Source organism: Sphingobium sp. RS1, assembly GCF_056156825.1.
Window position 1 is genome coordinate 659,002 of sequence record NZ_JBLZXE010000003.1, and the last position, 57,124, is coordinate 716,125.

A 57,124-nucleotide genomic window follows, 5' to 3' on the forward strand; every position below is an offset into this window, starting at 1 on the left:
ACGCGAACCAGCTGGCCGAAGCGGTCGAAAGCGCGCAGCGCGCCTACAAGACCAGTGGCTGGGCGCAAAGCGACCCGCGCGCCCGGATGAAGGTGATGCGCCGCTGGGCCGACCTGATCGAGGCGGACGCCGCGACCCTTGCCCCGCTGGAGGCGCTGGGCTCGACCCGTATGCTCAAGGAAATCAACGCCTGGGATTTGAGCTATACCGCCGAGACGATCCGTTTTTTCGCCGAATGGGCGGACAAGGTCGGCGGCGAAGTGGCCGCCACCACGCCGGACAAGCTGGGCCTCACCATCACCGAACCCTATGGCGTGGTCGCGGCGGTCGCGCCGTGGAACCTGCCGCTGGTGATGGCCGGGTGGAAGATCGCACCGGCGATCGCGGCGGGCAACAGCATCGTCCTCAAGCCGTCGGAAATGACACCCTTCAGCATCGTGCGCCTGGCCGAACTGGCGATCGAGGCGGGTCTGCCGGCAGGTATCTTCAACATCGTGCAGGGCGACGGGCGCAGCGTCGGCGATCCGCTGGTGCGCCGTCCCGAAGTAGCGAAGGTCACCTTCACCGGCTCGACCCGCACCGGCGCCGCGATCATGGCCGCCTGCGCGGAAACCGGCCCCAAGCCGGTGACGCTGGAACTGGGCGGCAAGAGCCCGCAGATCATCTTCGCCGACGCTGGCCTGGACAAGGCATCGGCCATTGTCGCGCGCGCCATCACCCTGAACGCCGGTCAGGTCTGCGTCGCCGGATCACGCCTGCTGGTGCAGGACAAGGTGGCGGATCAGGTGATCGACCGCATCACCGCCGCCTTCGCCGCGCACAGGGCCGGCCCGACCTGGTCGGATGACACGACGCTGGGACCGATCATCTCGGATGGCCAGCTTGACCGCATGGGCGGTATCGTCGCGCGCGCCATTGCCGATGGCGCGGAAGTGCTGGCCGGCGGCGGCCGTGCCACCGCCCCGCAGGAGGGCAGCTATTTCGCGCCCACCCTGCTCGCCAATGTCGATCAGAAGAGCGAGGTCGTGCAGGGCGAAATCTTCGGCCCGGTCCTCACCGTTCAGACCTTTTCCGATGAAGAGGAGGCTTATGCGCTCGCCAATGACAGCGACTATGGTCTGGCCGCCGGCGTCCACACCGGCGATGTTGCGCTCGCCCTGCGCGCTACCCGCGCCTTGGAAGCGGGCACCGTCTGGGTCAACCGCTACGGCCGCAGCAACGACTTCATCCTACCCACCGGGGGGTACAAACAGTCAGGCATCGGCAAGGATCTGGGCCGCGAAGCCTATATGGCGAACCTCAAGACCAAGGTCGCTTTGATCGAATTCTGATCGGAAAAGGGCGGCTCGAAAGAGCCGCCCTTTCCATGTCAGTCCTGCTTTGCAAATCGTCCGATTTTATATGGTTCCATCGGAATGTCAGTCGCGCCCTTGGCGATGATCTCTGCCATCGTCTCGCCCACGCCCGGTCCGATCTGAAAACCGGAGCCGGAAAATCCAAAGGCATAATAAAGCCCGCTGGTCGTCGCGCTCGGCCCCATCACCGGCTGGCTGTCGGGCATATAGCCCTCGATGCCGGACCAGACACGGATGATGTTGAGCTTGCCCAGTTGCGGCGCGAGCCGGCGAATCTGCTTCAACTGGCTCAGCGTATTCTGCGGCTCGACATAGGCACGATACTGGTCGGGGAAGGACGGGCCACGCGTGCTGCCGCCCAGCACGATATTGCCGCGCGCCACCTGTCGGAAATAGACCGTCTCCTCCTCCAGCGGCGTCATCACGCCGACGGCAGGGGGAATCGCATAGGGCACTGGTTCGGTCACGCTCATGTTGGGGCCGCGCGGCACGATCGGCACCGGCTCGCCAAACTGGCTGGACAGGGCATTGCCCCAGGCGCCGGCCGTGACCAGCAGGATCGGCGCGCGGAAGGTCCGCCCGTCGGCCGCCGTGACGATGAAATCCTCGCCCAACTTCTGCGCGTCGATAATCTTGGTATTTTCATGCACGACCGCGCCCAGCTTCTGCGCCGCGCGGGCGAAGGCGGGGGCGGCGAGGCGCGGATTGGCATGGCCGTCGGTCGGCGAATAGGAACCGGCCAGCACATCGGGACCGAAGAAGGGGAATTTGTCGCGCAGCGCATTGCCGCTCAGCAATTCGAGGTCCAGCCCCTCCAGCCGTGCCTTGTCCGCATAATCCTCCATCGCGCCGACCAGTTCGGGCCGCTCGCGATAGCAGACGCGGATATGGCCGGACTGGAGATATTCCACGTCCGCGCCCAGCAATTCGCGCGACTTGCGCCAGATGGCGATGGCGCGATTGGCCAGCGGCAGTTGATGGAAGCCGCGCCCCTGCCGCCGGACATTGCCGAAATTGGTGCCACTCGCCTGCCGCCCGATCAGGTCGGTTTCCAGCAGCGTGACGGACAACCCATGCCCGCGCAGGAACAGCGCGGCCGACGACCCCATCAGCCCGCCACCCACGATGATGACGTCGCTTGCGCCGCTCATTGCTCTTCTCCGATCGCGATGGTCAGCGGCTTGACCGGCGCCTGCCCGCGCAGGCGGCCGACCTGTTCGACCGGCACGCCGGCTTCGGCGGCGATCAGTTCGGCGGCGGCCAGCCCGCAATAGCGGCCCTGACACCGGCCCATGCCGACGCGGCTGAATGCCTTGGCCCGGTTCGCCTCCTTCGCGCCCGTTTCGCGCATGACAGCGCGCAGGTCGCCCGCGGTTACGCCTTCGCAGCGGCACAGGATTGCGTCGTCGGGCAGCTTTTCCGCCTGTTCCGATGGCCATGGGAAGGCCTTGCTCAAACCGCGCGCGAATTTGGCGTAGTTGGCGACATCGCCGCGCAGGCTGGTCATCTCGCCTTTGTCGACCGGCAGGCCGAGATCGGCCAGCGCCGCCAGCGCGGCCAGTCGCCCGCTTGCTTCGGCCGATCGCGCGCCCAAAATCTTTGCGCCATCGCCGGCCAGATAGACGCCTGCCACGCTCGCCCGACCGTCGCCGTCGCGCTCCGGCAGCCATTGCCGGGTGAGGGGATCGAAGGCGAAGGCGCAGCGCGCCAGATCGGCCAGTTGCGTCTCGGGACGCAGATGATAGCCCATCGCCACGGCGTCGCAGGCGATCGTCTCTTCCACGCCAGAGGCGGTGCGGAACCGCACCCCACTAACGCCGCTTTCCACGTCGCCGATGATCTCCACCGGGGTCACGCCATGCTGCACGGTGACGCCCGCGCGCTTGAGCGTCCGGGTCAGCGCCACGCCGTTCCACAGCACCGACGGCATCGCCAGCAGGTCCGGCAGAGCTTTCAGCCGTGCGGAGAAGGGCGACGTGTCCAGCACCGCCGCGACATCCGCGCCGGCCTCGACATATTGGCTGGCGACCAGATAGAGCAACGGCCCCGATCCCATGAACACGACCCTGTGCCCGATCGACACGGCTTGGCTCTTCAACGCTACCTGCGATCCGCCGAGACTATAGGCGCCGGCATAGTTCCAGCCCTTGACCGGCATTAGCCGATCGGTTGCCCCGGTGCAAAGCAGCAGCGCGTCGAACGGGAGTGCCTCCTGCACAGTGCCGTTCGCTGTCCACACCTGCCCGGCGGCGATATTCCACACCAGAGTTTCGGGCCGATAGTCGATCGCGCTCTTCAGCCCGTCGAATGTTTCGTGCAGCGCCTGCGCGCGCCCGGCTTCGGTGCCATAGAGCTTTGCATAGGAGCGGGTGAAATTGTCGGGCTGGCGGCGATAAATCTGCCCGCCGTCGCGCCGCCCTTCGTCGATGACGATCGGGCGGATGCCGGCCGCGACGCAGGCTTCCGCCGCGCGCGTGCCAGAAGGCCCGGCGCCGACGATCACGACCCTTGGGATTACGCGTGGTTCGGCCATGATGCCTCCGGCTGGCTGGTCAGGATGCGCTGGCCCGATGCCGCCAATGTGGAACAGGCGCGCAGCCGATCGCCGCTCTCCGTCCACACCCAGCAATCCTGGCACGCACCCATCAGGCAGAATCCGGCGCGCTTTTCCGGCCCGAACTCACTCTGGCGCAGGCGATCGCCCGCGCTCAGCAGCGCGACCATCAGCGTGTCGCCCTCCAGTGCCTCTATGGGCGCGCCATCGACATGCAGGGCAACGGGCGGGCGATCGGTTTCGCCCAGACGGACGAACCGGCTCATGATGCGATCAAGCTTTCATCTCCACGATGGCACAATATGCGGCTACCTTTGTCCAGCGGATGCCGGGGCGGCGGGGTGATGTTGCACAGGCCGTCCACCCGCGCGGCGCAGCGTGGCAGGAACCGGCACAGGTCGACATGCTCGCCCATCGCGCCGATCGGCGGGGGCGCCATGCCGGCATGGCTTTCCTCCAGCCAGCCGGCGCGCATTTCCGGCACCGATCCGATCAGCAGGTCGGTATAGGGATGGAAGGGCGCGGTCTGGAACGCCGCGCGCGGCCCGGTTTCGACCATGGTGCCTGCATAGAGCACCAATATATCGTCGCAAATGGCGCGCACGGTGGAAATATCATGGCTGATGAACATGGTCGCGATGCCCAGTTCCCGGCGCAGTTCCGCCATCAGGTCCAGGATCGCCGCACCCACCACCGTATCCAGCGCCGACGTCACCTCGTCGCACAATATCAACTGCGGGTCGGCGGCCAGCGCGCGGGCCAGGTTGATGCGCTGTTTCTGCCCGCCCGAAAGCCCACCGATCGGCCGGTCGATCAGGGCGACTGGCAAGCGGATGAGATCCAGCAGTTCCGCTACGCGCATCCGCGCAGCATTGCCCTTCAACCCATGGTAGAAGGCGAGCGGACGCTGCAATATCTGCCCTACGCTATGCGCGGGATTGAGCGCCGTGTCGGCATTCTGGAACACCAGCTGGATACGGCGGAACTGTTCGCGGCTGCGCCCCTGCAATCCCGGCGGCAGCGGTTCGCCGTCCAGCAACACCTGTCCGCTTGCCGGGGGCAGCAGACCGGCGATGACGCGGGCGATGGTGGACTTGCCCGAACCGCTTTCCCCGATCACACCCAGCGTCGCGCCGCGCTCGATCGTCAGGCTGATGTCGCGCAGGACCGGTATGCGCGGCCGGCCATCCTTGCCGATCTTGCCATAGCCCGCCGTCATGCCACGAATTTCCAGCAACGGCGCGGCGGGAATGTCGGCCTTGGCCGGCGTCGGGCGGATCGCGGGTCGGGCGGCGGCCATCAGCGTCTTCGTATAGTCGTCCGCCGGGCGATGCAGGATTTGCGCCGCCGCGCCGGCCTCCTTGACGCGTCCTTGATTGAGGACGACGATCTGGTCCGCCATCTGCGCCACCACGGCCAAGTCGTGCGACACATAAATGGCGGTCGCGCCGCGCTCCAGCACCACCGCCTTGAACGCGCGCAGCACTTCGATCTGGGTGGTGACGTCCAGCGCGGTCGTCGGCTCGTCCAATATGACCAGTTCCGGATCGGTGATGAGCGCCATCGCCGCCATCAGCCGTTGCAACTGTCCGCCAGACAGTTGATGCGGGTATCGCGACCCGATCGTGTCGGGGAAGGGCAGGGCGAGTGCACGGAACAGATCGACCGCCTTGGCCTCCGCCGTGGCGCGGGGCATCAGGCCATGGATCATCGCCGGCTCGATCACCTGATCCATGATCGTGCGCGACGGGTTGAAGGCGGACGCTGCGCTCTGCGCGATATAAGCAATGCGGTTGCCGCGCAGTTGCGCCAGCGCAGGCCGATCCAGCGTCGTGATCTCTGCATTGCCGACGCGAATGGAGCCGCCCGCGATCGTCGCGCCGGGCCGGGCATGGCCCAGCAGCGTCAGCGCGATCGTCGTCTTGCCCGATCCGCTCTCGCCGATCAGCGCCAGCACCTCGCCACGCTTCAGCGCAAAGTCGATGCCGCTGACGATCGGAAATGTCTCGCCCTTCGCATTGCGGGCGGTGACCAGCAGATCCTTCACCTCGACATGGATGGGGTCGGTCATGCGCGTTTCCCCCGGCCCGGCAATCCGTCGATCAACAGGTTTACGCCCACGGTCAGTGTGGCGATGGCGACGGCGGGCGCGATGATGGCCAATGCGCCTTCGCCCAGACCCGAAATATTCTCGCGCACCAGCGATCCCAGATCGGCGTCGGGCGGCTGCACGCCAAGGCCCAGGAAGGACAGGCCCGACAGCAGCAGCACGATGAACACGAAGCGCAGGCCGAAATCGGCGAGCAGCGGGTGGATCATGTTGGGCAGGACTTCGGCGATGGCGATATGGAAACGGCCTTCGCCGCGCGCGCGGGCGACCTGCACATAATCCATCTGGGCCAGATTCACGGCCAGAGCGCGGGCGATACGATAATTGCCGGGTACATAGGTGATTGCCGCGATCAGCAGCAACAGCGGCAGCGAGGAGCCGAAGGCGGCGACCAGCACCAGCGAGAAAATCTTGGACGGGATGGAAATCAGCATGTCCATGAAGCGCGAGAGCGGCTCGTCCACCTTCGGGCCGCCAACAGCTGCGGTCAGCGCCAGTGCCGTGCCGGTTGCGCTCGCCAGCATCGCGGCGGCGGCGGCCAGCCCCACCGTATAGCGTGCGCCCGACAACAATCGGCTCAGCACATCGCGGCCCAGATAGTCGCTGCCCAGCCAGTGCGCGGCAGACTGGCCGTCGAACACGTCATAGGCGACGAAAGCGCCGACCGGATAGGGCGCCAGCATCGGCCCGAAGAGGGCGACGGCCAGCCAGAAGAGCACCAGCGTCAGCCCGACCTTGCCGGACAAAGGAAGCGTCTTGGCTTGCGAAAGAACATTAGCGATCATTGTGCGCGCAGCCTGGGGTTGGCGAGGATCGCGGTGACGTCCGCAATCAGCATCAGGAGGAGGTAGGCCGCGCAGAAGATCATGGCGCAGGCCTGAAGCAGCGGCATGTCGCGGCTGGTGACGGCATTGACCATCAGGCTGGCGAGTCCGGGATAGTTGAAGATCGTCTCCACGATCACCGCGCCGCCCAGCAGGTAGGAGAGGCTGAGCGCCATGGCATTGACGATCGGCGCGATCGCATTGGGCATGATGTGCTTCAGCACGACCTGCACCGGCGCGACGCCTTTCAGCACGGCCATTTCGACATAGGGGCGGTCCATCTGGTCGATCACGGCCGCGCGGGTCATGCGCGCCATTTGCGCGATCACGATGACGCTCAGCGTGAGGATCGGCATGGCGACCCCGCGCAGATAATCACTCCAGCCCATCTCGTCCGACACCAATGCGATGGAGGGCAACCACCGCAGCTTCACGGAGAAGATCAGCACTGCGATGGTCGCGACCAGAAATTCCGGCACCGCGACCATGGAGAGGGTCGCAACATTGAGCGCCCGGTCCAGCCGCCCGCCCCGGTTCATCGCGGACCCGATGCCGATCGCCAGCGCCACCGGCACCGCGACCAGGGCAGTGAGGGCGGCCAGCAGCAGGCTGTTGGGCAGGCGGTCGGAAATCACTTCCGACACCGGCATGTTGGCGACCAGCGACTGGCCCGGATCGCCGCTCACCATGCCGGTCAGCCAGCTGGCGTAACGGACATAGGCCGGGCGATCGAGGCCCATTTCATGACGCAGCGCGGCGACCTGCTGCGGCGTGGCGCTCTGGCCCAGCGCTTCCTGCGCGGCGTCGCCGGGCAGCAACTGCGCGATGATGAAGATCGTCACCGATACCAGCAACAGGGTCAGCAGCGAGGATGCGAACCGCTTGCCGATCAGCGTCAGCGCGGCCTTCATGCCGCTTTGGGACGAGCCACCCGCCATCAGCCTTCCCACCACACATGTTCGGAAAATTGATAGCCCATCAGGCCGCCCAGCGACACGGGATACATGCCCTTCAGCCGCCGGTCATAGCCGTCGATCAAACTGATGAAGACCGGGATGCCGACGCCGCAATGGTCGCGGACCAGACCCTGCATCTCGCCATAAAGCTGCTTGCGCCGTGCCTGATCGGCCTCGCCCCGTGCTTCCAGCAACAGCTTGTCGAAACGGGGATTCTTCCATCCGCTCTCATTCCAGGCGGCATCCGACTTGTAGAACAGGCTGAACAGCAGGTCGGCGGTCGGACGCGGGTTGGTGTTGCCGAACCCGAGCGGATGTTTCATCCAGTGGGTCGACCAGTAACCGTCGGATGGCACCCGGTTGACCGCCAGCTTCAACCCCACGCGCGATCCATATTCCTGAAGGATCGACGCCATGTCGACCGACCCGTCCGCCGCCGGGGAGGCATAGACGGGCAGGCGCACGCCGGTCAGGCCGGCGCGCTGCAGATGCCATTTCGCCTTGTCCAGATCGAGGCTGCGCTGCGGCAGGTCGGCGCGATAATAGGGATGGAAGGGCGGGAGCGGCTGGTCGTTGGCGATCGTCGCATAACCGCGATAGAGCGCGCGCTTTATCAGCGGCCGGTCAATCAGATATTTCATAGCCGCAACGAAATGCGGATTGCCGGTCGGCAATTGCCGCTGCTGCATGATGAGGTTGGTGTAGAGGCCTGACTGGGTTTCCAGCAGCGCATGGCCCCTCGACGCCATGATCCGCTTGGTGGACCGCGGATTGACCGCGATCACCAGATGGACGTCGCCCGACAACAGCGCATTGACGCGACTGACCTCGTCCGGGATGCCGATCAGTTCGATCTCGTCCAGATAGGGTTTGCCCGGCTTCCAGAAATTCGGGTTGCGTCGCGCCAGCGTCCGCACGCCGGGGCTGAACTGCGCGCAGCGATAGGGGCCGGTGCCGTTGGCGCTACGAAAATCCTTTGTCCCCGCCCGCAGGATCAGGAAATGGGACTGCGCCAATATGGCGGGCAAGTCGGCATTGGGGCCGACCAGGGTGATGACGACGTCACGGTTGCCTGCGGCTTTCACCTGCGCGAACTGCTCGGCGATCGGCGCCATCTTCGATCCCGTCGCCGGGTCTTTATGCCGCAGCAGCGACCAGACGACGTCCTGTGCGGTCAGGCTCGCACCGTCATGAAAGGTCACGCCCTTGCGCAGGCGGACATGCCAGACTTTCTGGTCGCTGCTCTCGATCCGTTCGGCCAGCGCGGGGCGGGGGATCAGGTGGCGGTCCATTTCCGTGAGGCCGCTATAGAACATATAATGGCGCACATAGTCGGTCGACAGCGCGCCCTTGGCCGGATCGAGCGTATCGGCGGTGGAACTGGACAGGCTGGCGACGCGGATGCGCCCACCGATGCGCGGCTTGGCGGCCGCCAGCGCGCCATCGGGCAGGATCAGCCCGGCGCCCAGGCCAAGCCCCGCGCCCACAAGGGCGCGCCGGGAAAAGAGCGGCATATCGTCCATCAATGGATCACATCCTGCCATTTGTACCACAGGCCGACGAGCGGCAGGAACCAGGGCTTGCCGAAATGGCCGGGCACGCTGGGCCAGTCGAGGCCATCCCAGGGGTTGGCGGCCGGCTCGCCGCTCATCACCCGTGCCATCTGCTGACCCATATGGGTCGCCATCTGCACGCCATGGCCGCTATAGCCCATGGAATAATAAAGCCCGTCCTGCTCGCCCGCGCGCGGCAGACGGTCGGCGGTCAGGTCCACCATCCCGCCCCATACATGGTCGACGCCCACGCCCTTCAGCGCCGGGAAAATCTCACCCATGGTCTGCACCAATATGTGACCGCTCTTCACGTCCGATCGCGGGTCGCTGATGGCGAAGCGCGCCCGCCCGCCGAAGATCAGGCGATTGTCGGGCGCCAGCCGGAAATAATTGCCGATATTCTTGCTGGTCACATAATTGCGCCGCGCCGGCAGCAACTGCTCGATCAGCGCGTCGTCCAGCGGCTCGGTGGCGATGATGAAGCTGCCGACCGACACGATGCGGCGGCGGAAGAAGCCGAAGGGGCCAGTCGCCGGTGCGCCGCCGGTCGCGACCAGCAGCTGCTTTGCCGTCACCGTCCCGCGTGAGGAGGTCACGCGCCATCCCTGCGGCACCCGTTGAAAATCCGTGACATCGGCATTTTCGTAGATCTGCGCCCCGGCCCGCGCCGCTGCCTCGGCCAGGCCCACGCCGAACCGTCCCGGATGGACCTGCGCGCTGGTCGTCTGGATAAGGGCGCCGTGAAAGGCGTCCGATCCCACTTCCTCGCTTATGCGCTCCGGCGGCACCAGACGGACATTCTCGTCCACCTCCGCCGCCAGCAGGTCGTGCGCGCGGACCAGCTTGTCATAATGGGCGGGCTTGGCCGCCAGCTTCATCCGGCCGCAGCGGTTGAAGCTGCAATCAATGCCTTCCTCGCGCGCCAGTCGCTCGACCGTATCGACAGCGTCGCAATGGGCGCGATAATAGGCTTTGGCGATATCCTTGCCGAACCGGGCGGACAGCGCGCCATAATCATGAGCCGTGCCGTTGTTGCACTGGCCCCCGTTGCGACCCGAAGCCTCGCCGACGACGCGCCCCTTCTCCAGCAGCACGACACTGGCGCCGCGCCGGGCCAGCGCCAGCGCCGCCGACAGGCCGGTAAAACCGCCGCCGATGATGGCGACGTCAACCGATCCCTCGACGCCGCCCTTGGCCCCGCCCGTAAAGGACGGCGCGCTGGCCAGCCAGTAGGAGAGGGGAGATGCGTCCATGCCGCTTACAGGCCGACGACCGCCGGCAAACAGCCGATATGCGGGATTTCGACGTCGCGATAGAAGGGGTTGGACGGCTCATGACCGCGACCCACGAACACGCGGCAGCCGAAATGCAGGTCGGTCGCCGTATTCTGGTCGTAGCGGAAGCTGGAGGAGACGTGCATCATCTCTTCGGGCTTTGCGCCCAGCTGGTCGAACATATATTCGAACGCCTGCATGCGCGGCTTGTAGGCCTGTGCCATCTGTGCGGTGTAGACGGCGTGGAACGGTGCGCCCAACTGGCCGACATTATGATGGATCTGGTCGTTCATCGCGTTGGACAGGATGACGAGCGGGATCTTGTCGCCGATCTTGGACAGGCCACCGGCGACATCGTCATGCGGGCCCCAGGTCGGCACGGCGGCATAGACCGCATCGGCATCCGCCTCATTATAGGTAACGCCCCATTTCTGGCAGGTGCGGCGCAGCGAGTTGCGGATGATTTCCTGATAGGGTTCCCAATCGCCCATCACCTGATCGAACCGATAGGCGCTCCAGTCCTTGCAGAAGGCGGGCAGATTCTCCGCCGCGATCCGGTCGGCCATGAAGGCGGTCGCCATTTCGGTCATGCGGAAACGGGTCAGCGTGCCATAGCAGTCGAAGCTGATATATTTGGGCCGGAAATTGGGCATCGGCGGAGCGTCCTTTGCGGGTTCTAACGGTGGCTCGAAAGCCGTTTGACGATGAGCATTACGACATGGCGTGGCCGGAACATGCACCCGATTGGTTCGGGTCGGGGGGCAGATTTCGGCCTTTTATGCTATGGCATTCGGCATCATTTGCCGCGTCGCTTTCGTGCGCTCGATCCGGGGCGGATCATAGCCGAAAGGCCCTGCCCGGCACAGACGCACGGCATGGAATGTCGCGTAATCAATAGCCCTTGTCGCGTGCGACTTCGCCCTCCATCGGCTGACCCGCGCAAAAGCGGCGGATATTGGCGATCAACGCGCGCGCAGCGCCATCCGGGCGGGTCATGCTGGCGATATGCGGCGTAATCATGATGCGCGGATGCACCCAGAAAGGATGATCGGCGGGCAGCGGTTCGGGGTCGGTTACGTCCAGAACGGCACCCGACAGATGCTGTTCGTCGAGCAGAGACAGCAGATCATGCTCCACCAGATGCGGGCCCCGGCCGACATTGATGAGGGCCGCGCCTTTGGGCAGTTGCGACAGGTTGTCCCGGCACAAGATGCCGTGCGTCTCGTCGGTCAGCGGCAACAGGCAGATCAGGATGTCGCATTGGCTGAGGAAAGCCGGCAGCGCCGCTTGCCCGGCATGGCAGGTGACGCCCTCGATCGCGGCGCCCGACCGGCTCCATCCCGACAGGGGAAAGCCGAAGAGTTTGAGCGCCTGCAACACCGCCTGCCCCAGATTGCCCAGACCCATCATGCCGATCCGCCGTTCGCCCGCAGGCTTCAGCTTGATCGGTGCCCAGCGCGCCTCTTTCTGCGCTTCGCGATAGTCGATCAGGTTCCGGTGCAGCGCCAGCACCGCCATCGTCGCATATTCGACCATGCCGGCTGCGATGCCCGGCTCGATCATGCGTACGACCCGGACATGTGGCGGCAGGGCAGACATATCGAATTGATCGATCCCCGCGCCGATCGAAAAGAGGATTTCCAGATTTGGCAGGCTGGCAATCAACTCGGCCGACGGTGTCCAGGCGGCGAGATAGCGGATCGCGGCCGGATCATAAGTCTGGGACGGATCGACAAAGGCGACGTCCGGCGCTTCGACGGCAAAAATCTCGCGCCAGATGCGGCCGCGTGTCGGATCGGATGTGTAGAGCAAAGCCATGGGCGCAACCTTCCGGCATCATCAGGCAAAAAGAAACCGCCGCTGTCCCCTTGTCTTGGAGGGAGGGACAGCGGCGGCCGGTCGGGCTAGAGCATTTTGAAGTCAGCTGGCACAGCTGACGGCTCGCAAAATGCGGAAAACAAAATACTCCCGCCCCGAATGGAAGGATCAGAAGTCGAAGCTCGCCCGGACCGTGAAGGAGCGCGGGGTGCCCGGCTGAATCCACAGCGCCGAATAGGAGCTGGCATAATATTTCTTGTCGAACAGGTTGTTCACATCGGCCGACAGCTTGATCTGGTCGGTGATGTTGAAAGAACCCAGCACCTTGGCGATGGTATAGCTGGGCAGATAGAAATCCGCCGCCGTCTGGCCCAGCCGCTTGCTGACATGGGTTACGCCGGCGCCCAGCATCGCTTCATGATCGCCGATCGCAAAATTCTTGAACAGCAGAACATTGCCCTGATGCTTGGGAATGTTGAGAAGCGGGTCATCCTTGCGAACCCCGGCAGTCGCATAATCGTCGGCCCAGCCCGCGTCGGTATAGGCATAGGTCACGAACAGTTCGAACCCGGCGGGCAGCTTGGCATTGACGTCGAACTCCACGCCCTGACTCTTGGCCTCACCGACGGCGATCGACAGGCCGGTCAGCAGGTCGGCGGTCAGGACATTGCTCTTCTTCATCTTGTAGAGCGACAAGGTACTGGTCAGCTTGCCGTCCGGCGTCACGAACTTCGCACCGACTTCGTAGCTGGTGCTGACTTCCGGGGCGAAGGGATTGTTGTTGACGTCGACGCCGCTGTTCGGCCGGAACCCCTTGCCATAGCTGGCATAGAAGGACAGGCTGCTGGTCGGTTCGAACACCAGCCCTGCCATCGGGCTGAACTTGGTGTAGGCCGCCGGATTGGTGGTGCCCAGACGGTTGTCGATATTCTGGCTGAAATCGTCGTAGCGACCGCCGAACCGGACCTTGAACTGCTCGGTGATCTCGATCTGGTCCTGCGCGTAGATGCCCCACGCTTTTTGAATTTCGGTCGAATTCTGGATCACGGACGTCGGCGTCGGTGCCGGGATGGTGTAATCTGGGTTGAAGATGTCGATCGAATAGGACTGGTCTGCCGCCGTCGGGCGATAGCGCAACTGGAACGTATTGATCTTGAACTTGTCCCAATCGCCGCCGATACGGATATTGTGGACGATGGAGCCGGTTTCCAGCTTGCCGCTGATTTCGCCGCGGAACACCATATGGGTGGTGCTGTAATCGCGATAGCGGCGCTGGCGGGACAGGGTGCGGCCATCATCATCCAAAAGCTGACGGCCGAGCGCCGGAAAGGTGCCCAGCGCCAGTTCGGGATCGCTGGAATAGCCCTCGAACGTGGTATGCTTGTAGCCCGCGCCCAGCATCAGCGTCCAGTCGTCGTTGAAATCGTGCTGATATTGCGCCTGATGGCCCAGCACGCCGATCTTGATCGGACCGTCATTGGGGTTGCTCAGGAAGCGCGAATTGGGAATGGCGCCCAGATTATAGCTGGCGATTTCGCCGCTGGCATCGCGGATCGGGATCGCCACCACGCCGCGATCAAACGGCACTTCCTGCTTCACATATTCCAGTTCGTAGGTGAAGATGTCCTTGTCCGACAGCTTCGCCAGGAAGGACGGGGTCAGCGTATATTTCTGCGTTTCCACCGTATCGCGGAAGCTGTCAGCCTGTTCGGCCGAACCATTGATGCGCACGGCGATGCTGTCGCTCAGCGGCAGGTTGTAATCGCCCTCGACGCGATAGGTTTCCCAGCTGCCACCCGCGACCGAGAAACTGCCGCCCTGTTCGAAGGTCGGCTTCTTGGTGACGATGTTGATCGTGCCGCCTGGTTCGCCGCGACCGAACAGCGCGCTGTTCGGGCCTTTGAGCACTTCGATCCGTTCGACGTTCGATGCGTCGCGCGGGCCACCATAGCCGCGACCGCCGTTGAAACCGTTGACCAGGAAGCCGCTCGGAAAATTCTCGTCGCCGGCAAAGCCGCGAATGGCGAAACTGTCCCACAGGCCGCCGAAATTATTCTGCTTCGAGACGCCGCTTGCCAGTTCCAGCGCGGTATCGAGGCGGGTGATGTTGAGGTCGTCGAGCAGCTTGCCTTCCAGGAACTGTACGGCCTGGGGAATTTCCTTGACCGGCGTGTCGCCGAAATATTGGCGCTTCAGGCCGGTGACGACGATTTCGCCGTCGGCACTTGCGGCGGCAGGCTCCTGGGCCTGGGCCATGGAGGAGAAGGCGATGGCGGCGGTACTGGCGACACAGGCCAGACGGAGGGCGGATATAGTGCGCATGATGCTTTAACCCCTTATAAAATCACTGTTCCCTTATGTCCTGCGAACGTTGGGGGGCCGATTTGCTCTATCTATTCCCATGCGGACTTTGTCCTGTCATCGGGGCCGGCCCTTGGGTGATTTTCCACCTCTTCTGAAAAACGAGGCTAAGTTGAGTGACGGAAATATTACGTCAAACTTGGCTCATCGGACGGCGCAAAATTGTGAATCATGGCCGCCTACGACAAATAATGCTGCGCCGGATATTGCGGTCGGAATGCGCGAAAAAGCCGGAAAAATGGCCGCCTTCCGGGAATGGAAGGCGGCCCAGTCGACCCGACGCAGGACCGTCAGAGATATTTGAGCCACCATATGTCCTTGCGCTGCTGCTTGAGCTGCGCGAACCAGCGCGTAGGGAAATACAGCACCGGGATCAGGATGAAGACCCAGATCCACACCCAACGCAAATGATCGACGCCGAACACCGTGCCCTTGGTCGGCCCGTACATCAGCAGCGCGACATTATAGATCGCCTTCAACACGTAGAGATGCAGGATGTAGTAGAACATCGGCGCACCGCCCAGCATGGCCAGCGTCGGCATTGCCTTGCTCGCCTCGAACTTTTCGAACAGCGCCAGCAGCAGGCAGCCCGTGCCGATGGTCGGCATCAGGAACAGCAGCGAGGGCGGATATTTGGTCAGCGCCAGGAAGCTCATCACCGTGCGCAGCGGCGTTTCCGCGACGAACCAGGGCTTGTCGCCATAGACGTTCAGATACCGGATGACCACGAAGCCGAGGATCAGGCCAAGGCCCAGCTTGGCAAGGCGACGAATACGCGGCGCCGGATCGCTGCCGCGCGCGAACCAGGGGCCACAGGCATAGCCCAGCAGGATGACGCCGATCCACGGCAGGATCGGATAAGTCGTCTTGACCGCGATCCCGCCGATTTCGATCAGCGATCGCTGGTGCAGCACCGCCCACAGCGCATAGCCCGGCTGGTCGGCGGTCAGGCGGATCGGATCGAGCAGATTGTGCAGGCAGACGATGGCGAGGCCGATCGCGAACTGTGCCGGACGCGGCAGGTGCAGCAGCGCGGCGAGCGCAATCATGCTGAAGCCGATCGCCCAGATCACCTGCAACCAGATCGCCGTGGGCGGGAAGGCCGGCGCTTGCGTCGGCCAAGCATAGCCGACGACGGTGAATTCCAGGAAGATCAGGAACAGGCCGCGCTTCAGCAGGAATTCCGATACCTGCCCCTTGCTGTGCGACTGGCCATAGAGCCAGGCCGACAGACCCGTCAGCGCCACGAAGGTCGGCGCGCAGAAGGTGGAGAGCAGGCGGGTGAAGAAAAGGCCCGGATCGGTCGTGTTGGCGTCCACCGGGTCCGTGACCTGCAAATGCAGGAACCATGTTTCGCGCACATGGTCGACCAGCATGAACAGCATGACGAGGCCACGCAGCGCGTCGATCGCGATCAGCCGCGTGCGGGCCTTGGCCGCGCTGATCGGTGATGCCGTGGCGCGAAGGCCGATGGTGGGCGCTTGCCCCGATATGCTGTTCATAACCTCGGTTCCTGTCCCCGCTTCGCTCACTGCCTATGATACAACATATCATATCTGGCAAGAGGGCATCGCGCCTCTGATCGGCGACGCACCCTTCTTGATCGACGGGGACTATCGCCAGGGTTGGAAGGCTATGGACGGCGCACGACCGAATGTTCCGAATTTGTGAAATCGCGGAGCGGAAAATATCAAAAAAAGGGGCCGACGAAGCGCTATACTTCGTCGGCCCCTTTGCCATTACGATAGAGCCGATCGTCAGGCGTCTTCGAGCGCCACGATATTGACGATATGCGCCTGGGTATATTCCAGCAGGCCCGCTTCGCCCAACTCGCCGCCCAGGCCCGATTGCTTCACGCCGCGGAAGGGGATGTTGGCGTCGATCGCAAGATGCTGGTTGACCCAGACGGTGCCGGTGTCGATCTTCATCGCGATCTGGGTCGCGCGCTCGACATCCTTGCCCCATACGGTGCCGGCCAGGCCATAGTCGCTGTCGTTGGCGCGGGCGATGACATCCTCGATATCGTCATATTTCAGCACCGGCAGCACCGGGCCGAACTGTTCTTCCTGCACCAGCGGCGCATCTTCGGGCAGGTCGCGCACGATCGTCGGCGCGATGAAATAGCCCGGCCGGTCCATCGGCTCGCCACCCGCCAGCACGGTGCCGCGCGTCTTGGCGTCGGCGATCAGCGCGCTCACCTTGTCGAACTGCATCTTGTTCTGCACCGGGCCGATGGTCGTGCCCTGCTTGGCGCCATCGTCGACGATCGCTTCCTTGGCCAGTTTCGCCAATTCGTCGCAGAAATCGTCATACATGGGGCTAGGCACATAGGCGCGCTTCACCGCCACGCAGATTTGCCCGGCGTTGGTCATCGCACCCTGATAGACCTTCTTGGCCACCTGACGCGCATCGACATCGTCCAGCACGATCGCCGCGTCATTGCCGCCCAGTTCCAGCGTGACCCGCTTCACCGTGCCGGCGGAGGACGCCATCACCTTCTTGCCGGTCGCGGTCGATCCGGTGAAGGCGACCTTGGCCACATCCTTGTGCCCGGTCAGCAGCGGGCCAAGCTCATTCTGGTCGCAGACGATGTTAAGCACGCCGGCCGGCAATATGTCCCTCGCCAGTTCGCCGAACAGCAAAGTGGTCAGCGGCGTCGTGGGCGCGGGCTTCGACACCATCGTGTTGCCCGTCACCAATGCCGGTCCCAGCTTGTTCATCAGCAGGATCAGCGGGAAGTTCCACGGCGTGATCGATGCGACGACACCCAGCGGCGTGCGATGTTCGACCACCTTGTTGCCGCCCTCGTCCTTCAGCACCTTGGGTTCCACCCGCATCGCGGCAAAGGCGCGCAGGGTGAAGACGCTGCCCATGATCTCGTAACCGGCCTGGTCCAGCGGCTTGCCCTGTTCGGCGGTCAGCAGGCTGGCGAATTCGCCGATCCGGGCCTCCAGCGCGTCGGCCAGTTTGTTGGTCAGCGCCGCGCGTTCCTCGACCGGCAGGGCCGCCCAGCCCGGTTGCGCCTTCTTGGCCGCCGCGATCGCGCGCTCGGCCAGCGCCTCGTCCGCCTTGGGGCATTGGGCGAAAGCTTGCGCCGTCGCCGGGTTTACAACGTCGAACTGGCTGACACCGGCGACGAGTTCGCCGTCGATCAGCATCCGAAATTCATGATCCATGAGTCGCTCTCCCATTATTCCGGGCCATCGGGATGGCATTGCCTATCGCAATTCGGCCCGGCTGGCTGTAGCATATATTTGTGCGCTAGGGATACAATATTGGCAAGGGGTATAGTGAAGGGATGAAACAGGGGGCCGATCTCCAGTCGCTCGTCGGCTATCGCGTGCAGCGGGCCAATCTGCTGATGGAAACCGATGCCCGTGCGGCGCTGGCCGATCATGACCTGTCGCCGGCAAAGATGACGGCGCTGATCCTGATCCGCGACAATCCGGGTTGCGACCAGACGGCGCTCGGTCGGGCACTCAGCATCAATCGGTCGAGCGCGATGAAGCTGGTCAATATCCTCGCCGACAAGGGGCTGGTGGAACGACGGCCGGGTCGGGATATGCGTACCAACGCCCTGATGCTGCTACCCGAAGGGGAGCGCCAGCTGGCGGTGATGCTGGCGGCGGTGCGCCAGTCCGACGCGCGCATGACGAAGCGGCTGAGCGCCGAGGAGCTCAAGACATTGCGCTTGCTGCTTGCGCGGCTGGGTCCGGCGCCGACGTCGGACGATGAGGGTTGACGATAAGGCCGCTTGCACAAACTGTATCCTTGGCGCACAATTATGCTGAAACAGGCGGTTGATTCGACGGAAGCGGCCGCACGAACGGGAGACAGGTGCGCGTGACGGAAGCTGCTTTGATGGATGGACCGGCAACATCGAACCGGAGCCTCCCGCCCGCCTCGCTGGATTGCCTGCTCCGCCCCCGCTCGGTTGCGATCATTGGGGCCTCCGATAAGCCCGGCGCGCTGGGTGCTTCGGTGCTGGCCAATCTGGTGCGGCAGGGGTTCGACGGCGACATCCATCTGGTCAATCCCAAGCGTACGGAGATTGGCGGCCGGCCCTGCGTCGCATCGGTCGATGACCTGCCAACAGCTGTCCATGTCGCTGTTCTCGCCATCCCCCGCGCCGGCGTGCTGGACGCCATTCGTGGCCTTGCGCGCAAGAGCGTCGGCGCTGCCGTCATCTTCTCCGCCGGCTTCGCCGAAGATGGTCCGCAAGGGCTGGCCGACCAGCAGGAAATCGCCCGCATCGCGCGGGAAAGCGGCATGGTGGTCGAAGGGCCGAACTGTCTTGGCCTCGTCAATTTCCGCGACAATGTCTCGCTGACCTTCATCGAAATGCCGGAAGCGAAAGCGCAGGGCGATCGCCGCGTCGGCATCGTCTCGCAATCGGGTGCCATGGCCGCCGTGCTGGCGACGACGATGATCCACCGCGACGTGCCCTTGAGCTGCTACATTTCCACCGGCAACGAAGCAGCGAGCGGGATCGAGGATTATCTCGCCCATCTGGTCGACCAACCCGACACCGCCGTCATCGCGCTGATCGCCGAACATGTCCGCGATCCCGCGCGCTTCCTCGCCGCCGCCCGCGCGGCACGCGCCGCTGGCAAGGCGGTCGTGCTGCTCCATCCCGGCCGAAGTGCGGCGGGCGCGGCCAGCGCTGCCACCCATACTGGCGCGATGGCGGGCGACCATGCGGTCATGGCCGTCCATGTCGAGCGCGCCGGTGTTATCCTGGCAGAATCGCTGGAGGAACTGGGCGACATCGTCGAAATCCTCGCCCGTTCGCCCGAAGCCGGGGCTGGCGGCACCGGCATCGTGGCTGAATCCGGTGCGTTCAAGGCGATGATGCTCGATCTCGCCGAAGCGGTCGATCTCGACCTGCCCAAACTCACCGATGCGGACAGCCCGGCGCTGCGCGCGGCGCTGCCTGATTTCGTGCCCGTCACCAACCCGATGGATATCACCGCGCAGGGACTGGTCGATCCCGGTCTTTATGGTCGCACGCTCGCCGCTCTGGCGCAGGACGATCGAATCGGCACCATCCTGCTGACGCTGATCCAGACCGATACCGGCACATCGCATGTGAAGTTCAAGGCCGTGCTGGATGCGCTGGAAGCCATCGGCGACACCAAGCCGATCATCGTCGGCGGCGTCGATGAGGGCGGCGCGGTCTTCGCCGAGGATCTGGCCGCGCTGCGGGCCGCCGGCGTCACCTACCTCCCCACCGCCGAACGGATGCTGCGCGCGCTGGCCCGCATTGCTGCCCATCGCCAGGGCGATGCTACGGTGGCGCCGCTCGACGCCCGGCCGGTCGATGGCCTGTCGCAGGTCGGCAGCACCATCCCCGAACATCGGTCGAAGGCGATCATGGGCGCGCAGGGCATCGCCTTCCCCGTTTTCGCACTGGCGCAGAGCGCGGCGGAGGCCGTCGCCGCTGCCGATCGCCTCGGTTATCCGGTGGTGCTGAAGGCTCAGTCGCCCGAACTGCCGCACAAGAGCGACGCTGGCGGCGTCATCGTCAATCTGGCCGATGCGGATGCCGTCGCGGCCGGCTGGGACCGGCTGATGGCCAATCTCGCTGCCTCGCGTCCAGACCTTGTCCTTGATGGCGTACTGGTGGAGGGTATGGCGGCCAAGGGCGTCGAACTGATCGTCGGCGCGCGCAACGACCCGCATTGGGGGCCGACCATCCTCGTCGGCTTTGGTGGCGTCGCGGCGGAACTGCTGCACGATGTCTGCCTTCTGCCGCCCGACCTGACCCGCGACGCGATCATTGCGCAGATCCGAAAGCTGCGCATGGCCCCGCTGCTCGATGGCTTCCGTGGCGCGCCGGCCATGGACATCGGCGCCGTCGCCGACATCGTCCAGCGTCTTGGCCAGATGGTTGCTGCCACGCCAGCCATCAGCGAAGTCGATCTCAATCCCGTGATCGTCTACCCGCAAGGGCAGGGCGCAATCGCGCTGGACGCATTGATTTCGCTCTAACAATCTCCGTCATTGCGAGCGGAGCGAAGCAATCCATGTTGCGCAACATAGATTGCTTCGCTCCGCTCGCAATGACGAAATAGTCAGGTCAGCGCATAATAGCGCAGCACATTGCCGTCGGACCGCCGCTCGCCCACGCCGATGAATACATGTTTGGTCAGCCAGTCATGCTTGCCGACCGGACATTCGAAACTGGGATTGCCGCGCAGATAATAATCCTGCTGCTCCACCGGTTCGCCCTCGGCAAAGGCCCAGTCGCGCAACCGCTGCATCGTGTCGGGCTTGCGCCCCCACAGGAAACCGCGATTGTTGAGCAGGATCAGCGTGCCGTCATCCTCCTCCAGCATATAGCGGGCGTCGAACACCGCGACGTCGTCCGGCCTGAAATAGGCATAGTCGCCGCCAGATCCCGGCACCGCCTTGCCTTTGATCCTTGGTCCCTCGAACGTGCCGCCATCGACATAGACAGCGCTACGATTGCCGCCCATCGGCGTGTTGACGATGGTCTGCACGCGCGGAAATTGCAGCCGCACCTCCATCGCGAATTCCAGCCGCGGATTGTCCAGCGTCGAAAACATATCCATCATCCCAACTCCCCAATCACCCCAATTCCAACGTTCCGCCATCGACAAAGAGATTGGCGGCAGTGATAAAGCTGGCCTCGTCCGAAGCCAGGAACAGAACGGCACGTGCGACTTCCTCGGCCCGGCCCATGCGCTTCATCGGTACGGCCGCGATCATCGCCGCGCGCAGATTGTCCACATCGGCCTCGCTCATGCCCGGATTGCGGTGCAGCAGCGGCGTCTCGATCGGGCCGGGGCTGACCAGGTTGACTCGAATGCCTTCGGCAACCAGTTCGCCCGCAATCACCTTCAGTGCCGCATAAAGTCCGCCCTTAGCCGCCGCATAAGCGGTGTTGCCGGGCACGAATGCGTGGCCGCCGATCGACCCCGTCGCCACGATCGACCCGCCTCGCTCCATCAGCCGCAACGCCTTCTGGATGGCGAACACACAGCCGCGCAGGTTGACGCCATGGACATGGTCCCAATCCGCTGGTGTCAGGTCACGCAGCGGCGCGAAACCGCCCACGCCCGCATTGACGAACAGCGTGTCGATCCGCCCGTCCCGTGCCGCGATATCGGCAATCACTGCCTCCATTGCGTCCAGATCGGCCATATCCGCCCGATAGCCGCGCGCGCCGTCGATCCCCGCTACCGCCGCGTCGATCGTCGCCTGATCCCGCCCGGTCAGCCGCACGATGCCGCCTTCCGCTGCAAAGGCCTGCGCACTGGCCAGACCGATGCCGCTGTTGCCGCCGACGACCAATATGATCTTGTCCTTGAACCGCATGCTCTTTCTCCGGCTCAGAAGGGCGAATGCGGGTTGGGGCTTTGCGTCGGCACATCTTGCACCACGTCCCAATGCTCGACGATCAGGTCGCCTTCGATGCGGAAGATATCCATCACTGCAAAGCCCGGATCGCCATCGAACCGCCGCACATGATAATGGACGATCACATGGTCGCCATCGGCAAAACGCCGCTTGATGTCATGCACCGCGTCCGGATTTTCGTCCCGCACCTTGCGCAGGAACGCTTTCAACGGCGCCAGCCCCGTATCCACCCACTGATTATGCTGGATATAGTCGGGTGCGATGAACCGGCCTGCCGCATCGCCGTCCATCGGTATCAGCACATGGTCAAACATCGCCTGGACCAGATCCAGATTGCGCTGCTCCTGCTGCGTATAAGCCATCATCCTCTCCTGCTATTTTCCGCTGGCGCATCGCCACGCTTTCGGTTTACGATAACGATCGTTATTAAAAGAACAAGAGCCTAGGAGAGGAAAGCGCCATGAATCGCGCCGATTATGACCGCTATGCGCAGGCCTTCAACAATCGCGACTATGACACGGTCTTCGATTTCTACGCGCCCGGCGCCAGTATCCGCTTTTTCGGCGTGGACCTTGGCACGCGCGAAGCGTTCAAGCGCTTCTATGGCTTTCTCCACGCCCATGTGATCGAGACGCTGACAATCGAGCGCTTCGCCGCCAGCGACGATCTGGTCGCATTGGAAGGGATCATCCGGGTGGAAGCGACGCAGGATCTCGATGCCGCCACCCTCGCCGCCAACGGCCTCGACCAGTTCATGCCGATCGCGAAGGGGGAGGTGCAGGAGATGCGTCAATATATCCATTATCATGTCGAAAACGACCGGTTCACCAGCGTCGGTTGCGCGATCGTCGGCTGATCCTTCCCTTACGCCCGGCTTGACTTGTGCGCCGGCAAATGCCCTATCGGAGGACCATGTCGAACAGCAGCCCGCCCAAAAAGACGTCGGCGCCGGCCGAAACCAGTCCCGCCGATACGCTGCACCGCGTCCTGCGACTGGCGAACAAACTGATGGCGCCTTTCTCCACCTATTTGGAGCATCGTTACAAGATCAGCCTCAACGAGTTCCGCCTGCTGATGCTGCTCGGCCGCTTTCCCAATTCGGCCAGTCACGAACTGGCGGAAATGACCGGCGTCAATCCGATGAGCGTTTCTCGCGCCGTCGCCGCGCTTCAGAAGCATGGCCGCATCACCGTAGAACGCGACCCTGCCAACAAGCGGCGCAAGATTCTCGTCCTCACCGACGAAGGCCAGCGCCTCTACCGGCTGATGCGCCCGCAGACCGACAAGGTCGCCACCTATCTCGTCTCCGATCTCAAAGCGAAGGAGGTGGAGACGCTGAACCAATATCTCGACACGCTGGTCGACACGCTGGAATCGACAGACGAAGCCGGCAACAGTCGCTTCCTCGAATTTACCCGGCCCGACGGCGAAGACGAACCCTCCGCCTGATTGCTCAGAGTCTGTCTCGAAATGTGCGAAAGAGCGCATTTCGTAAGCGGCACCGGGCCACACCCCCACCCGACCGCCCGCAGAGTGTATCCTGGATGGGCGGTCGGGTGGGGGTGTGGCCCGGTGCGGATGCGCCAGAGGCGCATTTCGAGACAGGCTCTCAGGCGCTGGCCGGCGATACCCGCCCGCCCAGCGCCATCATGACCAGCAGCATCGTCAGGAAGCTGACGCCCAGAACGCCGGTCAGCGGCAGGATGGAGACGGACGGCAGCAACGATACGGCCGCGCTCGCCGCCGCCGTGATCGCCAGCTGCAACGTGCCCAGCAACCCTGCCGCAGCTCCCGCGCCACCCGCCGCCGCATCCAGTGCGGATATCGCCGCCGGCGTCAGGATGAAGCCGGACAGGGCGAACAGCAGCATCGAGTAAGGCTGGAACAGCGTGATCGGCACATGCGCCGTCAGGCCCGCCGTCGCGATCAAGGCTGTCGCCCCCATCGCCGTCAGTGCCACCCCCGTCACCAGCGGTCGCGCGCCCAGCCGCCGCATCAGCGTCGGTGCGAATTGCGTAGCGATGATCGAGGTCACGGCATTGAGCGCCAGCAACAGGCTGTAGTGATGCGGCGTCAGGCCAAAGCCCTGCGTGTAGACGAAGGGGGCCGCCGTTACGAAGGCGAAGGGCACGGTCGTCGCCAGCCCCGCCACCAGTGTCCAGCCCAGAAAGGCCGGCGTGGCGAGCAGCCGACCATAGGCATGCAGCATCGGCTGTTGGTGCAGTCGCCGTTCGGGCGGCAGCGATTCCGGCAGGAAGGTGGCCACCGCGACCAGCGCCACCACACCGCCGCCCGCCAGCAGCAGGAACAGCCCGCGCCAGCTCATCGCCTGCAACAGATAGCTGCCGGCCAGCGGCGCCAGTACGGGGGAAATGCCGATGATGAGGAAAGTGAAGGCCATCAGCCGGGCGGCGCGATGGCCGCTATGCCGGTCGCGGATCATCGCCCGTACGCTCGACGTGCCGGCGCAGGCGCCCATGCCTTGCAGAAAGCGGCACGCGATCAGCATGGTCAGGCTGGTCGCCATGGCGCAGGCGATGGAGGCGACCGCGAACAGCAACAGCCCGCCGATCAACGGCCGGCGCCGGCCATAGCGATCGCCCAGCGTGCCGAGCGGGATCTGCGCCAGCGCCAGTCCCAGGAAGAAGGCGGACAGGGTACGCTGCACCGCGCCGCTGTCCGCCGCCATCGCCTGCGCCATGCCGGGCATGGCCGGCAGATACAGGTCGATGGCAAAGGGGCCGAGCGAGGAGAGAAAGCCGAAGGCGATGCCCAGCAACAGGGGCGGTTCCGTATCCTGCGGACCCGAACGGCGATCGGCTTGTGCCATATATAAAGATATCCTCTCCCTAATTAGTAACGAACGTTATATTTGTTTGGGAGGGCGCACAAGCGATTGCTGCGTTGAACATGTCCTTCGTCATTGCGAGCGCAGCTGCTGCATGGGGCACGGCATTTCGGTTTGCATAATGTGTCTTCAGCATACAATGTGCGGTGGAACGGGGGACGGCGTCGCAGGCAGCCCCGCATAAGATCAAGCGAGAGGAGCGCAGCCCATGGCCCCCGTATCGACCCCCACCACCGCCCTGCCGGCCGACGATCCCCGCAGCATATTGGGCAGCGCGCCGATGCGCCTGCCGCAATGTATCGCCATCGCCATCTGCTTCCTGCTGAACGCGCTTGACGGCTTCGATATATTGGCCGTGACCTTCGCCGCGCCGGGCATCGCGAAACAATGGAGCATTGGTCCCGGCGCCATCGGCCTCGTCGTCTCCTCGGGGCTGGCCGGCATGGTGGTGGGGTCGCTGACGCTGGGGCAACTCGCCGACCGGATCGGGCGGCGGCCGCAAGTGTTGCTCTGCCTTGCCATCATGGTCAGCGGCATGTTTGCGTCCGCCTTCGCCTCCAATGTCCTGCTGCTCTGTTTGCTGCGCGCCTATACCGGCCTTGGCCTGGGTGCCGTGCTGGCGGCGGTGAACGCCCTGTCGGCGGAGTTCGCCAATCGCAAGCGTCGCGACCTGTCGGTCAGCATCATGGCGGCCGGCTATCCGGCTGGCGGCATCGTGGGCGGCTGGGCGGCGGCGCAACTGCTCAAACATCATGGCTGGGAATCCATCTTCCTGTTCGGCGCGGGCGCGACGGCGGTGATGGTGCCGCTGGTGCTGCTGTTCCTGCCCGAATCGATCGGCTGGCTGGCAACGCGCGGCGGGCCGGATGCGCTGGCGCAGATCAACGCCGTCATGAAGCGGCTGGGTCAGCCGCTCGCTGGTCGTGTCGTTGCGCTGGAGGAACCCAAGGCCTCGATGCGTGCGCTCTTCACCGACCGTTATCGCGCCACCACCATCGCGCTGATCGCCATGTACGGCCTGCACATGATGACCTTCTATTATGCGCTGGGCTGGACCCCGGCGCTGGTCGTGTCGCTCGGCTTCGATCCGTCGCAGGCGACGATCGTGTCGGTATTCATGAACATGGGCGGCGCGACCGGCGGCGTGATCCTGGGCTTCCTCTCGCCGCGCCTCGGCCTGCGTCCGCTGCTGCTGTTCGGCCTTGCCGGCGCGGCGGCGGCGGTCGTCGCCTTCGGTGCGGTGCCGGCCGACATCATTCTGCTACAGGGCGCGGCCTTCTTGCTCGGCTTCCTCGCCAACGGGTCGGTCGTCGGCCTCTACGCGCTGATCGCCAATATCTATCCCACCACGTTGCGCGCGACCGGCACCGGCACGGTGATCGGCTTCGGTCGTTGCGGCGCGGCGCTCGGGCCTTTCATTGCGGGGCAGTTGCTGGCGGTCGGGGCAGGACGCGGCATCACCTCGCTCGCCCTCGCGCTCGGCTCCGCCATCGCGGCGCTGGTTCTCCTTGCCGCCCATCTGCGCGTGGCGGACGAGGATGCGATTTAGGAATCTCGATCTCGCACAAGAGCGGTTCGCCCTGAGCCTGTCGAAGGGCTTGTCTTTCTTTCTACGTTGCAAAGAAACCAAGGGGTTTCGACAGGCTCAGCCCGAACGGGGAAAGGGGGAGGTGCTAACCCACCCGTTCCGCATCCATCATCGCCTGCAACATGCGCCGCCCTTCTACCGCGTTGCGATCGCTCTTGAGCAGCAGCTCTTCCGGATTTTCGCCCACCACCGCCAGCATTGCCTCGATCTCCTCGGTGGCGAACTTGTCCTCGGCGATCACGGGGCGCAGATACTCTTCCATGATGTCGATCGCGCTCGCATCCGTCGTCGCCATGGCGAAAAAATAGGTGCAGCTATGCGGCGTTTCCGGCGTCACCGCATGATAGACCCGGCTCGACGCAAAAGCTTCACCCGCCCGCTCATGCCCCTGCGGGAATCGGCTTTCATCGATCCCGGCATGAAAGCCGGGCAGATGGAAATCCATCCCGCTCACCCGGTCTATGCGGGTCAGGTCATGCCCCATGAAAGCGACCACCGGCGGCGCCTCTGCATCGCGCATATGGCGGCGGCTCCCCAGAAAGCCGGGGCGCTTGACCACGTCCTCGGGCGTCGCGGCATTGTCCAGCGTGCCGATCGAGCTGCCATGCAGGAAGGCAAGGTGGGTCAGGTCCAGCAGATTGTCGTTCAGCAATTGCGCCCGCCCCTTCACATGCTCCACGAACAGCGGCCGCGCGGTCATGCCCGGCGCCGTCAGGCCGATCGCCTCAAGGTCGGGTAGCAACGCCGGATCGGCCTTGTCCGCATCCCCCATCCATATCCACGCCCACAGGCCATGTTCGACCAGCGGGTAGCTGGGGATATGATAGGATCGCGGGGTGAAGCTCTGGCTTGGAATATCGGTGCATTGCCCGTCCGGGCCGAAGGCGATGCCATGATAGCCGCAGATGATGCCGTCGCCCTTGCGACAGCTTTTGCCCAGCGGGAAATGGCGGTGCGGGCATCGACCGCCGACCGCCACGGCCTGCCCGTCCTGCTTGCGATAGAGCACGACCGGCTGATTGAGGATCGTGCGCGCCAGCAGCGCCTCGCCGATCTCATGGCTGAAGGCGGCGACATACCAGCCATTGCGGACGGCAAACGAGCCGGTGGTAAAGGGATACATGATCGGCCTCTCCTGATCTTTTCTACCAGACTTACGGTGTAAGTTTCCGCCGAAGACGAGCGGCTGTCAAGGGCGCTGCGCTTTCATCGCATAAAGACGCCGTTCCGCATTTTCCTGCTGGCACGACCCAGAATATTCGTGTAGATGAAATATTCATGGATGCGAAATCATCAGATCGCGATGGAACCGCCCCCCTTCTGATCCTGCCGGGATTGCTCTGCGATTCCCGCATGTTCGGCGAAACGCTGGCGGCTTTCCCCGGCAGCGCCGTGGTGGACGGTTTCTATGCCGGCTGTGATCGAATCGAAGCGATGGCCGATTATGCCATCGCCCGCATGCCCGATCGCTGCGCGCTGCTGGGTCACTCGATGGGCGCGCGTGTCGCGCTCGAAGTGGTACGCAAAGTGCCGGACCGGGTGGAGCGGCTGGCGCTGGTCGATACCGGCGTCCATCCGGTCAAGCCCGGCGAGCGGGAAGGGCGCTACAAGTTGCGCGGCCTCGGCCGGGATCAGGGCATGGCCGCGCTGGTCGCGCAATGGCTGCCGCCGATGATGGGCTTTGCCGGCCTGCGCGACGAAGCGCTGATGGACCTGCTCTATGCCATGGCGGTCGACGCCGGCCTCGCCACGTTCGAGGCGCAGATCGAGGCGCTGCTGCACCGGCCGGCGGTCGACATGCTGCTGCCGACGATCGCCTGCCCGACCGTCGCGATCGTCGGCCGGCAGGACCAGTGGTCCCCGGTCGCGCAGCATGAAGCCATCGCGGCCGCCATCCCCGGCGCGCAATTGCGCGTCGTCGAGCGCGCCGGCCACATGATGCCGGCCGAAGCGCCGCAGGCTTTCAATATTCAGATAAAGGACTGGCTCGCCATGCCTGTCCCTGTCCCCATTTCGTGAACTTCCAGACAAGTCGAAGGAGAGGTTTGAATGACTGACAAGACCCTGCAACAGCTGCTCGATGAAAAGGGCGACATCGTCGAATTCCTGCGCAACCAGCAGGTCGGCCCCAACGCCTATCCGGGCGTCCCGGGCGAATATAGCAACTGGCGCGACGAACAGCGCAGCTGGGCGGAAAGCTCGGTCCTGTTCAACCAGAGCTTCCACATGGTCGACCTGCTCGTCACCGGCCCCGGCGCGTTCGACATGCTGGCCTATCTCGCCCCCAACAGCTTCAAGGGCTTCGTGCCGAACCGCGCCAAGCAGTTCGCCCCCGTCACGCCCGAAGGCTATGTGATCGGCGACGTCATCCTCTTCTATCTGGAAGAAGAAAAGTTCGAACTGGTCGGCCGCGCGCCTTCGATCGAATGGGTCGAATATTGGGCCTCGACCGGCAAGTGGGACGTGAAGGTGGAACGCGACGAGCGCACCATCGCCCGTCCGCTCGACCAGCAGGGCTATCGCCGCAACTATCGCTTCCAGTTGCAGGGCCCGAACGCCATGCCGGTGCTGGAAAAGGCGATGGGCCAGACCCCGCCGGACCTGAAATTCTTCCACATGGCCCCGATCACCATCGCCGGCGTCGAAGTGCGCGCGCTGCGTCACGGCATGGCCGGCCAGCCGGGCTACGAGCTGTTTGGCCCGTGGGAAGATTATGACACCGTCCGCAACGCGCTCATTGAAGCGGGCAAGGACTATGGCCTGACGCTGTGCGGCGGCCGAACCTATTCGTCCAACACGCTGGAATCCGGCTGGATCCCCTCGCCGCTGCCCGCCACCTACACCGGCGAAGGCTCGAAGGGCTTCCGCGAATGGATCGGCGAGAACAGCTATGAAGGCAAATGCTCGCTCGGCGGCAGCTTCGTCTCCGACAAGATCGAGGATTATTATCTGAACCCGTGGGAGCTGGGCTATGGCATCATGGTCAAGTTCGACCATGAATTCGTCGGCCGCGAAGCGCTGGAAAAGATCAAGGATCAGCCGCACCGCCAGAAGGTGACGCTGGCCCTGGACAATGAGGATATCGTCCGCGTCATGAGCTCCATGCTCCAGACCGGCGACAAGGCGAAGTTCCTCGAATTCCCCAGCGCCGTCTATTGCATGCATCCCTATGACGCGGTGCTGAAGGACGGCAAGACCGTCGGCCTGTCGACCTGGATCGGTTACACCATCAACGCCGGTCGTTTCCTGGCGTTGGCCATGGTCGACGCCGAGTTCGCCGCGCCCGGCACCGAAGTCACGCTGCTGTGGGGCGAACCCAATGGCGGCACGCGCAAGCCGACCGTGGAACCGCACGTCCAGACCGAAATCAAGGCGATCGTCTCCTCGGTCCCTTATTCGGAAGCCGCGCGCGACAATTATGCCGACGGCTGGCGCACCAAGGCCGCGTAATCGGAAAGTGATTTCAAGTCCGATGGAACATCGGACGGCTCGGAAATCACGATAGATAAAAGCCTATACCCGAGCGGGGTTGGAGCGGGGGATGCCGAAAGGCGTCCCCCGTTTTGGTTCTGAAACAGGATGCGGATCGGCAGGCCGCACCAAGGTCAGGAGAAGGCAAAGGCACCAGCGATCGTTTGTTGGCCCACTGAGACAGGCTATGATGCGCCGTATCGTGGAGTAGATTGAATGCGACCGACAATGTGCTGCGCTTCGGTAATCATGGCTTGCCTGTTGTCGGGATGCGTGGCGTCCCGGCTACCGGATCAGGTTTCCGCCCGCAGGATCATTGGCCCTGAAGGCTATAATGTGAATTGGGATTTGCCAGAGACGAACTACTATTGGCTGCCTGCGGAAACGGAGCATGAGACAAAAATTGCCTCTGATGTCTGCAACGCACCGATCAGCGTCTTCGTCTACCATCATGTACCGCGCCCGCCTCAATTCGGCTATATCGGCTTCCGCTTTGAAGGCGTTGTCGATGAAGTAGCCAGGACATGCCTTATCAGCAGGCTCAAGGCCGTCCCGGCTCTGACAATATATCCAAAGCGCCGATAGTCTTGCTGTGATTGCCCGATAACCCACTTGTTGTTCAGAGCCTGCCATCCAAACTCTTCCAATGTAGGATAATGTCTGATCTATCCTGACGGATGACGCCTTGCGCCGCCGACCAGATATCTGCCCGCCCTATTGCCGCGTTCCTGTCGCGTGGGTGGCGCACGATTGTCGCATATCTGTTGCGTCGATGTGCCCCATATGTCGCGCCTTGGTCGCGTCGCAGGCGCGTTGGGAACGCTTGGCGAGCGCTTCCAGCCGATTGTGCTCGACGACACTGTGAACTTTGCCCTGTTGCGTTAGCGACGCCCAGATATTCGGCGTCAGCGACGCCTATATCATCAGGCCGCGGGCATCTCCGCAGCTGTAAACAGGCTAACCGCCTGCTCCAGCTTGGCGATGGTCCGGCCTTCCAGTTCGGCGGAAAAGCGCGGCATGGGAATGGCCAGCGCAAAGGCGCCGATCGCTTCGCCGTCGATCACCACCGCCATGCCGAGGCCGCAAATGCCCGGCGTATATTCCTCCCGCGTGCGACCTATACCGGTGGCGCGAATCTCTGCCAGTTCGGCGCGCAACACCCCCGCGTCGACAATGCTGCTCGGCGTGAAACTCTCCAGCGGCGTCTGCCCGAAATAGGCGTCCAGTTCCGCGTCGGACAGGTGGGCGAGCAGCGCCTTGCCCGCCGCGAGGCAATGGAGCGGGCTGCGCGTGCCGACGCTGATCGAATAGCGCAGCGACTGTTCCGCCGTCTCGGTGACGATCGCTTCCAGCAACCAGCCGTCGCGCACGAAGAAGGACGCCGTTTCATTGATCTGCAACCGCAGCGACTTGACCAGCGGCCGCACCTTGTCGGCCAGCGACATGGCGATGCGGGGCGATGCCAGCCGTTCCAGCGCCGGTCCGGGCAGATAGCGTCGCCCTTCCCGCGCCAGATATTGCCGCTCCACCAGCGTGGCGAGCAGGTAGGACAGGCTGCTGACCGGAATGGCCAGGCCCGCTGCAATCTCCTGCGCCACGACGCCGGCGGGCCGCGCGACGACATATTCGATGATGTCGATAGTGCGCATCGCCGATTTGACGGTGGACGGCGTGGTCCCATTCATGATCGGCGATACCCCTTAATACCAAAGCGATTTCGAGCCGGACCGGAGTGTCCGGCGCCTCGGAAATCGCGGCAACTAAAATATAAGACTGCCCCGCCTTTCGGCAAAGCGCCATTCCCCCTCTACCGTCACGAAACGGTCGTGAAAGCTCCCGACTTTAGGCGCTCCCTCGCCCGTGAACAACAGCATAGCGCTTTCCCCGGTCGCTTCGCTTTCGCTCACCACATCGATCACGACATTGGAACAGACATGTCGCGTGGTCCGAGCGGGGCGGGAGAGGAAGGCGGCCAGGATTGCGTCGCGTCCCGTGATCCAGTCGTCAGGGGCGGTCGGCCGCGCCATGCGGCCATCACTCGCATAGAGCGCGGCGACATCCTCCCACCGCCCCGCGTCATTCAGATTGGCGTAGAGTGCGACCAATCGGGCGCAGTCCTGCTCGACCGCGCGACGATCCTCGTCCTTCACAGGCGGGCGTCCGCCAGATCCGCGCCGGCACGCAGCGATCGCAGCTTCTTCCAGGTCACGGCCGGGTCGATCTTGCCATATCCGGCGAAGGTGCCGAAACCGCAGTCGGTGCTGGCGACCACCCGGTCCTTGCCGACGATCCCGGCAAAGCGTTCGATCCGCTGGGCGATCAGTTCGGGATGTTCGACATAGTTGGAACATGTGTCGATCAGGCCGGGCGCCAGGATCTTGTCGTCCGGCAAGGCGCCGCGAGCGGCGGCATCGCGCCACACCGTCCATTCATGCTCGTGGCAGGGATTGGCGCCCTCGAACAGCACCGTCGCGGGCCGGGCGGCGAGCAATATGTCGATCACCTTTTCCAGCGGAATGTCATGATCGTGCGGCCCTTCATAATTGCCCCAGCAGATATGCATGCGCATGCGGTCGGCCGGAATATTGGCGGTCGCGGCATTGAGCGCCTCGACATTGGCGGCGGCGATCTTCAGGAACTCGTCCTCGCTCGCATCCTGATAACCGGTGTGGCGCGACATGGCGAGGTCGGGGCAATCCAGTTGCAGGTCGAATCCTGCGGCCACGATCGTCTCATATTCCTCGCGCATTGCATCCACCAGATCGACCAGATAGGCTTCATGGCTGGGATAATGCCGATTGACCTGGAAGGCGGTGATAAGGCCGGGGGAGGCGGCGTTCATGAAGGCGCGGGTGCCCGGATGGCCGGCCAGCGCCGCCTTGAACCGGCGAATATCCTCATGCAGCGGATCGAGCGTCACCAGCTTCACCGGCCCGATGCACGAAGCGCGGGTGAATTCTTGGGCGCCCATGATCGCCGCCAGCTTCTGCCGCAGGTCGGGCAGGGGGGCAAGATCGGCGGCGGGCTTGCGGTCGATATGGCCGCCAAAGCCCGACAGCCGCTCGATCATGTAAGTGGAATAGCCGACCTTGCCCAGTTCGCCATCGCTGACGATCGATACGCCCGCCGCAATCTGCGCCGTCACGGCTTCCGATACAGCCTGCTGGACCGTGGTATCGAACAGCGCCACATCATAGGCCTCGCCCTTGTCGCGAGCCAGCAGCAACGGGGTCAAAGCATCGCCGCGCGGCAGGCTGCCGACATGGGTGGTGGCTATGGACATGGCTTCCTCACTCTCCCTAAGATGGGGCGAATAACTGCCACAAATTCGCAGATATGGATATATCATAAATGTGAATTTATCGGTGGGGGAGGGCGGCCTCATCTGGACAAAGGTGCGACTCTCACTATATACCGCTCGGTATGAAAATGGCCGCAGAAACCGTGACGAGGGGGCGCCCCCGGGAGTTCGATCCCGAGGAAGCCCTGTCGGCTGCGCTCCAGGTCTTCTGGACGCGCGGCTATGAAGGCGCGTCGCTGGCCGAATTGACCGAGGCGATGGGGATCACCAAGCCCAGCCTCTATGCCTGTTTCGGTAACAAGGAAGCCCTGTTCCACAAGGCGCTCGACCTCTATGAGCGCGATAAGCTGTGCTATATGCGCTCGGCGATGGAAGAGCCTACGGCCCGCGCCGTGGCCGAACGGTTGCTGCGCGGTACGCTGAACATCCAGACCGGCGGCAATGACCCGCGTGCCTGCCTGGGCGTCATCAGTCTCGTCGCCTGCACCACGCAGGCAGATTCGATCAAGACCGACGTGCTGGCGCGCCGCGCCTCGTCCGACAAGGCGCTGGTCGAACGGCTGGAGCGGGCCAAGGCGGAGGGCGACTTGCCGGCCGGGGTCGAGCCGGCTGCACTCGCCACCTATCTGATGGCGGTCATGCAGGGCATGGGCGTGCAGGCCAGCGGCGGCGCGTCGCCGCAGCAACTGGAGCAGCTGGTAGAGACGACCATGGCGATGTGGCCGACCAACTGAGCGGCACCACGTAGAACCGCATATTCAGCCGCAATTCAGAAAAATTTACCAAGCGGTACAGAAAGCGGTTGACGCAATGCAGTATCGCATTATATACCGATAAGTATGAAATCCGGTTGAGGCGTCGTCCTCGAAGGAGGCTCCATGAAACACATCTGTACACGCTAAGTCACTCGACTTGGCGGCATGCATCGTCACGCCGCCGATATCATCATCGTCTGGCCATGGGGTCGGGGCGTCGCTCCGGCATCGATGGCTCGTGCAGTCCCGTTGCCGCCATCGGTCCGGGAGAGGATCGCGTGCGCCCGCAGATGGTGTTCGCGGCCGGGTCTGCGCGCAAATAGGGGATTGAAAACCATGGCCTATATCGATTTTGCCCAACCGCTGCCTGCGGTTGGGAACGGCATCTTCTTGCCTGCGATCCGGGACCGGATCAAAGCCGTCGCTACCGGCTTTTCGCCGATGGAATGGCAGATCGTGCGTCTGGCGCAGACGGACGGCTTGTCTTCCCTGCGCGAGCCGGGACGCTGGTTCCGCCTGAAGACATTGTTCTTCGGACCGCAGCCGCATTTCAAACTGGCGGACGAGAAGCTGGAGGCACTGCGCCGTCTGGCCGTGGAGGCCTGGCATGAAGGCTTCGCCGTCCGCCCATCCGCCATCCGACACTTCCGCGAAGCCGGGTTCAGTGAAGGGCAGCTGGAAACATTGCTGTCCGCTGTCACCGCCGCCCGCCGCACCATCAAGGGGAAATATCCATGAACATGATCACAAAGATCGACACTGACACGCAGGCTGGCGCGGCCCAGCCTGATGCGTCGGCAAAGCGCTGGCACGGGCGCCATCTGGCCTTTGCAGCGCTCGGTATCGCCGTGCTGGGTGGCGTTAGTTGGAAATATCTCGGCCAGCCGGAGGCGCAGGCCTCCGCCGCGCCGCTGGCGGCTGTCGGCGTATCCGCGCCGCTCGCCCGCAGCGTGACTCAATGGGACGATTATGTCGGCCGCTTTGCCCCCAGCCAGACGGTAGAAATCCGCCCGCGCGTATCGGGCGCGGTGACCGCCATCCATTTCCGCGACGGCGACTTCGTCCGTCAGGGGCAATTGCTCTTCACCATCGACCAGCGCCCCTTCCTGGCGGCCTTGGCCGAAGCGCGGGCGAGCAGCGCCTCGGCCCGCAGCGCGCTGCTGCTGGCGCAAAATGACTATGCCCGCGTCCAGCGGTTGAACGGCGACGAAGCCGTATCGGCCAGCGAAGTCGATGCGCTGCGTTCGCGGCTTCAGGCGGCGCAGGCTACCCTAGCAGGTGCGCAGGCGCGCGAACGCAGCCGGGCGCTGGACGTCGAATTTACACAGGTGCGCGCGCCTATCTCCGGCCGCGTCTCCGACCGGCGTGTCGATATCGGCAATCTGGTGGCCGGCGCGGAAGGCAGCGGCGCGACGCTTCTGACCACGGTCAACAAGCTCGATCCCATCTATTTCAACTTTGACGCATCCGAAGCGCTGTATCTCAAGTCGCAGCGCGACAAGGAGAATGGCGGCGCGGTCGAGGTGCGGTTGCAGGATGAAGCCGACTATAATCACAAGGGCCGGCTCGACTTCACCGACAATGGCCTAGATCCGCGTTCGGGCACGATCCGCATCCGCGCCATTTTCAACAATCCGGGCAATTTCCTGACGCCGGGCCTGTTCGGCAATATGCGCCTTGCCAATGGCGGCAAGGCGAACGCCCTGCTGGTCCCCGACGAAGCGATCCAGTCGGATCAGGCGCGCAAGACCGTTCTGGTGGTCGATAAGGACGACAATGTGACGGCCAAGCCGGTCGAGCTTGGCCCGATCGTCGACGGATTGCGCATCATCCGGTCCGGCCTCAGCCCGCAGGACCGGGTGATCGTGTCCAACCTTCAGGCCGCGATGCCCGGCGCCAAGGTCGCGGTGAAGCCGGCCACGATCCGGCCGGCCCCTGCTCCGGTCACGCCGGTCGACAGTGCGGCGCCAGTGGCGGCGCAGGCGACCTTCTCCCGGTAAATACTGAGCCCACCCTTCACACGGGCGGGGTCAAACCAACGCAATCCCAAGCCCGTGATCCGGCCCTCGTCGGATCGCGCGGCCTCCCTTTTGCTCGTTCGCAAAGGATGATCCGATGCGCTTCTCCCGTTTCTTCATCGACCGGCCGATCTTCGCCGCCGTGATCGCGGTGGTCATCACCGTGGTCGGCGCGCTGGCCTTCATCGGCCTGCCGGTATCCCAATATCCCGACATCGTGCCCCCCACGGTCACGGTATCCGCCCAATATCCCGGCGCATCGGCGGAAACGGTCGCATCGACCGTGGCCGCGCCGATCGAGCAGGAAATCAACGGCGTCGATGACATGCTCTATCAGAGCAGCCAGTCGACCGGCGATGGCAAGGTCGTCATCACCGTCACCTTCAAGATCGGCACCGACCTGGATGCCGCGCAGGTGCTGGTGCAGAATCGCGTCGCCGTCGCCACGCCGCGACTGCCCGAAGAGGTGCAGCGGCTGGGCGTCGTGACGCGCAAGACCACGCCCGAATTCCTGATGGTCGTGAACCTTCAGTCGCCCGACGGCACGTTCGACCGCGACTATATTTCCAACTATGCGCTGACGCAGGTGCGTGACCGGCTAGCCCGGCTCGATGGCGTGGGCGATGTGCAGATGTTCGGATCGCGCGACTATGCGATGCGCATCTGGATCGACCCCGATCGCGCCGCCGCGCTGGACCTGACCGCAGGCGAAGTCGTCTCCGCCCTGCGAGCGCAGAATGTGCAGGTATCGGCCGGCTCGATCGGCCAGCCCCCTTATGATCGTGGCGAAGCCTTCCAGCTTGGCGTGGAAATGCAGGGCCGCCTGAACACGCCGGAGCAGTTTTCCGACATCGTCATCCGCTCCGACGCCGATGGCCGTCAGGTGCGCGTGCGCGACGTTGCCCGCGTCGAACTGGGCGCGCAGGATTATGGCACCAACACCTATTTGTCGAATAAGCCCACCGTCGTCATCGCGACGATGCAGCGCCCCGGCTCCAACGCGCTTGACGCCGCGGAGAAGGTGAAGGCGGAGATGGAGCAACTGTCCAAGCGCTTCCCCAAGGGCCTGGAATATAGCATCATCTACAACCCGACCGAATTTATCAGCCAGTCGATCGACGCCGTCTATCACACGCTGATCGAAGCGGTGCTGCTGGTCGTGCTGGTCATCCTGGTCTTCCTGCAAAACTGGCGCGCGGCGATCATCCCGATCATCGCCATCCCGGTGTCGCTGATCGGTACGGCGGCAATCCTTGCGGGTCTTGGCTATAGCCTCAACAACCTGTCGCTCTTCGGTTTGGTCCTCGCCATCGGCATCGTCGTCGATGATGCCATCGTCGTGGTCGAGAATGTCGAGCGCAACATAGAGAATGGCATGTCGCCGCTGGAAGCCGCGCGCGTCTCCATGGATGAAGTGTCGACCGCGCTGATCGCGATCGTGCTGGTGCTGTGCGCCGTGTTCGTGCCGACGCTCTTCATCACCGGCATTTCCGGCGCCTTCTATCAGCAGTTCGCTGTCACCATCTCGACCGCGACCGTTATCTCGCTGATCCTCTCGCTCACCCTGTCGCCCGCCGCCGCCGCTCTCCTGCTCAAGGCCAAGCATGGCCCGCGCGACCGCAGCGGCGATCCGGTCTGGCGGCAGAAGCTGGGCGTGCTGGTCGACCATTTCAACGACGGCTTCGACCGGATGAGCGCGGGCTATGGCCGCCTCACCCGCTTCCTCGTCGCCCGTCCCAAGAAGATGCTGCTGACCTATGCGGGCCTGATCGCCGCCACCATCGCCCTGTTCTGGGTGACGCCCGGCGGCTTCATCCCGGCGCAGGATCAGGGTTACTTCCTTGCGGTGGTGCAACTCCCCTCCGGTGCCTCTCTCGAACGCACCGACAAGGTGACGCGCGAAGTCGCAGCGAAAATCCTGCCGATTAAGGGTCTGCGCGGGGCGGTGATGTTCGCGGGCTTTCATGGTCCTTCACAGACGCAGGCGCCCAACAGTGCGGCGATCTACTTCCCCTTCAAGAGCTTTGCCGAGCGCAAGGAAGACGGAGCCACCTATGCCGGCATCATGGAACAGGCGAACAAGGCCGTCGCCGGCTATGACAAGGCGCGCATCCTGCTCGTCCCCCCGCCGCTCATTCAGGGCATCGGCTCGGCCGGTGGCTATCGCATGATGCTGGAGGACCGGGAGGATCGCGGCTATGCCGAACTGAACAAGGTGGCACAGGACATGATCGCCAAGGCGAACCAGTCCCCCAGCCTGTCGATGGTCTACACCCTGTTCGATGTCGGCACGCCGCGCATCTACGCGGATGTCGACCGGCGCAAGGCCGACCTGCTGGGTGTTCCGCCCGAGCGCATCTTCGAAGCGATGCAGGTCTATCTGGGGTCGTCCTTCGTCAACGACTTCAACCTGCTGGGCCGCACCTATCGCGTGACTGCGCAGGCCGATGCGGAACATCGCGGCACGGTGGCCGATATCGCCAACCTCAAGACCCGGTCGAACAGCGGCCAGATGGTGCCGATCGGCTCCGTCTCGACCTTCAAGGACAAGACCGGTCCCTATCGCGTGGTCCGCTACAACCTGCTGCCGGCGGTGGAAATCGACGGCGACACGGCGCCGGGCTATTCGTCGGGCCAGTCGCTGACCACGATGGAGAAGCTGGCTGCCGCCGCCCCGGCCGGTTACAGCGGCGAATGGACGGGCGTTGCCTATCAGCAGGTCAGCGCAGGCAACACTGCCGGTCTGGTGTTCGGCATGGCGGTCTTCTTCGTCTTCCTGGTGCTGGCGGCGCAATATGAAAGTCTGACGCTGCCACTGTCGATCATCCTGATCGTGCCAATGTGCCTGTTCGCTGCCATGCTGGGCGTGAACCTGCGGGGGATGGACAATAATATCCTGACGCAAATCGGTCTGGTCGTGCTGATCGCCCTTGCGGCGAAGAACGCCATTCTGGTGGTCGAATTCGCCAAGCAGGCGGAGGAGGAACAGGGCCTGTCACCGATCGAGGCCGCTGTTCAGGCCGCGCAGACCCGTCTGCGCCCGATCCTGATGACCAGCTTCGCCTTCATTCTGGGGGCGGTGCCGCTGGTGATCGCGACTGGTGCAGGGGCGGAACTGCGGCAGGCGCTGGGTACGGCCGTTTTCTTCGGAATGGCCGGTGTGACCGCCTTCGGCCTGCTCTTCACCCCCACCTTCTATGTCGTGTGCCGCGCGCTGGGCGATCGCTTCGCCCGCCGCCGGCGCGGGCAAGCCGATGCTGCGGCATTGCAGCCGGCCGAATAAGGACAAGACCCATGACAAGGAACTTCATTACCTTGCTGCTCGGCGCGAGTGCCCTCACAGCCTGCGCTGCCGGGCCGGATTATCGGGCGCCCGCAACCCCGGCCACGGCCGCCGCCCCCTTCATCGGGGCAGCGAGTCCGACCGTCAGCGCAGAAGCGGCACAGGATCATTGGTGGACCCTCTATGGCGATCCGTTGCTGGACACATTGGTCAATGATGCACTGACCGCCAACACGGACATTCGCGTGGCGGTGGCGCGGATCGAGCGGGCGCGCTCGTCGCTGCGCGGTGCCAAGTCGGATCGCCTGCCCCAGACCAGCCTTGGCGCATCCGAAACCTATAACCGCACCTCCGCGGCCCAATCCCTGCCCGGCCTTGACCGGGAAAATTGGGTCTTCGATAGCGGCCTCGACGTCAGTTATGAAGTCGATCTGTTCGGTCGGGTAAAGCGCGGCGTGGAAGCGGCCCGTGGCGATTATGCCGCGGCGCAGGCGGATGCCGACGGCGTGCGCGTGGCGGTGATCGCCGATACGGTGCGCGCCTATCTGGACGTCACTGCCACGTCGGAACGGCTGGCGGTAGCGCAGCGCACGGTCGGGTTGCTCGACCAGTCGATCCGCATCACCGGCGCCCGGTTCGAGGCTGGCCGGTCGGACCGGCTGGATGTCATTCGCGTAACGACGCTGCGCGACCAGCAGAAGGCGACGATCCCCGCGCTGGCGGCTGATCGCGACGCGGCGCTGTTCCGCCTCGCCACGCTCACCGGGCGCACGCCACAACAATTGCCCGATACAGTCCGCGCCGCGACCCGCACCCCGCAATTGTCGCAGCCAATTCCGGTTGGCGATGGTCAGGCGCTACTGGCGCGACGGCCGGACGTCCGCGCGGCGGAACGCCGGCTCGCGGCCGACACCGCGCGCATCGGCGTGGCCACTGCCGATCTTTACCCGCGCATTTCGCTGGGCGCATCGGTCGGCAGCACGGCGCTGGGCGGCGGCAATTTGTTCGGCGGCGGGCCACTGAACTGGGTGCTGGGACCGCTCATCAGCTGGGCCTTTCCCAACCAGGAGGCGATCCGCGCCCGCATCGGCGCGGCCAAGGCGGACGGCGAAGCCTCGCTCGCCACCTTCGACGGCACCATGTTGCAGGCGCTGGAGGAAACCGAACGCGCCTTGTCCGCCTATGCCCATGCGATCGAACGGGCGCAGACGCTGAGCGCCGCGCGGGACGAAGCGGCTCGCGCCGCGCGGATCAGCCTTGCCCGGCAACGCGAAGGACAGATCGACTTCCTGACCGTGCTGGATGCACAGCGGACGCTCGCCAGCGCCGAAGCCGATCTGGCGACAGCGACCCGCGCCGTGTCCTTCGCGCAGGTCGACTTGTTTCGCGCGCTGGGCGGTGGATGGGGTCAGGCTAAGGCCTGACCCCCAACAGCATCAGGCCGAGGTCTTCGCCTTGCTCAGGTCATAGCTGCCCAGACCCGGCTTGTAGCTCTTCTCGTCGATGAACTGGCGGATGCCTTCCTTGCGGCCTTCGCTCTTGTCGTGGAAATTGGCCGCTTCCTGCATGCGGACCAGATAATCCTCCGCCTCGTCATAGGTCATGGTGCCGACGCGGCGGACGGCATCCTTGGCGAATTTCAGCGCCACCGGATTCTTCTTCAGTAGCATTTCGGCGACTTCGGTCGTGCGCGTCTTGAGCTGCTCCAGCGGCACGCTTTCATTGACCAGCCGCATGGTCGCCGCCGCCTTGCCGTCGATTAGGTCGCCGGTCAGGGTCAGCCACATGGCGTCGCGCATGGGGAGCAGGTCGACCACCACCTTGGTCACGCCGCCGCCAGGCAGGATGCCCCAGTTGATTTCGCTGAGGCCAAACTGCGCCTCATCGGCGCAGATGGCGAGGTCGCAGGCGAAGAGCGGGCCGAAGCCACCACCAAAGCACCAGCCATTGACCATTGCGATGGTCGGCTTTTGATACCAGCGCAGGCGACGGAACCAGCCATAGCTTTCCGCCTGCGACTTGCGCACGCCGCGCAGGCCCTGCGCTTCGGTTTCACGGAAATATTCCTTCAGGTCCATGCCCGCCGACCAGGCCGTGCCTTCGCCGCCCAGCACCAGCACGCCGACATCGTCGCGATATTCCAGTTCGTCCAGCACCTCCATCATGCGCCGGTTGAGCGTCGGGCTCATCGCGTTGCGCTTGGCGGGGCGGGCGAAATTCACCCAGGCGATGCGGTTCTCGACATGTACCGAAACGACGTCCTGCTCATCCATGATCCTGCTCCTGCAATATGTATCATAGGCATACAATCTGATGCGGCAGACAGGCAAGCGCTTTTTGCAGCTTCGCTTGACAAGCGGGTCACGTCTTAAGATAATAACGATCGTTATTAAAAACGCCGGCACGATCGGCGGAGTGAGGTGGGATGAATGAGAAGGGCCAGATAGCGCCGGCGACGATTGCAGCCTTTGCCGCGATCGTCGGCAAGGATCATGTCTTCTTCGCGGAGGAGGATCAGGCGAGCTATCAGGACAAGTTCGCTATCGACGACGCCCGTCATCATCCTGCCGGTGCGGTCGCGCCTGCCAGCGTGGAGGAGATACAGGCGATCGTTCGTATCGCGTCGGAACGCGGCATCGCCCTCTGGCCGATCAGCCGGGGCAAGAATTTGGGTTATGGCGGGTCGGCGCCGGTACTGGCGGGATCGGTGGTCCTAGACCTCAGCCGCATGAAGAAGATCGACTATGACGAGGCGAACGGCACGGTGCTGCTGGAGCCGGGCGTCGGCTTCTACGATCTGTACGATTTCCTGAAATCGCGGGGTATGAAGCACTGGCTGTCGGTGCCCGGCAATAGCTGGGGATCGGTGGTCGGCAATGCGCTGGATCGCGGCATGGGCTATACCCCCTATGGCGAGCATGCGACGCGTATCTGCGGGATCGAAGCGGTGATGGCGGACGGTCTGGTCGTGCGCACCGGCATGGGCGCGCTGGATGGCGCACCGACCTGGCAGCTTTATCGCTTCGGCTTCGGCCCCGGCTGGGATCAGATGTTTGTTCAGTCCAATTTCGGCATCGTCACCAAGATGGGCCTATGGCTGATGCCCGCGCCGGAATCGCTGATGGGCATGGATCTGGAATTCGACCGGCCGGAGGATCTGGGACCGTTGATCGACGCGATCGCGCCGCTCCGCCGCGAAGGGCTGTTGCAGCAGTCGCCCACCATCGGCAACTGGCTGCGCGCCGCCGCCGTGGTCACGACCCGCGACCAGTGGACTGACAAGCCCGGCGCGCTGCCTGATGATGTGATCGCGGCCATCCGCAAGAAATTCAACGTCGGCTGGTGGGGGGTGAGCCTGCGCCTTTACGGTCGGGAATCGGTCAACAAGGCCGCCTATGCGATCCTGGAGCAGGAACTGGGCAAGCTCAAACCCATGTCCTTGCGCCCGACCACATGGAAGAGTGGCGAACCGCTGGAGGCGACCGGCTGGACCGGCACGCCGCTCACCATGCCGATGCAGAATGCCAACTGGCATGGCGGGCGCGGCGGCCATATCGGCTTCTCGCCCATATTGCCGCAATCGGGCGCGGCCGCGCAGGCTCAGTTCCAGCGCACCTACGCCCGCTACAAGGAATATGGCATGGACTATCAAGCCAGCTTCGCCTTTGGCGAGCGCCACCTCATCAACGTCAACGCCGTGCTGATCAACAAGGATGACGCCGACCTGATGGGCCGGGTCGACCCCTTCCTCAAACATCTCATCGCCGACGCGAAGGCACAGGGCTATGGCGAATATCGCACCCATCTCGACTATATGGACGCGGTTGCGGATACCTATGATTATAACAAGGGCGCGCTGGGGCAGCTCAACCGCAAGGTGAAGGATGCGCTCGATCCCAAGGGCATCATCGCGCCGGGCAAGAGTGGCATCTGGCCCAGCAGCCATGCGGGAGGGCAGGGCTGATGCGCCGGGGGATGATCGTGCTGACTGGCGCCGCGCTGATATTGGCCGGCGCCGCCTGTGGCCGCGCGAGTGAAGCGCCGAAGGAGGCACCCAAGGGGCCACCCCCCTTGCCCGCGCCCGAAACCCTGTCGTCGCGGCCGCAAGCGGCTCCGGGCGAGAAACTCTATCTGGAAAAATGCGCCATGTGCCATGGGCCGGGCGGCATGGGCACGGGTCTGCTGGCGCGGCGTACCGATCAGCCCTTGCTGGAAAAGCGCACCGACCTGACGGTCGATTATGTCGTGCAGGCCGCCCGCATGGGCATCGGCAACATGCCAGCCGTCCCACGCGGCGAAGTGAGCGACGCCGACCTTCAACTGATCGCGCAGCATCTGGCCAAGGGGGCAAAGCCATGAGTGGCCTGTCCCGGCGGGGCTTTCTGGCGAGCGCGGCCATTGCATCGGCAGCGCTGGCGGGCGGACAGGCGGAGGCGGCAACCCAGCCGCTCCTGCTGCATGATCCCCAACTGTCAGCCGGTCGCCGCTTCGCTGCGCGTGCGCAATTGCTGGGGGTACAGCCTGTTGCGCTGGCAGGCGATCGAGTGCGGCAGGTGCGGCGATTGCTTTGCTCCGCGCCAGCGGCGATCTTTGCCGTGACACGGAGGAGCGATGAACTGCTGGTTGGCGAGATCGCGGCGGAAGAGGGGTATCGCCGCGTGGCGTTGGTGCGCCATGGCAATGGGTCAACGGTAGCTCACTGCGCGCCGGACGGCGCTACTATTGCCAAGCTGGCGCAGCTCTCCGATGGGACTTGGCCAGAAGCCTTTGCTGAACTGGCATTGGACAAGACGGGCCAATGCGGCGTCCCGCCCTCCGGCCACATCACGCCCGCACTTAGTTGGATGATGATCCGTCGCTGATTTAAAACGCCGTTCGCCCTGAGCCTGTCGAAGGGCCGTCCTTTCTTTCGGCGTCGAAAAGAAGAACAGTCCTTCGACAAGCTCAGGACGAACGGTTCTCATGGGAAACTTAGCGCTCCAGTCACCGCCGGATAATCAGCGAATCCGGTCGCTTGCGCGGTACCCATTCCCCCCGACCGGGGAAATTCTTCAGCACTTCGCCATCCCACAGCCGCACGGTACGGCGATGAAAGCGCCACTGGCCGTTCGCGTCCTTCACCGCATGATCGTCATACCATCCTGCAAAGCGCAGCAGATAGGGCGGCTCCCCTTCGCACTCCGTCACGAAGGCGAAGGATCGCATCGTGCAACTCCCATCCGCCTGCGCAATATATTGGGTCTGCGTCACATGATGCTGTCGCCCCGGGAAGCCCGGCGCATTGCGATAATGTTCGGCGATGCCGCGAATCCCCTCATGCCCTTCCCAGATGTCGGGATCGTCGAAAACTTCCTCCACCATGCGTGCGTCGGGGGTGAAGCAGGCGACCAGCCCGTCGACATCGCCGGTATCCAGCGCCCAGCTATAGGCGGCGATCAGGTCTTGCAGCGCGATCCTGTCCTCGATCGGAAGGGAAGGCATGATAGTCACTCTCCTTTTATCTATGGCTTGACGCAATAATAACATTCGTTACGATTATCTGCAACAAGACATGGCATCATGCAAGCGAGAGGACGCATGGGGAAGATCATCATTTCAGGCGCTTCGGGTTCGTTCGGCCGGGCTGCGGCGGAACTGCTGCTGGAAAAGGTCGCGCCGCAGGACGCGATATTGCTGACCCGCACCCCGGCCAGGCTGGCCGACCTCGCAGCGCGTGGGGCCGACGTCCGCTTCGCCGATTTCGACGATCCCGCCAGCCTCCCCGCCGCCATGGCCGGCGGGGAAAGGATGCTGCTCATCAGCACGGCGCGCGTCGGCACGCGTGTCGGTCAGCATCGAAATGCGGTGGAGGCGGCGGTCGCGTCCGGCGTCCGGCATATCGTCTACACCTCGATCATCGCCGCCGACGCGCCCGGCAATCCGGCGATCGTCAAGAACGACCACCGCGCGACCGAGGAGATTATCGAAGCCTCCGGCGCAGCATGGACTCACTTGCGCGACAGCCAATATGCCGAGGCGATTGCCGGGCCGATGACGATCCCCGCCTTGATGTTCGGCGGCAAGCCCGACAATTGCGGGGACGGTCCGGTCGCCTTCGTCAGCCGCGACGATTGTGTCGCGACGGCTGTCGGCGTGCTGACCCAGCCAGGCCATGAGAATAAAGCCTATGTGCTGACCGGCCCCGACCTCATCACCATTCCGCAGGCGATGGCGCTGGCCAGCGAACTGGCCGGTAAGCCGATCGTGGTGGAAGCCGTCAATGACGAGGCGATGTTCGCCTATTTCGATTCGCTCGGCGCACCGCGTCACGCCTCCGACATCATTCCTGACGGGCCAATCCCCTGGTCCAGCGACGACATGGTCACCTTCGGCCAGTCCATCCGCGAAGGCTATTTTGCACAGAGGACGGACTGGGTGGAAAAGATCACCGGCCGCAAGCCCAAAAGCCTGCGCGACGTGATGCTGGCGCACAAGGAAAGCTGGCCCCTGTGATGAACTGCATGAAGAAGTCATTGCTGATCATAGCTGGTCTGCTTGCGCTGTCGTCCTGCAGCGGTCGCGGACCGGGTGGCGCAAGCGGTGCGGGCGACGACTGGCCCTATACCGGCGGCGATGTCTGGGGCAGCCATCATTCGCGCCTGACCGATATCGACAAGGGCAATGTCGGCAAGCTCGGCCTCGCCTGGTCTTATGACCTCAACACCAACCGCGTGCAGGAAGCGACGCCGGTGGTGGTCGATGGCGTCATGTACACCAGCGGCAATCTCGGCCGCGTCTATGCGCTCGACGCAGCGAGCGGCAAGCCGCTCTGGACCTTCGAGCCGGAGGTGGACATGCAGGCGAACCGGTCCGCCTGCTGCGATCAGGCCAATCGTGGCGTGGCCGTCGCCAATGGCAAGGTGATGGTCGGCGCGCTCGACGGCATGCTCTACGCGCTCGACGCCAAGAGCGGGAAAATCCTGTGGAAAGTCGACACCGTGGTCGATCATAGCCGCGGCTATACCAGCACGGGCGCGCCCGAAGTGGCGGGCGATCTCGTCATCCTCGGCAATGCCGGCGCGGAATATGACACGCGCGGCTATGTCACCGCCTATCGCATCGCCGACGGCACGCAGGCCTGGCGCTTCTACACCGTCCCGCACGATCCGGCCAAGGGTCCGCAGGAGGACAAGGCGCTCGACACCGCGCTCAAGACCTGGGACGCCAAAAGCCGCTGGGATATCGGCGGCGGCGGCACCGTATGGGACGCGATCAACTATGATCCCAAGTTCGGCACCGTCTATATCGGTGTCGGCAATGGCGGCCCCTATTCGATCGCCACGCGCTCGCCCAAGGGCGGCACCAACCTCTATCTCTCTTCCATCGTCGCGCTCGACGCCAAGAGCGGCGCGGTCAAATGGCATTATCAGGAAACGCCCGGCGACAGCTGGGACTTCACCGCCACGCAGCCGATGGTGCTGACCGAGATGGAGGTGGACGGGCAGGTCCGCCCGGTCATCCTCCATTCCCCCAAGAACGGCTATCTCTTCGTGCTGGATCGCGAAACCGGCAAGCCGTTGCGCGTCAATCCGCTGGTGCGCACCAACTGGACGAAGGGTTTCGACAAGAATGGCGTGCCGCAGATGACGCCGGACCGCACCGATTTCTGGAACGGACCGCGTCTCATCTTCCCGGCCTCGGCCGGCGCGCGCAACTGGTATCCCGCCGCCTATGACGCCGAACGCAAAAGCTATTATGCCTCGGTGCTGGACATGGGGAACCTGATGTTCACCGTGCCGCCCGGCACGCCTGCCGAAGCGCGCCGGCCCAAGGCGCTGAACGTCCAGACGACGCTTATCTTCACTCCGCAATTGCAGGCGGTGCTGCCCACCCTGCCGCCCGCGATCCGGGAACAGGTGGAAAAGCTGCCCGAAATGCAGTGGGTGAAGGAAAAGCCTTATTCTTCCGAGTTGCGCGCCATCGACCCGCTGACCGGCAAGGCGCGTTGGTCGGTCCCGACCGAGGGGTGGCAGGACCGGATGGGCATGCTCTCCACCGCGTCGGGCCTGATCGTCCATGGCACGATCGGCGGCAAGCTGATCGTCCGCGATGCCGACACTGGCAAGCGCATCAAGGAAATCGACACCGGCAGTTCGATCATGGCCGCGCCCATGACCTACCGGGTGAAGGGCGTGCAATATATCGCGGTCGCGACTGGTTTCGGCGGCGGCGGCTGGGGCTATGTGCCGCGCTATTCGGCCGCCTATCGTAACGGCAATGCCAACCGCATCCTGGTGTTCAAGCTGGACGGCGGTCCGGTGCCGCAGCCCACACCCCTGCCGCCGCTGGAACCGGCCGAGGCGCCACCCGCGCAAAAGCCCGGCGTGACGCCCGCCACCATTGCGAAGGGGCAGGCGCTCTTCTTCCAGAATTGCGCCATCTGCCACAGCAACCAGTTGCGCTCCACCGCGCCGGATTTGCGCCGGATGCAGCCAGGCACGCATGATGTCTTCAACCAGATCGTGCGAGATGGGCTGCTGCTCCCCAACGGCATGCCGCGCTGGGACGACCTGCTGAGCGTCGAGGATGTCGACGCCATCCACGCCTGGCTGATCGCCGAGCAGGGGCCGCTGCGCGAACGCGAACTGAAGCTGAAAGCCGCCGGCAAGCCGATCGACGCGCCCAGCGCCGCCATCATGTCCAATTTCTAGGAACGACCATGGAAGACACCGACATCATCGTCGTGGGCGGCGGATCGGCCGGGTCCGCGATGACCGGGCGGCTGGCCGAAGCGGGCCTGTCCGTCACCCTGATCGAGGCTGGCGGGACCGACCGGCATATGCGCTCGCGCATCCCCGCGCTGACCAGCGCCATCGTCCAGAACCCGGCCTATGACTGGTGCCATCAGGTCGAGCCGGACCCGTCTCTGGGTGGCCGGGCGGATATCTGGCCGGCGGGCAAGATGCTGGGCGGCGGCAGTGCCTTGAACGGTATGATGTTCATTCGCGGTCATCGCTGGGACTATGATGAATGGGCGCGGCAGGGCGCGGCAGGCTGGGACTATGAGGCGGTCCTGCCCTATTTCCGCCGGATGGAGGATAATGAGCGCGGCGCCGACACATGGCGTGGCACGGGAGGTCCGATCGCCGTGTCGGAAGGCCGCGCGCGCTATCCGATCACCGACCAGTGGATCGCCGCGGCGCAGGCAGCGGGCATCCCCCGCTCGCACGATCTCAACGGCGAACATGCCGAGGGTGTCGATTATGTGCAAGTTTCGCAGCGACGCGGCGAGCGTTGTTCGGCAGCGCGCGGCTATCTGCACGATCGACGGGGCGGCAAAGCGCCCAATGTCCTGCTGGAAGCGCAACTGCTGCGCATCCTGATCGAGCAGGGCCGTGCGATCGGCATCGTCTATTGGCAGGATGGCGTCGAAAAAACGCTGCGCGCGCGGTATGGCGTGGTGCTGAGCGCCGGCTCGATGAACACGCCGCGCCTCCTCATGCTCTCTGGTATCGGTCCGGCCGATCATCTGCGCGCCCATGGCATTGCCGTGGTGCGTGACCTTCCGGGGGTCGGCGCCAATCTTCAGGACCATGTCGGCACCCATGTCGTGAACGAAGTCGATGTGCGCACGCTCAATAGTGATGCGCAAGGCTTGCGAGGGGCATGGCAACTGCTGCGCTATGCCCTTGCACGGCGCGGCGCGCTAACCACCGCGATCGGCCATGCCCAGGCTTTCGTGAAGAGCCGGCCGGATCTCCCCGCCCCCAATCTCCAGATCAGCTTCGCCGCCTTCGCCTTCGACTTCGATGAGCAGGGCCGGTTGATGCTGCGCAAGACGCCATCCGTCTCCACCTTGGTCGGGTTGATGCGCCCCAGTCATCGCGGCCGCATCAGTCTGCGCTCCGCCGATCCGTTTGCGCCGCCGAAAATCGAGCATCGCCAACTTGGCAGCGACGATGATATCGACCAGATCGTAGAGGGCATCGGCATCGCCCGCGCCATCCTCAATGAAACACCGATCGCAACCCATATAAAGAGCGAATTGCGCCCCGGCGCGGCGCTGATCGATCCGCAGCAATTGCGCGGCTATGTCCGCATGGCGTCGATCCCGCTCTACCATCCGGTCGGCACGGCGAAGATGGGCCGGACAGATGATCCACAGGCGGTGGTCGACTCCGATCTCGCCGTCATCGGCATCGACGGGTTGTGGGTGGCGGACGCCTCCGTCATGCCGACCCTGCCGGCGGGCAACACCAATGCCACCGCGATCATGATCGGCGACAAGGGCGCGGACCATGTGCTGAAAAAGCTCCGTCGCAACTGAGGCGCTGGCGGCGAGCCGGCGGCTTTGCCACAAGGCGGGCATGAAACTGAGTCGTGACGCGATTGTCGATGAAGCGATCGCCCTGCTGCAGCAAGAGGGGCTGGAGGCTGTGTCGCTCCGCAATGTTGCAGCGCGCCTCGATGCAAAGGCGCCCTCGCTCGCCCGCCATGTCGGCGACAAGCAGAATCTGCTGGCGCTAATGTCGACCCGCCTGTTCTTCGAGGCGCTGGCCGATGTGGCGCCGGGTGGACCGTGGACGGACTGGATGGTTCGTTTCGGGCAGGCGCTCTGGCGCAAGCAGCGCGCGACCCGCGATGCGGCCATGCTGATCGCCGCTGCGCCGGCGCATGTCGGTTCGATCGAGGCCATCGCCGATCATCTAGGCGCGCACATCAGGGCGATGGGTCTGTCCCCGCAACGCGGCATGATGATCCAGTCGGCGGTGCAGGCCTTGATTACCGGCTGGACCGGCTTTGCCACCGGTCCTCAGGGGAGCGACATCGCCCGACTGGTGGAGATCGACGCTGCCGTCGATGCCAGCCTGATCGCGCTGGTGCAGGGTTTTGCCTCGGGGAACGACAGTCTGTGACGCTGGGCAGAGGGCTCGTCATTGGCGCCCCGGCTTCGGGTGCTGGCAAGACGATGGTGACGATCGGCCTGCAACGCGCCTTCGCCGATCGCGGCATCGCCGTTCAGGGCGCCAAATGCGGCCCGGACTATATCGACCCGGCCTTTCATGCCGCCGCCACCGGGAGGCCCTCGATCAATCTGGACGGCTTCGCCATGGCGCCGGCCATGCTGGGCGGGCTGGCCGCGCACGCCGCATCAACTGTCCAACTCGTTGTCGCAGAAGGTGCGATGGGCCTGTATGACCGCGCACGCGCACAGGGGCAGTCGGGCGCTTCTGCCGATATGGCGCGCTTGCTCGGCTGGCCGATGCTGCTGGTCGTGGATGCCCGCGCTGCGGCGCAGACGGTGGCGGCGGTCGCCCATGGCTGTGCAACCTTTCCCGGCGCACCGGCCATTGCCGGGGTCATTGCAAACCGCGTCGCCAGCCCGCGCCATCGCCGCATGATAGAGGATGGCTTTGCACGCATCGGCCTGCCCCTGCTGGGCGCGATTTCAACGGATGACGGTCTGGCCATGCCGTCCCGTCATCTGGGGCTGGTGCAGGCGGGCGAGACGGAGGCACTGGACGCGCGGATCGCGGCGATCGCGGAACGGGTGGCGGCGCAATGCGATCTGGATGCGATCCAGGCAGCGGCGGGAGCAACGATGGATGTCCCGGCGCAGAACCCCAATATCCGCCCGCCTGGACAGCGAATCGCCATCGCCCGCGACGCGGCTTTCAGCTTTTTTTACCCCCATATGGCGCACTGGTGGCGATCGGCCGGGGCAGAACTGCACTTCTTCTCGCCACTGGCGGATGAAGCGCCGCCGGCCCATTGCGATGCCTGCTGGCTGCCGGGGGGGTATCCGGAACTCCATGCCGGACGGATCGCCGCCAATCACAACTTTCTGACGGGCCTTCGCGCCTTCGCGCAAAGTCGACCGGTCCATGGGGAATGCGGTGGCTACATGGTGCTGGGCCGCACGCTGGAGGATGGTGATGGCGCCGTGCACGCAATGGCGGGCTTGTTGCCGCTGGATAGCAGCTTTGCGCGTCGGCGCATGACCCTGGGCTATCGCCACGCCCGCTTGCGACAGGACAGCAGCTTCGCCGCTGCCGGGCAGGCACTGCTGGGCCATGAATTCCATTATGCCAGCATCACTGCCAGCGACGGCGAAGCACTGGCCGACATGGCCGATGCCGAAGGCCAGCCGCTCGCGCCGGCTGGCCACCGTGCAGGCCAGGTAACCGGCGGCTTCTTCCACTTGATCGCCTGACCCGACTCGATTAGGGCGGCCATTGCGTCAGGTTCCCCGCAAGGGGATCAAAAGGGAACGGGGTTCAAGACCCCGGCTGCCCCTGCAACTGTGAGCGGCGAGCCATCGAGGCACAGGCCATTGGGATGAACATCCCGAGAAGGCGCTTCGAAACGGCATGGACCCGCAAGCCAGGAGACCTGCCTGTCGCGGTCGTTCTTCGTCCGGACAGGGTGTGCCGGTCGAACGAGGATATCCTCGCGCAACGACAAGCTGACCGTGCGGGTTCGCGCGGTGGCGATGTCGTGCGCCCTGATGCCCGGCACCGCTGCCGTGTCGCGTCCGCCCGGTCCTGTCACAGGCTGGGGGATTATCATGCACTGGATTTCAAAGAGCGGACTTTTCATTCTGGCGGGCCTGTCCATCCCGGGCTTCTCGACCCCGGCCTTGGCCGAGGATGCGGGCGACGTGATCGTGACCGCGCTGCGCCAGCCGCAGGCGATCGAGCAGGTTGCATCGAGCATCACGGTGCTCGACAAGGCGGCGATCGACGCGGCGCAGGCTTTGACGGTATCGGACCTTTTGATCCGCACGCCCGGCGTCAGCTTCACCCGCAATGGCGGCTATGGCACGGCGACGTCGATCCGCATTCGCGGCGCAGAGGCAGACCAGACCGTGCTGGTGGTCGACGGCGTCAAGCTGGCCGATCCCTCCTCTACCGGCGGTGGCTATAATTTCGCGACGCTGATGACCGGCGACATCGACCGGATCGAGATATTGCGCGGGCCGCAGTCGATTCTCTGGGGCAGCCAGGCCATTGGCGGCGTCGTCAATGTCGTGACTGCCCGTGCCGAGCGGCCTATCGAAGGCAGCTTCGACATCGAGGCGGGATCACGCGATACCGTCAGTGCCCGCGCTGCGCTGGGTGGCCGGCAGGGCGCGGTCGACTGGCAGATCGCCAGCAGCCGCTTCACGACGGAAGGCATTTCCGCGATCAGCCCGCGCTATGGTGCGAAGGAGAAGGACGGCTACACCAATGGCACGCTCAACGGCCGGCTGGGGGTCGCGCTCGCACCGGGCATATCGGTTGATATGCGCGGCTATTATGCCAAGGGCCGCACTGATATCGACAGCGCCGGCACTGTGCCGGACAGCCCCGAATATTCGGAAGTTGAGGAATGGATCGGCTATGCCGGCCTTAATGCCGATCTGTTCGGCGGCGGGCTGCACAACCGCCTGTCCTTCAGCCGCAGCGAGACGGTACGTGACAATATCAACCCGTCACGCAAGCTGCGGCAGTTGAGCTTCGCTGCGAAGGGCGAAACCAACCGCTACGAATATCAGGGCGTACTGACGATCGCGCAAGGCTGGACCGCGACCTTCGGGGCGGAGCGGGAGGAGCAGCGGATGCGCACCGCCTCACCTTCCGACAATCTCGCCGCCTATGCGACGATCCGCGGATCGGCCGATATCGACAGCCTCTACGCGCAACTCAATGTCGAGCCGCTGGCCGGGCTGACGCTCAATGGCGGCGTGCGCTACGATCATCATTCGACCTTCGGCGGCAATAGCGTCTTCGGCGCGGGCGCAGCCTGGGCACTGGCCAAGGACAGCACGATCCTGCGTGCCAGCTATGGCGAGGGATTCAAGGCGCCAACCCTCTATCAGCTCTATAGCGACTATGGAAACACGGCTTTGGTCCCGGAAAAGTCGCATGGCTGGGATGCCGGCATCGAACAGCATCTGTTCGACCATGGCCTGATCCTGTCGGCGACCTGGTTCGACCGCAGCACCGACAATCTCATCACCTATAATGGCTGCCCCACGACCAACCGGCCCGCGCTTTGCTACGCGCCCGGCACGACCACGCCGCGCTTTGGCTATTATGCCAATGTCCAGCGCAGCGAGGCGCATGGACTGGAACTGGCCGGGATCGCCCATGTCGGTCGATTGACGCTCGACGGCAATTATAGCTGGGTGTCGGGGGAGGACCGGTCACCCGGCCTCAACTACGGCAACCAGCTGGCGCGGCGTCCGCGCCATGCGGCCAATGGCACGGCGCGCTACGACTGGGCCTTCGGCCTCAGCACGGCTGTCACGGTCCGCTGGTCGGGCAAGGCGCTGGATACCGCGCGTACCAGCGCAACGGTCGCACCCTTTGTGAATGCGGCCTACACGCTGGTCGATCTGCGCGCCGAAATGCCGGTGCTGGGGAAGCTGACCCTGTTCGGCCGGGTCGAGAATCTGTTCGACGAATATTATGAAACCGCCCGCCGCTACGGTCAGCTGGGTCGTAGCATCCATGCCGGCTTGCGGGCGCGGTTCTGATCCCGACTGACATCCCCTATGACAAGGAGCGCACGACCATGGAGAGCCTGTCCCCCGCCACCGCCCGCCATCTCTGGGTCGGATTGATGACATTGGCCAGCACAGTGACGACGCTGGCGCTGGCCTGCGCCACGCCTTTTCCCGCGCTGGCGGCCGTCGCCGCGCTGTATGTCCGGCGGCAGGAGGGCATCATCCTGATGCTTGCCGCCTGGGCAGTGTCGCAGGGGGTCGGCTATTGCATGCTAGGTTATGAGATGACCGGTGAGAACGGCGTCTGGGCCGTGACCATGGCGCTGGCCGCGATCGCCGCGCTGCTGGGCGCGGACGGGGTGGCCGGGCGGTTGGCTGGTGCGCGTTCCACGCTCCGCCTGGTTGCGGCCTATGGCACGGCCTTTGTCTTGTTCAAGCTGGTGGTCCTGGTTGGCGCTTTCCTGCTCGACTCTGGCTGGGCGGCCTTTGCGCCGGATATCATGGCACGGCAGTTTGTGCGCTACGCCATGATCCTGGCAGGGCTGCTGGTCCTGCAAAATCTGATTGATCGCAGCGGCTTGCTGCGTCGTTCGGTGGTTGCCTGATGCTGCGCGCGGTCGAGGATAGCCCGGCGGTGGTGGTATGCAGCAGCTGCCGCCATTCGCCGGAGGCGCGAGAGGATGCGGAGGGCGTGCGTGGCGGCGCTCGGCTGGCGGAGGCTTTGCGTCGGGTAAAGGCTGGCTCGGATCGGTATGACGGGGTAGCGGTGCAGGATATGCCCTGCCTGTTTGCCTGTTCCGACCATTGCACCGTCCATCTGCGGGCGCCCGGCAAGATCGGCTATGTGCTGGGTCGCTTCACCCCGGATGAGGAGGCTGCTCGGGCGATCCTGGACTATGCTGTCCATCATGCGGCGAGCGAGCATGGACAGGTGCGCTATGCCGACTGGCCGCAAGGGGTGAAGGGACATTTCATCGTCCGGATGCCGCCGGCCGGTTTCGTCGCGACATGAGCCTCTTTCCCACCGTTGCCGCCTTTGATGCTGCACTGGCATCCTTGCCTCAAGCCGACAAGGCTTGTCGCGCCGCTGCCACTGCCCGTCAGGCGCAACTCACCAAACCTGCCGGATCGCTCGGCCGACTGGAGGAAATTGCCATCTTCATGGCCGGATGGCAGCGGCGTGCCCGGCCAAGGATCGATCGCGGCCGGGCGGTGATCTTTGCCGGCAATCATGGCGTGACCCGTCATGGCGTCAGCGCCTTCCCACCGGAAGTGACCGCACAGATGGTCGCCAATTTTGCCAGGGGTGGGGCGGCGATCAATGCGCTGGCGGGAGCGGCCGGGCTGGACTTGCAAGTGGTGCCGATCGCGCTTGACCAGCCGACCGCCGATTTCACGGCCGGGCCGGCGATGACGGAAGCAGAGTGCCTGACCGCGCTCAACATTGGCGCGGAAACAGTCGATCCGGGGCTGGACCTGTTGTTGCTGGGCGAAATGGGCATCGGCAATACGACGGCGGCCGCCGCGCTGTGCCTGCGCAGCTTTGGCGGCAGCGCGGCGGACTGGGTGGGCGTCGGGACGGGCATCGACGATCATGGTCTGGCCGTGAAGCGGCAGGTGGTCGAACTGGCGATCGCCTGTCATGCCGACGCACTCCTCACACCTTTCGAGACGTTGCGCCGGGTCGGCGGGCGGGAAATCGCCGCGATCGCGGGCGCGATGCTGGCCGCGCGCCACCATCATGTGCCGGTGGTGCTGGACGGCTTCATTTGCGCTTCCGCCCTGGCGCCGCTGGCAGCCTCGGTTCCGGCCATTACCGACCATATCCTCGCTGGTCATCGCTCTGCCGAGGCCGCGCATGGGCGGCTACTCGACCGGTTGGCATTGCAGCCGCTGCTCGATCTCGACATGCGCCTGGGCGAGGGGAGCGGCGGCGCCGTGGCGGCTGCGGTGGTTCGTTCCGCACTGGCCGCGCATGACCAGATGGCGACCTTTGCCGACGCTGGCGTGTCGGAAGGCTGATGCAGGGCAGGCTGCTTCACCTGATGCGCCATGGGGCGCCTGCTGTTACCGGCCGGCTTCTCGGGCATAAGGATTGGCCCGCGACAGAGGCGGGGACGGCTGCCTGTGTTGCGCGGGCGGCAACGCTGGAAGTCGGAGCGATATTTTCCTCCGACCTCTTGCGCGCACGGCAAGCCGCGGATGCCATCGCCGCGCCGCGTGCCATTGCGCCGCAGATCGACAGGCGTTGGCGCGAACTGGATTTCGGCGGCTGGGATGGTGCCGATCCGGCGGCGCTGGATGCCGCTGCACTGGCGGGTTTTTACACCGATCCCGATGCGTGCCCGCCGCCGGATGGAGAGCGCTGGTCCGGGCTGACGATGCGCATCGATGGGGCGATTGCAGCGCTGCCAGCGGAGCCAACTCTGGTCGTGACCCATGGCGGCGCGATGCGGGCGGCCTTGGCGCTGCTCTGCGGTTTCGATCAACGCCAGCTCTGGGCGTTCGACCTGCCCTATGCCGCCTGCCTCACATTGCGGCTCTGGCCGGGAGAGCCGCGCTGGGCGCAAATTGTCGGGCTGGCGGCATGAAGGGCTTCATCCTTGCGCTGCAATTCATGACCCGCTTGCCACTGCCACGGGTGGTATCGCAGGAAGCAGATTTTGCATCCGCGATCCGCTGGTTCCCGGCGGCGGGTCTGGTAGTTGGCATCATCGTCGCTGCGGCGGGTTGGGTCGGCGTCCGGATCGATCCATGGACCGGCGCGCTGCTGGCATTGCTCGCCTGGACCTGGGTGACGGGCGCGCTGCATCTGGATGGACTGGCGGACCTGGCTGATGCGGCCGCTGCGGCGCATAAAGGACGCGAACGGCTGCTGGCCGTGCTGGCCGACCCCCATGTCGGCGCGATGGGCGTGACGGCGGTGGGGCTGCAACTGATTGCCAAGCTGATATTGCTGCATGGCCTGATCGAGGCCGGGACGCTCGCGGCTTTGCCCCTGTTGCCCTTCGCGGCCCGGATCGGTCCGCTTTGGTGGAGCCGGTGTCTGCCGCCGCTGCATGATGGGCTGGGCGCACGTTTTCGGCTCGCAGTCCGCCCGGTCGATCTGGCGTTATGGACGGCGACGCTGTTGTTCGCGGCCTGTTGGTTCCCGGCCTTGCTCTGCGCACTACCGCTGTTCGGCTTTTGGGGCTGGTGGCTG

At 64.4% G+C, this 57,124-nt stretch carries 50 protein-coding genes and 1 riboswitch (2 of these 51 running past the window's edge); of the genes, 27 read left to right on the plus strand and 23 right to left on the minus strand.

Annotated features, from left to right (window positions below):
* Positions 1-1,331, plus strand: partial view of an aldehyde dehydrogenase family protein gene (locus ACNHGR_RS22910; protein ID WP_475289191.1) — the 3' portion only. 142 nt of this gene lie to the left of the window's left edge; the window shows 1,331 of its 1,473 coding nt (coding positions 143-1,473); the start codon falls outside the window, past its left edge; the stop codon is at positions 1,329-1,331.
* A gap of 38 nt (positions 1,332-1,369) precedes the next feature.
* Here the strand turns inward: ACNHGR_RS22910 and ACNHGR_RS22915 are convergent, their stop codons facing one another.
* The 13 genes from ACNHGR_RS22915 to ACNHGR_RS22975 all read right to left on the minus strand — a co-directional run bounded on the left by ACNHGR_RS22915 (position 1,370) and on the right by ACNHGR_RS22975 (position 17,981).
* Positions 1,370-2,506 (minus strand): NAD(P)/FAD-dependent oxidoreductase, encoded by a 1,137-nt coding sequence (locus ACNHGR_RS22915; RefSeq protein ID WP_475289193.1) that lies wholly within the window; start codon positions 2,504-2,506, stop codon positions 1,370-1,372.
* Entirely contained in the window at positions 2,503-3,888 is a 1,386-nt protein-coding gene (locus ACNHGR_RS22920; protein ID WP_475289194.1) for an FAD/NAD(P)-dependent oxidoreductase, read from the minus strand. The genes ACNHGR_RS22915 and ACNHGR_RS22920 overlap by 4 nt, the downstream gene beginning before the upstream one ends.
* On the minus strand, positions 3,870-4,175 hold the full coding sequence (locus tag ACNHGR_RS22925; protein ID WP_221417183.1) for a (2Fe-2S)-binding protein: 306 nt from the start codon (positions 4,173-4,175) through the stop codon (positions 3,870-3,872). Before ACNHGR_RS22925 ends, ACNHGR_RS22920 begins: the two co-directional genes overlap by 19 nt.
* Positions 4,172-5,980: an ABC transporter ATP-binding protein gene (locus ACNHGR_RS22930; RefSeq protein WP_475289197.1), complete on the minus strand. Its 1,809-nt coding sequence runs from the start codon at positions 5,978-5,980 to the stop codon at positions 4,172-4,174. The genes ACNHGR_RS22925 and ACNHGR_RS22930 overlap by 4 nt, the downstream gene beginning before the upstream one ends.
* Complete coding sequence (locus ACNHGR_RS22935) at positions 5,977-6,804, minus strand: ABC transporter permease (RefSeq protein ID WP_475289199.1); 828 nt, start codon at positions 6,802-6,804, stop codon at positions 5,977-5,979. The genes ACNHGR_RS22930 and ACNHGR_RS22935 overlap by 4 nt, the downstream gene beginning before the upstream one ends.
* Positions 6,801-7,781, minus strand: a complete 981-nt coding sequence (locus tag ACNHGR_RS22940) for an ABC transporter permease (protein WP_221417184.1) — start codon at positions 7,779-7,781, stop codon at positions 6,801-6,803. Before ACNHGR_RS22940 ends, ACNHGR_RS22935 begins: the two co-directional genes overlap by 4 nt.
* Positions 7,781-9,322 carry an ABC transporter substrate-binding protein gene (locus ACNHGR_RS22945; protein ID WP_475289201.1) on the minus strand — a complete coding sequence of 514 codons (1,542 nt, stop codon included), beginning with the start codon at positions 9,320-9,322 and terminating at the stop codon, positions 7,781-7,783. The genes ACNHGR_RS22940 and ACNHGR_RS22945 overlap by 1 nt, the downstream gene beginning before the upstream one ends.
* Positions 9,322-10,605 (minus strand): NAD(P)/FAD-dependent oxidoreductase, encoded by a 1,284-nt coding sequence (locus tag ACNHGR_RS22950; protein ID WP_475289203.1) that lies wholly within the window; start codon positions 10,603-10,605, stop codon positions 9,322-9,324. The genes ACNHGR_RS22945 and ACNHGR_RS22950 overlap by 1 nt, the downstream gene beginning before the upstream one ends.
* 5 nt (positions 10,606-10,610) lie before the next feature.
* On the minus strand, positions 10,611-11,279 hold the full coding sequence (locus tag ACNHGR_RS22955) for a haloacid dehalogenase type II (protein WP_184274288.1): 669 nt from the start codon (positions 11,277-11,279) through the stop codon (positions 10,611-10,613).
* A 238-nt stretch (positions 11,280-11,517) separates the two neighbouring features.
* A complete protein-coding gene (locus ACNHGR_RS22960) occupies positions 11,518-12,444 on the minus strand; it encodes a 2-hydroxyacid dehydrogenase (protein WP_475289205.1) in 927 nt (308 codons plus the stop codon).
* A 168-nt stretch (positions 12,445-12,612) separates the two neighbouring features.
* The gene (locus ACNHGR_RS22965) at positions 12,613-14,766 is read right to left on the minus strand and encodes a TonB-dependent siderophore receptor (RefSeq protein WP_475289207.1); all 2,154 of its coding nucleotides are present in this window, start codon (positions 14,764-14,766) and stop codon (positions 12,613-12,615) included.
* 329 nt (positions 14,767-15,095) lie between these two features.
* A complete protein-coding gene (locus ACNHGR_RS22970) occupies positions 15,096-16,307 on the minus strand; it encodes an acetyltransferase domain-containing protein (RefSeq protein ID WP_475289209.1) in 1,212 nt (403 codons plus the stop codon).
* Between the two features lie 255 nt (positions 16,308-16,562).
* A complete protein-coding gene (locus ACNHGR_RS22975; RefSeq protein WP_184274296.1) occupies positions 16,563-17,981 on the minus strand; it encodes an aldehyde dehydrogenase family protein in 1,419 nt (472 codons plus the stop codon).
* Between the two features lie 122 nt (positions 17,982-18,103).
* Here ACNHGR_RS22975 and ACNHGR_RS22980 point away from each other — a divergent pair, with 122 nt between their 5' ends.
* Both ACNHGR_RS22980 and ACNHGR_RS22985 read left to right on the plus strand, forming a co-directional pair.
* Positions 18,104-18,547, plus strand: coding sequence for a MarR family transcriptional regulator (locus ACNHGR_RS22980; protein WP_184274298.1), 444 nt, complete (start codon positions 18,104-18,106; stop codon positions 18,545-18,547).
* A 119-nt stretch (positions 18,548-18,666) separates the two neighbouring features.
* Positions 18,667-20,796 carry an acetate--CoA ligase family protein gene (locus ACNHGR_RS22985; RefSeq protein WP_475289497.1) on the plus strand — a complete coding sequence of 710 codons (2,130 nt, stop codon included), beginning with the start codon at positions 18,667-18,669 and terminating at the stop codon, positions 20,794-20,796.
* Between the two features lie 83 nt (positions 20,797-20,879).
* Here the strand turns inward: ACNHGR_RS22985 and ACNHGR_RS22990 are convergent, their stop codons facing one another.
* From ACNHGR_RS22990 to ACNHGR_RS23000, 3 genes are read right to left on the minus strand one after another with little or no spacing between them, the layout of a single operon-like run.
* A complete protein-coding gene (locus ACNHGR_RS22990) occupies positions 20,880-21,383 on the minus strand; it encodes a DUF3237 domain-containing protein (protein ID WP_184274300.1) in 504 nt (167 codons plus the stop codon).
* A gap of 13 nt (positions 21,384-21,396) precedes the next feature.
* Positions 21,397-22,146, minus strand: a complete 750-nt coding sequence (locus ACNHGR_RS22995) for an SDR family oxidoreductase (RefSeq protein WP_475289212.1) — start codon at positions 22,144-22,146, stop codon at positions 21,397-21,399.
* 14 nt (positions 22,147-22,160) lie between these two features.
* Positions 22,161-22,550 (minus strand): nuclear transport factor 2 family protein, encoded by a 390-nt coding sequence (locus ACNHGR_RS23000; RefSeq protein ID WP_475289214.1) that lies wholly within the window; start codon positions 22,548-22,550, stop codon positions 22,161-22,163.
* Positions 22,551-22,648: 98 nt separating this feature from the next.
* Between ACNHGR_RS23000 and ACNHGR_RS23005 the strand changes: the two genes are divergently transcribed.
* Positions 22,649-23,044: a nuclear transport factor 2 family protein gene (locus ACNHGR_RS23005; protein ID WP_184274304.1), complete on the plus strand. Its 396-nt coding sequence runs from the start codon at positions 22,649-22,651 to the stop codon at positions 23,042-23,044.
* A gap of 56 nt (positions 23,045-23,100) precedes the next feature.
* Positions 23,101-23,637, plus strand: coding sequence for a MarR family winged helix-turn-helix transcriptional regulator (locus ACNHGR_RS23010; protein WP_475289217.1), 537 nt, complete (start codon positions 23,101-23,103; stop codon positions 23,635-23,637).
* Between the two features lie 160 nt (positions 23,638-23,797).
* Here the strand turns inward: ACNHGR_RS23010 and ACNHGR_RS23015 are convergent, their stop codons facing one another.
* Positions 23,798-25,018, minus strand: coding sequence for a multidrug effflux MFS transporter (locus tag ACNHGR_RS23015; RefSeq protein ID WP_475289219.1), 1,221 nt, complete (start codon positions 25,016-25,018; stop codon positions 23,798-23,800).
* A 226-nt stretch (positions 25,019-25,244) separates the two neighbouring features.
* Here ACNHGR_RS23015 and ACNHGR_RS23020 point away from each other — a divergent pair, with 226 nt between their 5' ends.
* Positions 25,245-26,585: an MFS transporter gene (locus ACNHGR_RS23020; protein ID WP_475289221.1), complete on the plus strand. Its 1,341-nt coding sequence runs from the start codon at positions 25,245-25,247 to the stop codon at positions 26,583-26,585.
* Positions 26,586-26,709: 124 nt separating this feature from the next.
* Here the strand turns inward: ACNHGR_RS23020 and ACNHGR_RS23025 are convergent, their stop codons facing one another.
* Positions 26,710-27,747, minus strand: coding sequence for a Rieske 2Fe-2S domain-containing protein (locus ACNHGR_RS23025; RefSeq protein WP_184274312.1), 1,038 nt, complete (start codon positions 27,745-27,747; stop codon positions 26,710-26,712).
* Positions 27,748-27,902: 155 nt separating this feature from the next.
* On the opposite strand from ACNHGR_RS23025, the gene ACNHGR_RS23030 reads away from it, so the two are divergent.
* Positions 27,903-28,643, plus strand: a complete 741-nt coding sequence (locus ACNHGR_RS23030) for an alpha/beta fold hydrolase (RefSeq protein ID WP_475289222.1) — start codon at positions 27,903-27,905, stop codon at positions 28,641-28,643.
* 30 nt (positions 28,644-28,673) lie between these two features.
* Positions 28,674-30,074 carry a syringate O-demethylase gene (desA, locus tag ACNHGR_RS23035; protein ID WP_475289224.1) on the plus strand — a complete coding sequence of 467 codons (1,401 nt, stop codon included), beginning with the start codon at positions 28,674-28,676 and terminating at the stop codon, positions 30,072-30,074.
* 944 nt (positions 30,075-31,018) lie between these two features.
* Here the strand turns inward: desA and ACNHGR_RS23040 are convergent.
* The 3 genes from ACNHGR_RS23040 to ACNHGR_RS23050 all read right to left on the minus strand — a co-directional run bounded on the left by ACNHGR_RS23040 (position 31,019) and on the right by ACNHGR_RS23050 (position 33,378).
* Positions 31,019-31,780: an IclR family transcriptional regulator gene (locus ACNHGR_RS23040; RefSeq protein WP_475289226.1), complete on the minus strand. Its 762-nt coding sequence runs from the start codon at positions 31,778-31,780 to the stop codon at positions 31,019-31,021.
* A 75-nt stretch (positions 31,781-31,855) separates the two neighbouring features.
* Positions 31,856-32,245: a nuclear transport factor 2 family protein gene (locus ACNHGR_RS23045; RefSeq protein WP_475289228.1), complete on the minus strand. Its 390-nt coding sequence runs from the start codon at positions 32,243-32,245 to the stop codon at positions 31,856-31,858.
* Complete coding sequence (locus tag ACNHGR_RS23050; RefSeq protein WP_475289229.1) at positions 32,242-33,378, minus strand: cobalamin-independent methionine synthase II family protein; 1,137 nt, start codon at positions 33,376-33,378, stop codon at positions 32,242-32,244. The genes ACNHGR_RS23045 and ACNHGR_RS23050 overlap by 4 nt, the downstream gene beginning before the upstream one ends.
* A gap of 140 nt (positions 33,379-33,518) precedes the next feature.
* Between ACNHGR_RS23050 and ACNHGR_RS23055 the strand changes: the two genes are divergently transcribed.
* From ACNHGR_RS23055 to ACNHGR_RS23075, 5 genes are all read left to right on the plus strand, one after another.
* Positions 33,519-34,130, plus strand: coding sequence for a TetR/AcrR family transcriptional regulator (locus tag ACNHGR_RS23055; RefSeq protein WP_184274324.1), 612 nt, complete (start codon positions 33,519-33,521; stop codon positions 34,128-34,130).
* Positions 34,131-34,487: 357 nt separating this feature from the next.
* Positions 34,488-34,889, plus strand: coding sequence for a hypothetical protein (locus ACNHGR_RS23060; RefSeq protein ID WP_475289231.1), 402 nt, complete (start codon positions 34,488-34,490; stop codon positions 34,887-34,889).
* Positions 34,886-36,151, plus strand: coding sequence for an efflux RND transporter periplasmic adaptor subunit (locus ACNHGR_RS23065; RefSeq protein ID WP_475289232.1), 1,266 nt, complete (start codon positions 34,886-34,888; stop codon positions 36,149-36,151). Before ACNHGR_RS23060 ends, ACNHGR_RS23065 begins: the two co-directional genes overlap by 4 nt.
* A gap of 115 nt (positions 36,152-36,266) precedes the next feature.
* Positions 36,267-39,452 carry an efflux RND transporter permease subunit gene (locus tag ACNHGR_RS23070; protein WP_475289234.1) on the plus strand — a complete coding sequence of 1,062 codons (3,186 nt, stop codon included), beginning with the start codon at positions 36,267-36,269 and terminating at the stop codon, positions 39,450-39,452.
* An 11-nt stretch (positions 39,453-39,463) separates the two neighbouring features.
* Positions 39,464-40,876, plus strand: coding sequence for an efflux transporter outer membrane subunit (locus tag ACNHGR_RS23075; protein ID WP_475289235.1), 1,413 nt, complete (start codon positions 39,464-39,466; stop codon positions 40,874-40,876).
* A 12-nt stretch (positions 40,877-40,888) separates the two neighbouring features.
* Here the strand turns inward: ACNHGR_RS23075 and ACNHGR_RS23080 are convergent, their stop codons facing one another.
* Positions 40,889-41,725 (minus strand): p-hydroxycinnamoyl CoA hydratase/lyase, encoded by an 837-nt coding sequence (locus tag ACNHGR_RS23080; RefSeq protein WP_475289237.1) that lies wholly within the window; start codon positions 41,723-41,725, stop codon positions 40,889-40,891.
* Between the two features lie 152 nt (positions 41,726-41,877).
* On the opposite strand from ACNHGR_RS23080, the gene ACNHGR_RS23085 reads away from it, so the two are divergent.
* Genes ACNHGR_RS23085 through ACNHGR_RS23095 form a run of 3 tightly spaced genes read left to right on the plus strand, consistent with a single transcriptional unit; the run spans position 41,878 to position 44,314 of the window.
* Complete coding sequence (locus ACNHGR_RS23085) at positions 41,878-43,416, plus strand: FAD-binding oxidoreductase (RefSeq protein WP_475289238.1); 1,539 nt, start codon at positions 41,878-41,880, stop codon at positions 43,414-43,416.
* Positions 43,416-43,811, plus strand: coding sequence for a c-type cytochrome (locus ACNHGR_RS23090; protein WP_475289240.1), 396 nt, complete (start codon positions 43,416-43,418; stop codon positions 43,809-43,811). The genes ACNHGR_RS23085 and ACNHGR_RS23090 overlap by 1 nt, the downstream gene beginning before the upstream one ends.
* Complete coding sequence (locus tag ACNHGR_RS23095; protein WP_475289242.1) at positions 43,808-44,314, plus strand: twin-arginine translocation signal domain-containing protein; 507 nt, start codon at positions 43,808-43,810, stop codon at positions 44,312-44,314. Before ACNHGR_RS23090 ends, ACNHGR_RS23095 begins: the two co-directional genes overlap by 4 nt.
* Positions 44,315-44,435: 121 nt before the next feature.
* Here the strand turns inward: ACNHGR_RS23095 and ACNHGR_RS23100 are convergent, their stop codons facing one another.
* On the minus strand, positions 44,436-44,933 hold the full coding sequence (locus tag ACNHGR_RS23100; RefSeq protein ID WP_475289244.1) for a nuclear transport factor 2 family protein: 498 nt from the start codon (positions 44,931-44,933) through the stop codon (positions 44,436-44,438).
* Positions 44,934-45,029: 96 nt separating this feature from the next.
* Here ACNHGR_RS23100 and ACNHGR_RS23105 point away from each other — a divergent pair, with 96 nt between their 5' ends.
* From ACNHGR_RS23105 to ACNHGR_RS23155, 11 genes are all read left to right on the plus strand, one after another.
* On the plus strand, positions 45,030-45,944 hold the full coding sequence (locus ACNHGR_RS23105) for an SDR family oxidoreductase (RefSeq protein ID WP_475289246.1): 915 nt from the start codon (positions 45,030-45,032) through the stop codon (positions 45,942-45,944).
* An 8-nt stretch (positions 45,945-45,952) separates the two neighbouring features.
* Complete coding sequence (locus ACNHGR_RS23110; RefSeq protein ID WP_475289248.1) at positions 45,953-48,142, plus strand: PQQ-dependent dehydrogenase, methanol/ethanol family; 2,190 nt, start codon at positions 45,953-45,955, stop codon at positions 48,140-48,142.
* 8 nt (positions 48,143-48,150) lie between these two features.
* Complete coding sequence (locus ACNHGR_RS23115) at positions 48,151-49,758, plus strand: GMC family oxidoreductase (RefSeq protein WP_475289249.1); 1,608 nt, start codon at positions 48,151-48,153, stop codon at positions 49,756-49,758.
* Between the two features lie 40 nt (positions 49,759-49,798).
* Positions 49,799-50,347, plus strand: coding sequence for a TetR/AcrR family transcriptional regulator (locus ACNHGR_RS23120; RefSeq protein WP_475289251.1), 549 nt, complete (start codon positions 49,799-49,801; stop codon positions 50,345-50,347).
* Positions 50,348-50,349: 2 nt separating this feature from the next.
* Positions 50,350-51,645, plus strand: a complete 1,296-nt coding sequence (locus tag ACNHGR_RS23125; protein ID WP_475289499.1) for a cobyrinate a,c-diamide synthase — start codon at positions 50,350-50,352, stop codon at positions 51,643-51,645.
* 12 nt (positions 51,646-51,657) lie between these two features.
* Positions 51,658-51,846: riboswitch (cobalamin riboswitch) on the plus strand.
* A 153-nt stretch (positions 51,847-51,999) separates the two neighbouring features.
* Complete coding sequence (locus ACNHGR_RS23130) at positions 52,000-53,952, plus strand: TonB-dependent receptor plug domain-containing protein (protein WP_475289253.1); 1,953 nt, start codon at positions 52,000-52,002, stop codon at positions 53,950-53,952.
* A 38-nt stretch (positions 53,953-53,990) separates the two neighbouring features.
* Complete coding sequence (locus tag ACNHGR_RS23135; RefSeq protein ID WP_475289255.1) at positions 53,991-54,527, plus strand: hypothetical protein; 537 nt, start codon at positions 53,991-53,993, stop codon at positions 54,525-54,527.
* Positions 54,527-54,934, plus strand: coding sequence for a DUF1636 domain-containing protein (locus ACNHGR_RS23140; RefSeq protein ID WP_475289257.1), 408 nt, complete (start codon positions 54,527-54,529; stop codon positions 54,932-54,934). The genes ACNHGR_RS23135 and ACNHGR_RS23140 overlap by 1 nt, the downstream gene beginning before the upstream one ends.
* Complete coding sequence (gene cobT / locus ACNHGR_RS23145; RefSeq protein WP_475289259.1) at positions 54,931-55,944, plus strand: nicotinate-nucleotide--dimethylbenzimidazole phosphoribosyltransferase; 1,014 nt, start codon at positions 54,931-54,933, stop codon at positions 55,942-55,944. Before ACNHGR_RS23140 ends, cobT begins: the two co-directional genes overlap by 4 nt.
* On the plus strand, positions 55,944-56,513 hold the full coding sequence (locus ACNHGR_RS23150) for a histidine phosphatase family protein (RefSeq protein ID WP_475289261.1): 570 nt from the start codon (positions 55,944-55,946) through the stop codon (positions 56,511-56,513). Before cobT ends, ACNHGR_RS23150 begins: the two co-directional genes overlap by 1 nt.
* Positions 56,510-57,124, plus strand: partial view of an adenosylcobinamide-GDP ribazoletransferase gene (locus ACNHGR_RS23155; protein WP_475289263.1) — the 5' portion only. 105 nt of this gene lie beyond the right edge of the window; only the first 615 of its 720 coding nucleotides appear in the window; it begins with the start codon at positions 56,510-56,512; its stop codon lies off the right edge, out of view. The genes ACNHGR_RS23150 and ACNHGR_RS23155 overlap by 4 nt, the downstream gene beginning before the upstream one ends.

Bases quoted from the DNA above. Each gene is read 5' to 3' on its own strand.
- ACNHGR_RS22985 (WP_475289497.1), top strand. From the start codon at position 18,667: ATGGATGGACCGGCAACATCGAACCGGAGCCTCCCGCCCGCCTCGCTG.
- ACNHGR_RS23020 (WP_475289221.1), top strand. From the start codon at position 25,245: ATGGCCCCCGTATCGACCCCCACCACCGCCCTGCCGGCCGACGATCCC.
- ACNHGR_RS23040 (WP_475289226.1), bottom strand. From the start codon at position 31,780: ATGAATGGGACCACGCCGTCCACCGTCAAATCGGCGATGCGCACTATC.
- ACNHGR_RS22975 (WP_184274296.1), bottom strand. From the start codon at position 17,981: ATGGATCATGAATTTCGGATGCTGATCGACGGCGAACTCGTCGCCGGT.
- ACNHGR_RS22990 (WP_184274300.1), bottom strand. From the start codon at position 21,383: ATGATGGATATGTTTTCGACGCTGGACAATCCGCGGCTGGAATTCGCG.
- ACNHGR_RS23075 (WP_475289235.1), top strand. From the start codon at position 39,464: ATGACAAGGAACTTCATTACCTTGCTGCTCGGCGCGAGTGCCCTCACA.
- ACNHGR_RS22980 (WP_184274298.1), top strand. From the start codon at position 18,104: ATGAAACAGGGGGCCGATCTCCAGTCGCTCGTCGGCTATCGCGTGCAG.
- ACNHGR_RS23000 (WP_475289214.1), bottom strand. From the start codon at position 22,550: ATGGCTTATACGCAGCAGGAGCAGCGCAATCTGGATCTGGTCCAGGCG.
- ACNHGR_RS23105 (WP_475289246.1), top strand. From the start codon at position 45,030: ATGGGGAAGATCATCATTTCAGGCGCTTCGGGTTCGTTCGGCCGGGCT.
- ACNHGR_RS23130 (WP_475289253.1), top strand. From the start codon at position 52,000: ATGCACTGGATTTCAAAGAGCGGACTTTTCATTCTGGCGGGCCTGTCC.
- ACNHGR_RS23110 (WP_475289248.1), top strand. From the start codon at position 45,953: ATGAAGAAGTCATTGCTGATCATAGCTGGTCTGCTTGCGCTGTCGTCC.
- ACNHGR_RS23095 (WP_475289242.1), top strand. From the start codon at position 43,808: ATGAGTGGCCTGTCCCGGCGGGGCTTTCTGGCGAGCGCGGCCATTGCA.
- ACNHGR_RS23070 (WP_475289234.1), top strand. From the start codon at position 36,267: ATGCGCTTCTCCCGTTTCTTCATCGACCGGCCGATCTTCGCCGCCGTG.
- ACNHGR_RS23060 (WP_475289231.1), top strand. From the start codon at position 34,488: ATGGCCTATATCGATTTTGCCCAACCGCTGCCTGCGGTTGGGAACGGC.
- ACNHGR_RS22915 (WP_475289193.1), bottom strand. From the start codon at position 2,506: ATGAGCGGCGCAAGCGACGTCATCATCGTGGGTGGCGGGCTGATGGGG.
- ACNHGR_RS22930 (WP_475289197.1), bottom strand. From the start codon at position 5,980: ATGACCGACCCCATCCATGTCGAGGTGAAGGATCTGCTGGTCACCGCC.
- ACNHGR_RS23055 (WP_184274324.1), top strand. From the start codon at position 33,519: ATGAAAATGGCCGCAGAAACCGTGACGAGGGGGCGCCCCCGGGAGTTC.
- ACNHGR_RS23090 (WP_475289240.1), top strand. From the start codon at position 43,416: ATGCGCCGGGGGATGATCGTGCTGACTGGCGCCGCGCTGATATTGGCC.
- ACNHGR_RS23025 (WP_184274312.1), bottom strand. From the start codon at position 27,747: ATGTATCCCTTTACCACCGGCTCGTTTGCCGTCCGCAATGGCTGGTAT.
- ACNHGR_RS22950 (WP_475289203.1), bottom strand. From the start codon at position 10,605: ATGGACGCATCTCCCCTCTCCTACTGGCTGGCCAGCGCGCCGTCCTTT.
- ACNHGR_RS23100 (WP_475289244.1), bottom strand. From the start codon at position 44,933: ATGCCTTCCCTTCCGATCGAGGACAGGATCGCGCTGCAAGACCTGATC.
- ACNHGR_RS22945 (WP_475289201.1), bottom strand. From the start codon at position 9,322: ATGGACGATATGCCGCTCTTTTCCCGGCGCGCCCTTGTGGGCGCGGGG.
- ACNHGR_RS22970 (WP_475289209.1), bottom strand. From the start codon at position 16,307: ATGAACAGCATATCGGGGCAAGCGCCCACCATCGGCCTTCGCGCCACG.
- ACNHGR_RS23150 (WP_475289261.1), top strand. From the start codon at position 55,944: ATGCAGGGCAGGCTGCTTCACCTGATGCGCCATGGGGCGCCTGCTGTT.
- ACNHGR_RS22955 (WP_184274288.1), bottom strand. From the start codon at position 11,279: ATGCCCAATTTCCGGCCCAAATATATCAGCTTCGACTGCTATGGCACG.
- ACNHGR_RS23050 (WP_475289229.1), bottom strand. From the start codon at position 33,378: ATGTCCATAGCCACCACCCATGTCGGCAGCCTGCCGCGCGGCGATGCT.
- ACNHGR_RS22935 (WP_475289199.1), bottom strand. From the start codon at position 6,804: ATGATCGCTAATGTTCTTTCGCAAGCCAAGACGCTTCCTTTGTCCGGC.
- ACNHGR_RS23010 (WP_475289217.1), top strand. From the start codon at position 23,101: ATGTCGAACAGCAGCCCGCCCAAAAAGACGTCGGCGCCGGCCGAAACC.
- desA (WP_475289224.1), top strand. From the start codon at position 28,674: ATGACTGACAAGACCCTGCAACAGCTGCTCGATGAAAAGGGCGACATC.
- ACNHGR_RS22940 (WP_221417184.1), bottom strand. From the start codon at position 7,781: ATGGCGGGTGGCTCGTCCCAAAGCGGCATGAAGGCCGCGCTGACGCTG.
- ACNHGR_RS23065 (WP_475289232.1), top strand. From the start codon at position 34,886: ATGAACATGATCACAAAGATCGACACTGACACGCAGGCTGGCGCGGCC.
- ACNHGR_RS23085 (WP_475289238.1), top strand. From the start codon at position 41,878: ATGAATGAGAAGGGCCAGATAGCGCCGGCGACGATTGCAGCCTTTGCC.
- cobT (WP_475289259.1), top strand. From the start codon at position 54,931: ATGAGCCTCTTTCCCACCGTTGCCGCCTTTGATGCTGCACTGGCATCC.
- ACNHGR_RS22995 (WP_475289212.1), bottom strand. From the start codon at position 22,146: ATGCGGTTCAAGGACAAGATCATATTGGTCGTCGGCGGCAACAGCGGC.
- ACNHGR_RS23015 (WP_475289219.1), bottom strand. From the start codon at position 25,018: ATGGCACAAGCCGATCGCCGTTCGGGTCCGCAGGATACGGAACCGCCC.
- ACNHGR_RS23005 (WP_184274304.1), top strand. From the start codon at position 22,649: ATGAATCGCGCCGATTATGACCGCTATGCGCAGGCCTTCAACAATCGC.
- ACNHGR_RS23115 (WP_475289249.1), top strand. From the start codon at position 48,151: ATGGAAGACACCGACATCATCGTCGTGGGCGGCGGATCGGCCGGGTCC.
- ACNHGR_RS22920 (WP_475289194.1), bottom strand. From the start codon at position 3,888: ATGGCCGAACCACGCGTAATCCCAAGGGTCGTGATCGTCGGCGCCGGG.
- ACNHGR_RS22960 (WP_475289205.1), bottom strand. From the start codon at position 12,444: ATGGCTTTGCTCTACACATCCGATCCGACACGCGGCCGCATCTGGCGC.
- ACNHGR_RS22965 (WP_475289207.1), bottom strand. From the start codon at position 14,766: ATGCGCACTATATCCGCCCTCCGTCTGGCCTGTGTCGCCAGTACCGCC.
- ACNHGR_RS23140 (WP_475289257.1), top strand. From the start codon at position 54,527: ATGCTGCGCGCGGTCGAGGATAGCCCGGCGGTGGTGGTATGCAGCAGC.
- ACNHGR_RS23120 (WP_475289251.1), top strand. From the start codon at position 49,799: ATGAAACTGAGTCGTGACGCGATTGTCGATGAAGCGATCGCCCTGCTG.
- ACNHGR_RS22925 (WP_221417183.1), bottom strand. From the start codon at position 4,175: ATGAGCCGGTTCGTCCGTCTGGGCGAAACCGATCGCCCGCCCGTTGCC.
- ACNHGR_RS23080 (WP_475289237.1), bottom strand. From the start codon at position 41,725: ATGGATGAGCAGGACGTCGTTTCGGTACATGTCGAGAACCGCATCGCC.
- ACNHGR_RS23135 (WP_475289255.1), top strand. From the start codon at position 53,991: ATGGAGAGCCTGTCCCCCGCCACCGCCCGCCATCTCTGGGTCGGATTG.
- ACNHGR_RS23030 (WP_475289222.1), top strand. From the start codon at position 27,903: ATGGATGCGAAATCATCAGATCGCGATGGAACCGCCCCCCTTCTGATC.